This is a genomic window from Microbacterium sp. G2-16M, from assembly GCF_055809115.1.
Map to the genome: position 1 here is coordinate 1758744 of NZ_CM147897.1, position 57671 is coordinate 1816414.

General features: G+C 69.0%; 49 protein-coding genes. 12 read left to right on the forward strand and 37 right to left on the reverse strand.

The annotated features are described in order from the left end of the window. Positions 1-143: 143 nt before the first annotated feature. The 12 genes from AC0L6F_RS08340 to AC0L6F_RS08395 all read right to left on the reverse strand — a co-directional run bounded on the left by AC0L6F_RS08340 (position 144) and on the right by AC0L6F_RS08395 (position 12515). Positions 144-2840 (reverse strand): family 78 glycoside hydrolase catalytic domain, encoded by a 2697-nt coding sequence (locus AC0L6F_RS08340; protein WP_473537477.1) that lies wholly within the window; start codon positions 2838-2840, stop codon positions 144-146. 24 nt (positions 2841-2864) lie between these two features. Beyond that, entirely contained in the window at positions 2865-3698 is an 834-nt protein-coding gene (locus tag AC0L6F_RS08345; protein ID WP_473537479.1) for a fumarylacetoacetate hydrolase family protein, read from the reverse strand. A gap of 4 nt (positions 3699-3702) precedes the next feature. Then, positions 3703-4578 (reverse strand): fumarylacetoacetate hydrolase family protein, encoded by an 876-nt coding sequence (locus AC0L6F_RS08350; protein ID WP_274636114.1) that lies wholly within the window; start codon positions 4576-4578, stop codon positions 3703-3705. 14 nt (positions 4579-4592) lie between these two features. After that, positions 4593-5420 carry an ABC transporter permease gene (locus tag AC0L6F_RS08355; protein WP_473537480.1) on the reverse strand — a complete coding sequence of 276 codons (828 nt, stop codon included), beginning with the start codon at positions 5418-5420 and terminating at the stop codon, positions 4593-4595. Positions 5421-5436: 16 nt separating this feature from the next. Further along, positions 5437-6426, reverse strand: coding sequence for an ABC transporter substrate-binding protein (locus AC0L6F_RS08360; RefSeq protein ID WP_473537481.1), 990 nt, complete (start codon positions 6424-6426; stop codon positions 5437-5439). Then, positions 6423-7181 carry an ABC transporter permease gene (locus AC0L6F_RS08365; protein WP_259612801.1) on the reverse strand — a complete coding sequence of 253 codons (759 nt, stop codon included), beginning with the start codon at positions 7179-7181 and terminating at the stop codon, positions 6423-6425. Before AC0L6F_RS08365 ends, AC0L6F_RS08360 begins: the two co-directional genes overlap by 4 nt. Continuing rightward, on the reverse strand, positions 7178-7978 hold the full coding sequence (locus AC0L6F_RS08370) for an ABC transporter ATP-binding protein (protein ID WP_473537482.1): 801 nt from the start codon (positions 7976-7978) through the stop codon (positions 7178-7180). The genes AC0L6F_RS08365 and AC0L6F_RS08370 overlap by 4 nt, the downstream gene beginning before the upstream one ends. A gap of 8 nt (positions 7979-7986) precedes the next feature. Then, positions 7987-8766 carry an SDR family NAD(P)-dependent oxidoreductase gene (locus AC0L6F_RS08375; protein ID WP_259612803.1) on the reverse strand — a complete coding sequence of 260 codons (780 nt, stop codon included), beginning with the start codon at positions 8764-8766 and terminating at the stop codon, positions 7987-7989. 39 nt (positions 8767-8805) lie between these two features. Next, positions 8806-9609, reverse strand: a complete 804-nt coding sequence (locus tag AC0L6F_RS08380; RefSeq protein ID WP_473537483.1) for an SDR family NAD(P)-dependent oxidoreductase — start codon at positions 9607-9609, stop codon at positions 8806-8808. 61 nt (positions 9610-9670) lie between these two features. Further along, positions 9671-10609: an alpha/beta hydrolase fold domain-containing protein gene (locus AC0L6F_RS08385; RefSeq protein WP_473537484.1), complete on the reverse strand. Its 939-nt coding sequence runs from the start codon at positions 10607-10609 to the stop codon at positions 9671-9673. A gap of 56 nt (positions 10610-10665) precedes the next feature. Continuing rightward, complete coding sequence (locus AC0L6F_RS08390) at positions 10666-11586, reverse strand: nucleoside hydrolase (protein ID WP_473537486.1); 921 nt, start codon at positions 11584-11586, stop codon at positions 10666-10668. Continuing rightward, the gene (locus tag AC0L6F_RS08395) at positions 11583-12515 is read right to left on the reverse strand and encodes an alpha/beta hydrolase fold domain-containing protein (RefSeq protein WP_473537487.1); all 933 of its coding nucleotides are present in this window, start codon (positions 12513-12515) and stop codon (positions 11583-11585) included. The genes AC0L6F_RS08390 and AC0L6F_RS08395 overlap by 4 nt, the downstream gene beginning before the upstream one ends. A gap of 132 nt (positions 12516-12647) precedes the next feature. Here AC0L6F_RS08395 and AC0L6F_RS08400 point away from each other — a divergent pair, with 132 nt between their 5' ends. Beyond that, positions 12648-13205, forward strand: a complete 558-nt coding sequence (locus tag AC0L6F_RS08400; protein WP_473537489.1) for a carboxymuconolactone decarboxylase family protein — start codon at positions 12648-12650, stop codon at positions 13203-13205. Between the two features lie 57 nt (positions 13206-13262). Next, on the forward strand, positions 13263-14045 hold the full coding sequence (locus tag AC0L6F_RS08405) for an IclR family transcriptional regulator (protein WP_259612808.1): 783 nt from the start codon (positions 13263-13265) through the stop codon (positions 14043-14045). Between the two features lie 85 nt (positions 14046-14130). On the opposite strand, the gene AC0L6F_RS08410 is transcribed toward AC0L6F_RS08405, so the two are convergent. Genes AC0L6F_RS08410 through AC0L6F_RS08425 form a run of 4 tightly spaced genes read right to left on the reverse strand, consistent with a single transcriptional unit; the run spans position 14131 to position 18993 of the window. Further along, positions 14131-16374: an alpha-L-rhamnosidase gene (locus AC0L6F_RS08410; protein ID WP_473537490.1), complete on the reverse strand. Its 2244-nt coding sequence runs from the start codon at positions 16372-16374 to the stop codon at positions 14131-14133. A gap of 14 nt (positions 16375-16388) precedes the next feature. Next, positions 16389-17633 (reverse strand): family 1 glycosylhydrolase, encoded by a 1245-nt coding sequence (locus AC0L6F_RS08415; protein WP_259612810.1) that lies wholly within the window; start codon positions 17631-17633, stop codon positions 16389-16391. A 21-nt stretch (positions 17634-17654) separates the two neighbouring features. Next, positions 17655-18455 carry an alpha/beta hydrolase gene (locus AC0L6F_RS08420; protein ID WP_259612811.1) on the reverse strand — a complete coding sequence of 267 codons (801 nt, stop codon included), beginning with the start codon at positions 18453-18455 and terminating at the stop codon, positions 17655-17657. Further along, a complete protein-coding gene (locus AC0L6F_RS08425) occupies positions 18448-18993 on the reverse strand; it encodes a quercetin 2,3-dioxygenase (RefSeq protein WP_259612812.1) in 546 nt (181 codons plus the stop codon). Before AC0L6F_RS08425 ends, AC0L6F_RS08420 begins: the two co-directional genes overlap by 8 nt. 154 nt (positions 18994-19147) lie before the next feature. On the opposite strand from AC0L6F_RS08425, the gene AC0L6F_RS08430 reads away from it, so the two are divergent. Then, entirely contained in the window at positions 19148-20059 is a 912-nt protein-coding gene (locus AC0L6F_RS08430) for a LysR family transcriptional regulator (protein WP_473537492.1), read from the forward strand. A gap of 17 nt (positions 20060-20076) precedes the next feature. Here AC0L6F_RS08430 and AC0L6F_RS08435 read toward each other — a convergent pair whose 3' ends face one another. Genes AC0L6F_RS08435 through AC0L6F_RS08455 form a run of 5 tightly spaced genes read right to left on the reverse strand, consistent with a single transcriptional unit; the run spans position 20077 to position 26978 of the window. After that, positions 20077-21537: a glycoside hydrolase family 43 protein gene (locus AC0L6F_RS08435; RefSeq protein ID WP_473537493.1), complete on the reverse strand. Its 1461-nt coding sequence runs from the start codon at positions 21535-21537 to the stop codon at positions 20077-20079. Positions 21538-21563: 26 nt separating this feature from the next. Next, positions 21564-22439 (reverse strand): ATP-binding cassette domain-containing protein, encoded by an 876-nt coding sequence (locus tag AC0L6F_RS08440; protein WP_473537494.1) that lies wholly within the window; start codon positions 22437-22439, stop codon positions 21564-21566. After that, a complete protein-coding gene (locus tag AC0L6F_RS08445) occupies positions 22436-24415 on the reverse strand; it encodes a dipeptide/oligopeptide/nickel ABC transporter permease/ATP-binding protein (RefSeq protein ID WP_473537495.1) in 1980 nt (659 codons plus the stop codon). The genes AC0L6F_RS08440 and AC0L6F_RS08445 overlap by 4 nt, the downstream gene beginning before the upstream one ends. After that, positions 24412-25353 (reverse strand): ABC transporter permease, encoded by a 942-nt coding sequence (locus AC0L6F_RS08450; protein WP_473537497.1) that lies wholly within the window; start codon positions 25351-25353, stop codon positions 24412-24414. The genes AC0L6F_RS08445 and AC0L6F_RS08450 overlap by 4 nt, the downstream gene beginning before the upstream one ends. Before the next feature lie 50 nt (positions 25354-25403). Beyond that, positions 25404-26978: an ABC transporter substrate-binding protein gene (locus AC0L6F_RS08455; RefSeq protein ID WP_473537498.1), complete on the reverse strand. Its 1575-nt coding sequence runs from the start codon at positions 26976-26978 to the stop codon at positions 25404-25406. 236 nt (positions 26979-27214) lie between these two features. Between AC0L6F_RS08455 and AC0L6F_RS08460 the strand changes: the two genes are divergently transcribed. Next, positions 27215-29593 carry an arylsulfatase gene (locus tag AC0L6F_RS08460; protein ID WP_473537500.1) on the forward strand — a complete coding sequence of 793 codons (2379 nt, stop codon included), beginning with the start codon at positions 27215-27217 and terminating at the stop codon, positions 29591-29593. A 4-nt stretch (positions 29594-29597) separates the two neighbouring features. Next, entirely contained in the window at positions 29598-30425 is an 828-nt protein-coding gene (locus AC0L6F_RS08465) for an MBL fold metallo-hydrolase (RefSeq protein ID WP_259612818.1), read from the forward strand. 99 nt (positions 30426-30524) lie between these two features. Here AC0L6F_RS08465 and AC0L6F_RS08470 read toward each other — a convergent pair whose 3' ends face one another. The 5 genes from AC0L6F_RS08470 to AC0L6F_RS08490 form a co-directional block, all read right to left on the reverse strand. Beyond that, on the reverse strand, positions 30525-31298 hold the full coding sequence (locus tag AC0L6F_RS08470) for an IclR family transcriptional regulator domain-containing protein (RefSeq protein ID WP_473537501.1): 774 nt from the start codon (positions 31296-31298) through the stop codon (positions 30525-30527). Between the two features lie 335 nt (positions 31299-31633). After that, a complete protein-coding gene (locus AC0L6F_RS08475) occupies positions 31634-32809 on the reverse strand; it encodes a thiolase family protein (protein ID WP_473537502.1) in 1176 nt (391 codons plus the stop codon). A gap of 1 nt (position 32810) precedes the next feature. Beyond that, positions 32811-33476: a 3-oxoacid CoA-transferase subunit B gene (locus AC0L6F_RS08480; protein WP_473537503.1), complete on the reverse strand. Its 666-nt coding sequence runs from the start codon at positions 33474-33476 to the stop codon at positions 32811-32813. Continuing rightward, on the reverse strand, positions 33473-34234 hold the full coding sequence (locus AC0L6F_RS08485; protein ID WP_473537504.1) for a 3-oxoacid CoA-transferase subunit A: 762 nt from the start codon (positions 34232-34234) through the stop codon (positions 33473-33475). Before AC0L6F_RS08485 ends, AC0L6F_RS08480 begins: the two co-directional genes overlap by 4 nt. A 112-nt stretch (positions 34235-34346) precedes the next feature. Next, positions 34347-36260, reverse strand: a complete 1914-nt coding sequence (locus AC0L6F_RS08490) for a bifunctional sugar phosphate isomerase/epimerase/4-hydroxyphenylpyruvate dioxygenase family protein (RefSeq protein WP_473537506.1) — start codon at positions 36258-36260, stop codon at positions 34347-34349. A 14-nt stretch (positions 36261-36274) separates the two neighbouring features. Between AC0L6F_RS08490 and AC0L6F_RS08495 the strand changes: the two genes are divergently transcribed. Then, positions 36275-36949 (forward strand): TetR/AcrR family transcriptional regulator, encoded by a 675-nt coding sequence (locus AC0L6F_RS08495; RefSeq protein WP_473537507.1) that lies wholly within the window; start codon positions 36275-36277, stop codon positions 36947-36949. Between the two features lie 63 nt (positions 36950-37012). Here AC0L6F_RS08495 and AC0L6F_RS08500 read toward each other — a convergent pair whose 3' ends face one another. The 8 genes from AC0L6F_RS08500 to AC0L6F_RS08535 form a co-directional block, all read right to left on the reverse strand. Next, positions 37013-39547, reverse strand: coding sequence for an outer membrane protein assembly factor BamB family protein (locus AC0L6F_RS08500; RefSeq protein ID WP_473537508.1), 2535 nt, complete (start codon positions 39545-39547; stop codon positions 37013-37015). Between the two features lie 267 nt (positions 39548-39814). Next, positions 39815-40582: an IclR family transcriptional regulator gene (locus tag AC0L6F_RS08505; protein ID WP_473537509.1), complete on the reverse strand. Its 768-nt coding sequence runs from the start codon at positions 40580-40582 to the stop codon at positions 39815-39817. Continuing rightward, entirely contained in the window at positions 40579-41286 is a 708-nt protein-coding gene (locus AC0L6F_RS08510; protein WP_473537510.1) for an IclR family transcriptional regulator, read from the reverse strand. Before AC0L6F_RS08510 ends, AC0L6F_RS08505 begins: the two co-directional genes overlap by 4 nt. A 173-nt stretch (positions 41287-41459) precedes the next feature. Beyond that, a complete protein-coding gene (locus AC0L6F_RS08515) occupies positions 41460-42467 on the reverse strand; it encodes a ThuA domain-containing protein (protein WP_473537511.1) in 1008 nt (335 codons plus the stop codon). A 164-nt stretch (positions 42468-42631) separates the two neighbouring features. Then, a complete protein-coding gene (locus AC0L6F_RS08520; protein WP_473537512.1) occupies positions 42632-44365 on the reverse strand; it encodes an FAD-dependent oxidoreductase in 1734 nt (577 codons plus the stop codon). Then, on the reverse strand, positions 44362-45195 hold the full coding sequence (locus tag AC0L6F_RS08525) for a sugar phosphate isomerase/epimerase family protein (protein WP_473537513.1): 834 nt from the start codon (positions 45193-45195) through the stop codon (positions 44362-44364). The genes AC0L6F_RS08520 and AC0L6F_RS08525 overlap by 4 nt, the downstream gene beginning before the upstream one ends. Beyond that, on the reverse strand, positions 45192-46952 hold the full coding sequence (locus AC0L6F_RS08530; RefSeq protein ID WP_473537514.1) for an FAD-dependent oxidoreductase: 1761 nt from the start codon (positions 46950-46952) through the stop codon (positions 45192-45194). Before AC0L6F_RS08530 ends, AC0L6F_RS08525 begins: the two co-directional genes overlap by 4 nt. Continuing rightward, positions 46945-47808, reverse strand: a complete 864-nt coding sequence (locus tag AC0L6F_RS08535) for a shikimate dehydrogenase (RefSeq protein WP_473537515.1) — start codon at positions 47806-47808, stop codon at positions 46945-46947. The genes AC0L6F_RS08530 and AC0L6F_RS08535 overlap by 8 nt, the downstream gene beginning before the upstream one ends. A gap of 126 nt (positions 47809-47934) precedes the next feature. Here AC0L6F_RS08535 and AC0L6F_RS08540 point away from each other — a divergent pair, with 126 nt between their 5' ends. From AC0L6F_RS08540 to AC0L6F_RS08565, 6 genes are all read left to right on the forward strand, one after another. Further along, positions 47935-48396 carry a type II 3-dehydroquinate dehydratase gene (locus AC0L6F_RS08540; protein WP_473537516.1) on the forward strand — a complete coding sequence of 154 codons (462 nt, stop codon included), beginning with the start codon at positions 47935-47937 and terminating at the stop codon, positions 48394-48396. Positions 48397-48539: 143 nt separating this feature from the next. Further along, positions 48540-49721 carry an ABC transporter substrate-binding protein gene (locus tag AC0L6F_RS08545; RefSeq protein ID WP_473537517.1) on the forward strand — a complete coding sequence of 394 codons (1182 nt, stop codon included), beginning with the start codon at positions 48540-48542 and terminating at the stop codon, positions 49719-49721. Positions 49722-49795: 74 nt separating this feature from the next. Then, positions 49796-50665: a branched-chain amino acid ABC transporter permease gene (locus AC0L6F_RS08550; RefSeq protein ID WP_473537518.1), complete on the forward strand. Its 870-nt coding sequence runs from the start codon at positions 49796-49798 to the stop codon at positions 50663-50665. Next, entirely contained in the window at positions 50662-52515 is a 1854-nt protein-coding gene (locus AC0L6F_RS08555; protein ID WP_473537520.1) for a branched-chain amino acid ABC transporter ATP-binding protein/permease, read from the forward strand. Before AC0L6F_RS08550 ends, AC0L6F_RS08555 begins: the two co-directional genes overlap by 4 nt. Further along, positions 52512-53267, forward strand: a complete 756-nt coding sequence (locus AC0L6F_RS08560) for an ABC transporter ATP-binding protein (RefSeq protein ID WP_473537521.1) — start codon at positions 52512-52514, stop codon at positions 53265-53267. The genes AC0L6F_RS08555 and AC0L6F_RS08560 overlap by 4 nt, the downstream gene beginning before the upstream one ends. 52 nt (positions 53268-53319) lie before the next feature. Then, a complete protein-coding gene (locus tag AC0L6F_RS08565) occupies positions 53320-54156 on the forward strand; it encodes an IclR family transcriptional regulator domain-containing protein (RefSeq protein WP_473537522.1) in 837 nt (278 codons plus the stop codon). A 3-nt stretch (positions 54157-54159) separates the two neighbouring features. Here the strand turns inward: AC0L6F_RS08565 and AC0L6F_RS08570 are convergent, their stop codons facing one another. From AC0L6F_RS08570 to AC0L6F_RS08580, 3 genes are all read right to left on the reverse strand, one after another. Then, positions 54160-54936, reverse strand: coding sequence for an IclR family transcriptional regulator (locus AC0L6F_RS08570; RefSeq protein WP_473537523.1), 777 nt, complete (start codon positions 54934-54936; stop codon positions 54160-54162). Next, positions 54936-56015, reverse strand: a complete 1080-nt coding sequence (locus AC0L6F_RS08575; protein WP_473537524.1) for a Gfo/Idh/MocA family protein — start codon at positions 56013-56015, stop codon at positions 54936-54938. The genes AC0L6F_RS08570 and AC0L6F_RS08575 overlap by 1 nt, the downstream gene beginning before the upstream one ends. Positions 56016-56094: 79 nt before the next feature. Beyond that, complete coding sequence (locus tag AC0L6F_RS08580) at positions 56095-57669, reverse strand: bifunctional shikimate kinase/3-dehydroquinate synthase (RefSeq protein ID WP_473537526.1); 1575 nt, start codon at positions 57667-57669, stop codon at positions 56095-56097. Positions 57670-57671 lie beyond the last annotated feature (2 nt).

The window sequence follows — 57671 nt, forward strand, 5'->3', positions numbered from 1 at the left end:
TCCATCGAGTCCACGGTGCGGTCGCGCGCGCGACCGCGGCCGCGCATCTGCACGGCTCTTCCCATTGGAGCCGAATCAGTCACATCAGTGAAGACGATGTTGCTTATGCGCCCTATCAGCGTGACGGATGCAGTGCAGGACCGTCACGGATGTGCGACCGTATGCTTCGACCTCCCGGGCGGCAGGGCCCGGCGCCCGGTCGCCAGCACGAGCGCTGCCGTGACGCCCCAAGGCACCTCGACGACGATGGATGCGGCATCCGCCCCACGCTCCCACTCCACTTCGAGCCGACCGTACGGGGTCGCGACCGCCGCGCGCACTTGGGTCGGTCCGGCATCGAGGTCGGGCTCGATCACGGCGGTGCGATAGCCGGGTGCGGTCTCGCGGATTCCGGCGACCCGCCGGTACAGCCAGTCGTCGACGCAGCCGGTCGCGTAGTGGTTGAACGACATCGGGCGGATCTCGCCGTCCGGCGCGATGGCATCCCACGTCTCCCAGAGCGTCGTCGCACCCCGGTCGACCTGGTAGAGCCACGACGGCATCTGCGATTGCCACAGCAGGGTGCGGGCGAGCTCGGGGTATCCGCTGTCCCACAGCACGTCCAGCAGGTGGGGCGTGGACAGGAACCCGGTGTCGAGCCGATCGCCGCGTGCGTGCACGAGCTCGACCAGGCGCGCCGCGGTCCGTCCGCGCAGCCCGACGGGGACCATGTCGAACGCCAGCGCCAGGACGTAGACGCCCTGCAGCCGAACCGGCAGATCCCCCGCGGCATCCACGTACTCGCTCGCGAAGGCGGCACGCACCTCGGCGGCCCGGGCGGCCAGCTGCGCGGCATCCGCCTCGCGCCCCAGCACTGTGGCCATGGATGCGGCGAGGGTCAGCGTACGGGCTTGGAACATCGGCGCGATGTACTCGCCGGTCAGGGCCGGGGCGATGCCGATCGCCTCGTGCGTGGGCCGCCCCTCCATGGTCGACGGGGTGAGCCAGTCGCCGAACTGCTCGCCGGTGTTGTACAGCAGCGACTGATTCCGACGTTGCGCGGCCGTCAGCTCGACGCCGGAGAGCCGTGCCGGCAGTTCGGCCGCCGCGGTCGTGCGCTGGAACTCGATCCATCGCCGCACGGCGCCGAAATTGTCCTCGACGAGGCGTCGGTCGCCCGATCGGCGGTACAGGGTCCAGGGCACGCTCGCTATCGCGTCGCTCCAACCCGCCGCCGCGACGATCGCGCCGACGCCGGTGGCCGCCTGGGCCGCCTCGGCGTCGAACGGCGAGCGCGGCGAGAAGATCGGGACGCGGCCATCCTCCAGCTGATCGGCGCGCAGGTTCTCCAGCCAGCGCGACACGAACGGCACGACCTGCGCGTTGTCGGCGGCGGCGCCGACGAATGCCTGGAGGTCGCCGGTCCAGCCCGCGCGCTCGCGCTGCGGGCAGTCGGTGGGCACGGACAGGAAGTTGGCGCGCTGGCTCCACACGATGTTCTCGTGCAGCCGCTGCAGCCGCGGATCGGATGTCTCGAACCGGCCGGTCTGCGCCAGATCGCTGGCGATCACCACGGCGACGATGTCGGCCGCGTCCAGCCGGTCGATCCCCCGGATGCGGGCGTAGCGGAACCCGTGGTAGGTGAACTCCGGCTCCCAGCGGTCATCGCCTCCGGCCGCCACGAACACGTCGGTCTGGTCTTTGTTGATGCCGACGATGTTGGTGAACCACGTGCCGTCGGCGGCAAGGGTCTCGGTGTGCTCGACCACGACGCGCTGCCCGGCGAGCGTGTCGCGCAGCCGAATCCGCACCCGTCCGGCGATCACCTGGCCGAAGTCGACCACCGCACCGTCGGCCGTCTCGGTGACCGACACCGCCGGCAGCTCGCACACGCGCCGGATCGGCTCGCCGGTGAACGGACGCAGCGCCTCGTGGTCGCGGCCGACCTCTGCCACTGGCATCCACCCCGCGTCGTCGAATCCGGGGCGGTCCCAGCCGACGGGCTCGGCGCGGCGGTCGAAGAGCTCGCCGACGAACAGATCGGCATAGGCCCACGGCCCCGGGGCGCTGCGCGCATCGGCGCCGGATGCCACGATCGAGGTCGTCCCATCGGCGAAGTCCAGGTGCAGCTGCCAGATCGCCGAAGTGCGGGTGCCGAACTGCGCGCTCGACCCGGTCAGGCCCAGCCGGCCCGCCCACCAGCCGTCGGCCAGCGCGACGCCCAGCACGTTCTCGCCGGCCGTCAGCGCGCCGGTCACGTCGTAGCACTGCACCGAGATGCGGTGCCGGTAGGCGTCCGACCCGGGCGCGAGCACCTGATCGTCGGCGCGACGCCCGTTCACGAACGCGGAGTAGACGCCACGCGCGGTCGCGTACAGGCGGGCGCGCACCGGCTCGGCCTCCAGCGTGAACCTCTGCCGCACAAGCTGTGGTGGACGCAGGCGCTGCTCCGGCGGCCCGACCGGCGTGGCGCCGCGGATCCAATCGAGGATGCTCCACCGCTCCACGACGGCATCCTGCTGCGCGGGTTCGACCCATGCCGCCTGCCAGTCCGCGGCATCCAGCAGCGCCGTCTCGAACGACGACGACGCCCAGGCGGTCCACGCGCTGCCCGCTGCGCGGCTGCGCACCCGCCAGGTGTACGTGCTATTCGAGCGCAGCGGCGCGCCGGCGTAGTCGATCAGGGCCGTCTCGGGACTGGCCACGGCGCCGGTGGCCCACACCTGGTCCCCACCCGCCGCCACCTCCAGCTGGTACGCCGCCTGCGCATGGTCGACGAGCCAGGTGAAGCGGGGCACGGTCACGCCGATGCCGATCGGCGCGGTCAGGTACTCCACGCGCAGGTCATGGCAGGCGGCCACGGGCCCTCCTTCGGTGAGGGGCGTTCAGGCGAACCGGGTGGTCAGCGTGCCGAGGCCCTCGATCTCGCTGACGAGCACGTCGTCGGCGCCGATGAACCGCGGCGGGGTGCGACGGTTGCCGATGCCCGACGGGGTGCCCGAGAAGATGATGTCACCCGGCAGCAGGGTGCACACCGCCGAGAGCCGCACGAGCAGCTCGGGCACGTCGTAGAGCATCATCGAGGTGCGCGAGGACTGCATCCGCTCGCCCGACAGGCTGCACCCGATCGCGAGATCGTCGCGGTCGGCGAGCTCGTCGGGCGTGACCAGCCAGGGGCCGGTGGGCCCGAAGCCGGGGAACGACTTGCCCAGGCTGAACTGCGGCGCCGCGCCCTGCAGCTGGGTGATCCGCTCGGAGAGGTCCTGCCCGATCGTGAGCCCGGCCACGTGCTCCCACGCGTTCTCGCGAGTGAGATGGAACCCCTCGCGGCCGATGACGACGACCAGCTCGACCTCCCAGTCCACGTGCCCCTCGGGCAGCGTCACCACGGTGCGCGGCCCGACGATGCAGCTCGGGAACTTCGTGAAGGTGACCGGTGCCGCGTCCGGCGGGTAGCCGGCCTCGGCGGCGTGCTCGGCGTAGTTCAGGCCGATCGCGAACACCTGCCGCGGACGCGGGACCGGGGCATCCAATGCCGACGGGTCGAACGGGGTGGATGCAGCAGTCGGCGCGGTCTGCGCCCACTGCGCGAATGCGGCCCAGTCATCGAACAGCGTCTGCGGGTCGGGACCGAACCGGCCCTGCGAGGCCGCGGCGACGTCGACCGTGCCGTCCTCGGTGACGAGGACGGCACGGCCGGCGAGGTTGGCGAGCTTCACGCGATCACCAGTCCACGCGCTGCGGGGCGGGCTCGCCGTAGCGGTCCTCCCACGAGATGACGCGGTTGCGCAGCACGCCGATGCCCTCGATCTCGGCCTCGACCACGTCGCCGGGCTTGAGGTAGAAATCGAACGGGTTCGGCTGCACCGCGGCCACACCCGAGATGGTGCCGGTGGTGAGCAGGTCGCCCGCGCTGAAGATCTGCGGCGAGTGGTAGGCGACCAGGTGCGGCCATTGGATGCGGGTGCGGTTGGTGTTGCCCTGCTGGCGCACCTCGCCGTTGACCCGCAGCTCCATGGCCATGTTGTGCATGTCGGGCACCTCGTCCTTCGTGACGATCCAGGGCCCGATCGGGCAGAACGTGTCGATGCCCTTGCTGAACGAGAACACGCCCGATTCCATCTCCTTGCGCTGGATGTCGCGCGCGGTGATGTCGTTGAACACGGTGAACCCGGCGATGTAGTCTTCGGCCTCGTCGGCGTCGAAGAACTTTCCGCTCTTGCCGATGACGATCGCCATCTCGAGCTCGTAGTCCAGCTCCTTGGTCAGCCCCTCGGGGTAGACGATGTCGTCGTCGGGTCCGATGATCGCGTCGAGGTTCTGGAAGAACACGATGCCCTTGTGCACGGGGTGCGACCAGTCCACCGCCGTGAGCTCGTTGTGGTGGTCGATGAAGTTGCCCGCGGTGTGGAAGAACTTCTTCGGGCGGATCGGCGCCTCCAGCTTCACATCCGCGTACGCGAGCCGCTCTCCGGTCTCGCGCACGTCGCCGCCGCGCTCGAAATACTCGCGGGTGGAGGGCACGTCGAGTTCGAGCACGACGCCCTCTTCCAGTTCGAGGCGGCCGACCCGGCCGCCGTCGAAGGTGATGAGCTTCATGGGATTGCCTTTCTTTATTGGGACTGGCTGTCCTGTCCATGCGCGAGACGGCGCTCGAGCGCGGACAGCAGAGTGTTGATGACTACCACGCCGATGCACACCACGACGATCATCGCGTCCAGGCGCGCGCCCTGGTGATTCGTGATCTGCTGCGTGATGAAGGAGCCGATGCCGTCCACCGAGATCATCAGCTCGGCCAGCAGCACGCCGAGCATGGTCAGGGAGGCGCCGATCTTCAGTGCGCCGACGACCTCGGGGAGGGTGGCCGGGAGCACGACCCAGAGAAGGCGCTGCCCGGAGCCGGCGCCCATCACCTGCGCCGAGGTGAGCAGGTCGGGTCGCACGACGTTGCTCGCGGTCATCACGATCAGGACCACCGGGACGATGCCGTGGATGACGCCGAACGCGACCTCGGACGGCGCACCGAGCCCGAGCCACAGGACCAGCAGCGGGTAGAACGGGACCATCGGGAGCGCGTAGAGGATGGAGACCACGTCGCGGGACCCCGCAAACGAGCCGCGTGAGAGCCGGCCCAGCAGCAGCCCCAGGGGCACACCGGCCACCACCACGATCAGGAAGGCCTCGAGGAATCGCAGGGTCGTGTTGCCGAGTTGGAACAGGGCGTCCGGCGTGAGGATCCCCTGCAGGCCCTCGGTCGCCACGACCGAGGGCGGCGACAGGTACGGGTTGCCGGCCAGGGGACCGGCGGCGACGACCTCCCACACGATGACGACCGCGACCACCGTGGCCCACCGCAGGATCGCTGCTTTCGCACGCAGCGAGAGGCCGCGGTGCGACACGCGCGCCTGCGCGTTCGCGATCGTCTGGGTGGGGGTCGCCACGGTGGTCCGCCGTCCGCTACTTCTGCAGCGCGTCGCTGTAGTACGCCGACTGCTCGGGCACCGAGTCCGCGATTCCCAGCTCGGGCAGGGCGTCGGCGTAACCGGTCAATCCGGCCATGTTGATCTTGCCGTCCGTGCTGAAGTTCGGGACGAGGGCGTCATAGGTCTTGCCTGCGATGTCCTTCTTCATGCCGAGCTTGTCGACGGCGAGGGCGATGGTGTCGTCCCGGTTGTCCTTCATCCACTGGATCGCGTCGGTGTAGGCGGCGGTGAGGCCGGTCAGGGTCTTCTTGTTCGACGAGATGAAGTCCGAGGACGCCATCAGGATCGCGAACTGGTCGGTGTCGCCGATCGCGTCGTCGGCGGTCTGCGCGATCTTTCCCGTCCCTTCGGCCTCGACGGTCAGACCGAAGTTGACCGGCAGGACGAACGCATCGATATCGCCCTTGGCGAGCCCGGCGATCGTCGAGGCCGGGTCTCCCAGCGGGACCTCGGTCACGCTGTCGAATTCGACGCCGACGGCCTTCAGCGCCGCCCGGACGATGTAGTCCGTCAGCGATCCGACGCGGGAGATGCCGACCTTCTTCCCCTTCAGGTCGGCGAAGCCGGAGATCTTCGAGTCCGGCCCGACGACGAGCACCATCGGGCTGGGTGAGTAGATCCCCCAGAAGGCCTGCAGATCGATGTCGTGCGCGACGGCCGAGACCGGCTCGAGCCCGGTCGCGGCGCCGACGTCGATCGAACCGCCCGCCATCGCCTTGGTGAGATCGGAGCCGGAGGTGAAGTCGACGATCGACGCGTCGATCCCCTCCTTCGTGAAGAACCCCTGCGCCGCGGCGACCCGGGCCGGCATCGCGTGGATGAAGTCCTGCCCCTGGACGAGGCCGATCTTGACGGTTGCGGCATCCCCCGATGCTCCGGGGGCCGCGCCCCCGCTGCATCCTGCGGTGAGGCCGACCAGCGCTGCGGCGAGAACGCCCAGCGCGATACGAGAAGTGATCTTCATCGTTCAATTCCCCTTCTTAGTGCGGTGGTGAGCAGTGCGAACAGAATGTTGACGACGATGGTGAGCACGATGACGATCAGGACCCAGCCGAACAGCGCCGGCGTGTCCAGGCCCTGGCTGGCCGCCGCGAGCTGATAGCCGACCCCGGCGGCACCGGAGATGAATTCGGCGGCGATGATCGTGACCAGCGACAGCGACATGGCCACCCGCATCGCCGCGATCACCGCCGGGCTGACGGCGGGGATCACGACCGACCCCACCAGTCCGAGTCCGCGGCCACCCATCGTCCGGGACGCGGTCATCAGCGTCGGGTCGACCCGCGCGACCGCGCGCATCGTGCTGATCGCGATCGGGAAGAACCCGTACAGTGCACCGATCGCGACTTTCGAGGGCGACCCGACGCCGAGGGTGGCCGCCAGGACCGGATACAGGATGATCAGCGGGAGCGCACTGAGGGTCGTGACCATGGGCTCGTAGGCGGCCACCAGCAGCTTCGACGAGCCGACGACCACACCCAGGACCACGCCCGCGACGGTCGCGATGGCGAACGCGGTCCCGGTCTCGGCGAGCGTGACTCCGATCGGCTGCAGGATCTTTCCCGGGGTCGTCGCCAGCTGGGCGAGACTGTCCAGCACCGCACCGGGAGACGCGAGCAGGAACGGCTTGATCGAGCCGAACGACGTCAGCGCCACCCAGACGAGGAGCACGAAGGCGATGACGCCCACATACGTCGCACCCCGTCGAAGCGTGATCACGCGGCATCCTGCCGATCTGCGTAGAGCAGCGAGCTGAGCCGGTCGGTCAGCTCGTGGAAGACCGGGTCGCGCATGAGCGAGGCGTGCCGCGGGCGCTCCAGCGGGACCTCGATCACGTCGCGGACATCACCGGGCCGCGGACCCATGACCACGATCCGGTCGGAGAGATAGGCCGCCTCGGAGAGACTGTGCGTCACGAAGACGACGGTCTTCTGCTCCTCCTCGAGGATCGTGATCAGCTGCGCCCCGATGCTGAGCCGGCTCTGCTCGTCGAGCGCGGCGAACGGCTCGTCCAGCAGCAGGATCTTCGCATCGGAGACGAGCGCCCGCGCGATCGCGACGCGCTGACGCATGCCCCCGGACAGCTGCTGCGGGTATCGGTCGGCGACGTCGCCGAGCCCGACGCGCACGAGGGCGTCCATCGCGCGGGCCCGACGCTGCCGGCGGGGCACCCCGGCGAACTGCAGCGCGATCTCGATGTTGCGCAGCGCCGAGCGCCACGGATACAGCGCGAGGTCCTGGAAGACGAACGAGATCTCGGCCGGGCGCGGGCGCGTCACCGGACGCTCCGCGACGCTCACCCGGCCCGCCGTCGGCGGCAGCAGGCCGCCGATGGCGCGCAGCACCGAGCTCTTGCCGCATCCGGACGGCCCGATCAGGCTCACGAACTCACCGGGCCGCACGTCGAAGCTGATGTCGTGCGCGGCCACGACGTCGCCGTACATCAGCGTCACGTCCTCGACGCGCACCGCCGGTGCCGCGTCCGGGCCCGCCCGGGAGCCGATTCGCTCCGGCACCGTCATCGCTATGCGCCGACCATCGTGTTGCCGCCGTTGGCGACGATGTAGCCGCCGGTCAGATGCGCGGACTCCTCGGTCGCCAGCCACAGGCAGGTGCCGGCGATCTCTGCGGGGGTGGCGATCACCCCCATCGGCGTCTGCGCGAGCACCTGCTCCCGACGTCCGTCCTTCCAGTCCTGACGACTCTTGAGCCGTTCGGTCTCCATGAATCCCGGGGCGAAGGTGTTCACCCGCACCTCGGGCGCCAGTGCGCGCGCGTACGACTTCGTCACGCCGAGGATGCCGTACTTCGCCGCCGCATACTGCGGCGCCCGCGGCGACCCGTTCACGACGACCGTCGAACCCACGTTCACGATGGCCCCGTGCCCGTCGGCGTGCATCCGCTCGCCGAACTCGTGCGTCATGAGGAGGGTGCCCTTCAGATCGACGTCGATGACATCGTCCAGCGCCTGCTGCGTGAGCTCGCGCCATCCCTGCTGCTCGCTGGACATGTCGCCGACGTTGTTGACGAGCACGTCGAGGCCGCCGAACTGCTTCCAGACCTCGTCGGCCATCGCCTTGATCTGGTCCCACTTCGCGATGTTCGCCTGCACGATGATGCCGTCACTGCCGGCTTCGCGCACCCGCTCGAGCGTGCGCTCGGCGCCGGCCTTCGAGCTGTTGTAGTGGACGGCGACCTTCGCGCCCTCCTTCGCGGCGCGCACCGCGATCTCGGCGCCGAACCCGGTGCCGGCGCCGGTGACCAGCACGGTCTTTCCGGCGAACCGGGGGTAGATCTCGGACATCTTCGACCTTCTCTCTTCTTCGATCCGCTCCTGCGACGGTCAGACCAGCGTGCGTCCGCCGTCGATGTACATGACGTGTCCGGTGATGAACCCCGCGTGCCGGGACGACAGGAAAAGCGCCGGCCCGGTCACCTCGTCGGGGGTGCCCAGCCGCCCCGCCGGCACCATCCCCTCCAGGCTCGCGCGCTTGCCGGGCTTGGCCAGCTCGCCCGCGGTCAGCGGGGTCTCGATGTACCCGGGCGCCAGGGCGTTGACCGTGACGCCGGCCTCGGCCCACTCGCGTGCCATCACGCGCAGCAGCTGGTTGACGCCGCCCTTGGAGGCCGCATAGGGCCCGTGCGAGTGATGCGCCAGCAGCCCCGAGACGCTGGACAGGGCGAGGATGCGCCCGGACCCCTGCGCGACCATGTATCGGCCGGCTGCCTGGGCCACCCCGAAAAGGGTCGAGAGGTTCACCTGCAGGATGTGGTCCCATTCGTCCTCGGTGAAGTCCAGGATGGGCCGGCGGTCGTTGATGCCCACCGCGTGCAGCAGCACGTCCAGGCCCCCGAGCCGGTCGACCGCCTCATCCACCACCCGTGCGCCCGCGCCATGCTCGGTGAGATCAGCCTGGATGGGCAGGTACTCCACACCGGCTGCGGCGGCCGCCGCGCCGAGGGCGTCCAGCACGCTGGAGTCACGGTCGACGACTGCGACGGATGCCCCGGCCGACGCGTAGGCGAGGGCGCAGGCGCCGCCGATCCCGCCGCCGCCGGCCACGAGCACCCGTGACCCGCGCAGGCCGAGCCAGTCGGTGTCGGTCGCGGCGTGCGGCGTGATCTCGGCGGTGGGGGCAGTCGCCATCGGCGTCTCCTCGGTCCATTCAGGCGTTTTATTGACTGAAAGCTTCTTTTGTTAGATGAATCTATCCCAGGGGAAGGCTCTCGTCAAACCCCGTGGGATGCACCGCCGCGGCCAGCAGCGCGAGCGTGCGCTCTGCGGCCGGATCGCCGATCTCGTTCAGGTAGCCGTGCATCGCGCCGCGCTGTCGCTCGATGCGCACGTCCACTCCGGCGCGCGCGAGTTCGGCGGCGAACGCCTCGCCCGAGGGGCGCAGCCGGTCGCGATCGGCGGTCACGATGAGCGTGCGAGGGTACCCGGTCAGGTCATGACCGCCGGGGAACGCGTACCGATCCGACGGCGTGTCGCCGAGGTAGTTGGCATTGATCGCCTGGGTCGCCTCCGGCGGGAAGGTGAGGGCCGCAGGAAGGCCCGTCAGCAGCCCCTCGAGCTCGGCGTCGGCTGGCGGCAGCGGAGCATGCAGGACGGGGTAGACCAGCCCCACCACGCTCGGCACGACGGCGTCGGGGTCGTCGGCGGCGCGATCGCGCAGCCGCATCGCCGCGCCGGCCGCCAGGTTTCCCCCGGCGCTGCCCCCGCCAATCGCCACCCGGTCCGGCGCCGCGCCGAAGCGCTCCGCGTTCTCGACCGCCCAGTCGAACGCCGCGACCGTCTGCAACGAGGCGACGGGATGGCGAGCACGGGGGCCCGCCGCCGCAGCCTCGGCGGCCATCTGCTCGGGCGACGGCATCCCGGCCTCCGGCGGAGCGGGGGGCAGCGAGGCAAGCGCATCCAGCGGCGCCAAGGTGTAGTCGACCGAGACGACGGTGGTCCCGAGCGCACTCAGTCGGCGCCCGACCTGGTCGGCCTCGGGCATCTCGACCGTGCCGAACATGAACCCGCCGCCGTGGAGCCAGACCAGCATGGCGCCGGTGGGCACCTCGGCGGGATACACGCGCACCCGGAAGTCATATCCGCCGCCGTTCAGGGCGATGTCGTGGATCCGCACCGGGGTATGCATCATGGGACTCTCCTTCGAACTCGACGAGCTGTCGTCTGGGTGATTTGTCACAGCCGCCCTCATGTCCCTGCACCCGTCAGTTTCGCTGTCAAGTCGCCGATCATCAATCGCATGTCGATGCCGGTGAACACCCGCACCGGCGGCCTCCCGTCGAGGACATCGCCGTATCGCGCATCCGGGGTGAGGGCGCAACGCGTGCGCCGCTGCGACGGCGAGGACGTCGGCTCGGCACGGAAGGGCCCGCGCAGTGCGGTGAGCACCACCAATGGGCTGTCGCCGAGCACGACCGTCTCGCCCAAGTCGATCCCGAGCATGTCGGAGAACCGATCACCGAACTCCCACAGAGTGTCCACAAGGTGCGCCGCGAGCGGACCCAGCCGTGCCATGTGCTGCAGTTCGGCCCACGAGACCAGGCACTGCTCATACGTGGTTTCGGGAACCTGCCAGATTTCGACCGGCGAGGCGAACACGACTCCGGCGGCGATCGGGTCGATCGTCGTGTTGAACTCCGCCTCCCGCTGGGGGCTGCCCGCGGGTTCATCGTCATATCCGGGGCCGCCGATCCACACCAGTGTGAGGCGATCGGCCACGCGTGGCTCGTGCAGGAGGGCCGTGGCGAGCGCGGTCAGCCCGCCGCCCGCGCAGTAGAAGAGGGGGAGGTCGGTGTCGTCCCGCATCGCCTCAGCGATGACCGCGCGGGCTGGGGCGTCCAACGGCGGAAGCTCGCCTGTGCGCAGGCTCTCTTCGCTGCCGCCGATCGCCCGTTCGGGCCGGCCCAGAAGCTGGAGAATCCGATCCGCCGACGAGACGCCGCGGGCGACGACCCCGGCGTCGAGCTCGGCCAACGCGTCGGGGATCTTCGACGCGATCACCAGTCGCACGTCCGCCGAGTCGCTGAGCAGATGGTGGGCGAGCTGGAACAGCCCGTCCGGATCACCACCGAAGTCGTTGTCGAGGATCACCCGCACGCGAGCGGTCAAATGCCAGCCCCTTCGGCACGTTCGCACAGGTAGCGCGCGATGCGGTCTACCGTGTGCAGCGCAGAGGCGTCGCCGATCATGTTCAAGAACCCGTGCGTTGCCCCCGGCTGGCGGACGTACTCCACGTCGACGCCCGAGCGCGCAAGATCCCCCACATAGGCCTCGGCCGATGGACGGAGGTCATCCCCGTCGGCGGCGACAATGAGTGCCGGGGCGACGCGGCGGAGGTCATGCCCGCCGGGAAATGCGTACATCTCCCCCGGCGACGCGTCGCCGAGGTAGTTCGCGTTGATCGCCTGCGTCTGCTCGGATGAGAATCCGAACGGCAGTTCGGCGAGCATCGCGGCCAGTTCCGCGTCGGGCGCGGGGTGCTCGGCGTGAAGAACGGGGTAGACGAGCACCTGGGCGAGCAGCCGGGCGTCGCCGCTGTCGCGCACGCGCAGCGCGGCCCCGGCGGCGAGGTTCCCCCCGGCGCTGGCTCCGCCGACGGCGACGAGTTCTGGCCGACCGCCGAACTCGGCCGCGTGCTCGCGGGCCCACTCGATCGCCGCTGCCGTCTGCACCGATGCGACGGGATAGGCCGCACGCGGACCGGCGGCTTCCAGCGAAGCGAGGAACTCATCGGGTGACGGCATTCCGTCCATGGGCGGGAGCGGGGGGAACTGCGCGATCACCGCTGTCGGCGCCAACGTGTAGTCGAGCGAGATGACGGTCGTTCCGCGACGGGCGACCTGGCGGGCGGTCTCGTCAGCTTCGGGCATCTGAAGATCGCCGTGGATGAAGGCGCCACCGTGCAGCCAGACCAGCACCGTGCCGTTCGGGTCCGCACCGTGATCGGCTGCCGGATAGACACGCACGCGGAAGTCGTACTCCGCCGCGTTCAACGCCACATCATGCGTGGCGATGGGCGACTCGGTGGTGTCGGCCATGACACCCCTTCCTTGATCGGAGATCGGCATCCAGTTCATTGCATGAAAGCATCTTTCGTCTATCGAATGTATGCTGAATCCGACGATCCGTCAACTGTCGATGGCCGCATCGTCCACGTCGAGAGGATTCCGATGACCGGACGCATTCCGCCCTTCGCTCCCGAGGAACTCCCACCCGCCGCCCGAGGCGTCTACGACGCGATCGCCGGCGGCCGGCGGGCACAGGGGCCGCAGCACTTCGCTCTCACTCGTGCGGACGGAACGCTGCGAGGGCCGTTCAACGCATTCCTCCTCGCCCCGCCGCTGGGCAGCGCGCTGCAGGATGTCGGAGCGGCCATCCGCTATCGGGGCGCGCTCACCGATCGCGCTCGCGAGATCGCCATCCTCATGGTGGCCGCACGCTGGGACAGTGCCTTCGAACGGGAGGCGCACGAGGCGGTCGGCCGGGCCGCGGGTCTGACCGACGACGAGCTCGCATCGCTGCGCACCGGCGCGCCGTCGGGCTTCGCCGGGGACGAGGCAATGGTCGTCGCCGCGACCACCCAGCTTCTGCACGGCGACCTGGACGACACGACATGGGACGATGCATCTCGCGCCCTCGGTGCCGCAGTCGTCTTCGAGCTCACCACCCTCGTCGGCTACTACTCGACCCTTGCGCTGCAACTGCGGGTGTTCCGGGCCGAGCCCTGACTTTGTCCAGACGTTGACAACAAGATACGGTTTCACACGATGAAAGCACCAGACAGCATGACCGCCACTGCGAAGGCCAGTCGCTATCGCATCGAGGCCCTCGCCAAAGGGCTGGACGTGCTGCGGCTGTTCGACGAGACCACCACCGCACTGAAGCTGCGCGAGATCTGCGACCGCACCGGCATCCCGATGCCGACCGCGTTCCGGGTGGTCGCGACGCTCGAAGAGGAGGGCTTCCTGGAGCGCCTGCCGGACGGTGCCATCCGTCCCGGCGTCGCCGTGCTGACCCTCGGGTCGGCGGCGCTGCGCGGCTCGAGCCTGGTACAGCTCAGCGAGCAGCCGCTTCGTCGCCTGGTCGAAGAGACCGGCGAGACCGTCAACCTCGGCGTGCTGCTGGGCGATCAGGTGCTCTACCTCGTGCGACTGCGCAACTCGGACCTGGTGACGGCGAACATCCAGGTGGGGTCGACGCTGCCGGCGGCCTACACGTCGATGGGAAAGCTTCTGCTCGCGTATCTCAGCGATGACGAGCTGAACGCGACACTCGCGACTCATGACTTCGAGCGGGATGCCGGCCCCAATGCCGCGCGATCGCCCGACGAACTGCGCGAGCGGCTCGTGTTGATCCGCGAGCAGGGATACTCACTGCAGGACCAGGAGGTCGCCGCCGGTCTCCGGTCGGTGTCGGTGCCGGTGTTCGGCCGTGGGGCCAAGCCCGCCGCGGCGATCAACATCGCGGTGGCGTCATCCCGGCACGGCCTCGACTCGCTGCGCGGGCCGATGCTTGAGCGTCTCCGCGCCACGGCAGACGACATCTCGCGACGGTTGCGCGCCATCTGAATGAGAGGGTGATCCGGTCTGCTCGCAAGCGCGATGGTGCCCGGCCGCGGCCGTTCGGGTCGGGTGACCGGACCGTCCTGCTCCGTCAACCGACCGCCTGTGCGAACTCGTAGGTGCCGGCCGCGACGCGGCGTTCATCCACACCGGGCATCCGCACCACGGCGGTCGCCCCGTCGGGGACGATGACGACGGCCTGCAGGATCCCGGCGTCGATCTGCCAGGACACGCTGGCACGGCCGTGCGGCGTCTGGAGCGAGGTCTCCGCGGAGGTGATATCGCCGCCGGGCTGGGGCGCTACCAGCATGGTCCGATACCCCGGATCGAGCGGCGACAGCCCCCCGACCGTGCGGTGCAGCCAGTCGGCCACGGCGCCGAAGGCGTAGTGGTTGAAGCTGGTCATCTCACCGGGGTTGATCGTGCCGTCCGGCAGCATCGAGTCCCAACGCTCCCAGATGGTGGTGGCACCCATCGTCACGGGGTACAGCCACGACGGCATGCCGCGCTCCAGCAGCAGCGCATATGCATCACCGAGATGACCCGTCTCGGTCAATGCGTCCAGCACATACGGGGTGCCGGCAAAGCCGGTGCTGACCCGGTAGTCCGCGGCGCGCACCAGCTCGGCTAGCCGATCCCCGGCGGACTCCACATGCTCATCCGGAAGGATGCCGAACGCGATCGCCAGACTGTACACTGTGACGCAGTCGCTGCGGATGCGCCCAGACTCAGCGACATAGTGCTCGATGAAGGCGTCGCGCACCCGATTGCGGAGGGCGTCGAACTCCGCGGCATCCGCGCTCGCTCCGACGATCGATGCCGCTTCGGTGAGAATCGTCGCTGTCCGGAATGCACACGCCGTCGCGACCACGCCCGGATCGGCCTTCGCGGCGCCGGGGTCATCGGGCGGCGCATCCGGATCGAGCCAGTCGCCGAACTGCATCCCGGTGTCCCAAAGGCCGGACGGCGACAGCGCGTCAGCGACGCTGCGCGCGTGCGCAGCCATCAGCGGGTAGGCGGTGCGCAACGTCTGCTCGTTCCCGTACGCGCGCCAGAGCGCCCAGGGCACCCAGGCCGCGGCATCCGCCCAGACCGCCGTCGCACCGGGCGCGGGAAAGCCGGTGTCGAGGTACTTCAGCACATCGGGTACGACGACCGGCACGGTCCGCTGTGTCGATGCGGCGCGCTCGAGTTCGGCGTCGACGAGCCAGTCGGCGAGGAACGCCTCCACGTCGCCAAGATACGTCGCGGTGGGTGCGAAGACGGCGAGGTCGCCCGTCCAGCCGAGCCGCTCGTCGCGCTGCGGGCAGTCGGTCGGCACGCTCAGAAAGTTGCCCCGCATCCCCCACGCCACGTTCTCGTGGAGCCGGGTCACCAGCGGGTCGGAGCAGGAGAAGGTGCCGATGGGACGGATATCGGATGCCACGACCACGGCGGTGACGGCAGCGGGGTCGAGCTCTCCCGGCCACCCGCTGACCTCGATGTAACGGAATCCGTGGAACGTGAACGTGGGCTCGAACACATCGTCGCCGCCGCTCAGGATGAAGCGGTCGGTCGCATCGGCCGCGCGCAGCGGACGGGTGCCGAGCTCGCCGTCCTCGAGAACTTCCGCGTGCCGCAGCACGACCTCGCTGCCTCTGGCACCGCGCACGCGCACCCGCACGAAGCCCACGAGGTTCTGCCCGAAGTCGACGAGCGTCGCACCCGACGGCGATGTCCAGACGTTCTGCACGGAGATTTCGCCGACCCGGCGCACGGGCTCTGACGTCCGCGCCACGAGCAACGAAGTGTCGAACTCCACCTCATGCACGGCACCCCAGGTGCTGTCATCGAAGCCCGGCAGCATCGGCGCCGGATCGCGCAGACGCGCGTCGACTGTCTGCCCCTTGTAGAGGTCGTCCGCGATCACGTCACTCGTGCCGGCGTGCCAAGAGTCATCGGTCACGATGTGCTGCACGTGGCCGTCGTCGAACTCGATCAAAAGATCAGCGAGACCCGCGCGCTCCGAGCCGTAGACCTCGCGGTCGCCGGTGAAGCCGAGATAACCGGAGTACCAGCCGTGGCCGATTGCGAGCACGATCGCGTTCGCCTGGGTGATCAACGCGGTGACATCGTGCTCCACGATCCGGACACGCCACTCGTAGCTCGTCCACCCCGGCGCGAGCAGCTCATCCGACGTCGCCGCGCCGTTGATCCACGCTTCGATGACCCCGAGCGCACTCAGTGCCAGCGTGGCGCGTGAGATGCTTCCGTGGCCCTCGTCCAGCTCGAACTCGCGACGCAGCAGCGGAGCGGCATCGGCGACTTCCACCGGCGCGATCATGCGGGCGGTCATGCCTCGGGCACCCGTCACGCCCGTCCTGCCGGCGCGCGGTGCTCCCGCACGATCTCGGCGTACCGCGCGGCGCTCGGCTTGGCGGTGCGCTCGAACGTCTCGGTGTCGAAGGAGTGCAGGCCGAACCGCGGACCGTAGCCGAAGATCCACTCGAAGTTGTCGATCAGCGACCAGTGCAGGTAGCCGAGTACCGGAGTGCCTTCGGCAATGGAGTCCAGCATCGCGTCGATCGATGCCGCGGTGAACTCCTCGCGCACCGAGTCGTCGGTCGTGCTCATGCCGTGCTCGGTGACGAACACCGGCTTGCCGCTGCGCGCGTGCGCGTACTCGATCGCGCCCCGCAGCGAGCCCGGGTCGACGAACTGGCCCATCTGGTTGCGCAGGCCGCCCTCGGGCGCGGGCACCTCGCCGCCCGGACCGTATGTGAGTCGCTCGTAGTTCTGCACGCCGATGAAGTCGTCGTCCCGGGCGAGGTCGAGCCAGTGGTCGTAGAGTGCCGCGCGCTTGCGGTCGCGGATCGCCTCGCCGCCAGGCAGCGCCACGTCATCCACCATGGCGATCGACAGCCCTACCGGAAGATCGGCGTGCTCGGCGCGGATCGCATTGCGGGCGAGGAGGTGACCGCGTGTCATGCCCTCCTGCATCCCGTCGTAGTCCTCGGGGACCATCACGTTGCCGGTGCGGTAGCGCTCCACTCCCGCGGCGCGGCTCGCGGCGTCGAGCGTCGCGCGACTCTGCTCGTGCACGAACTCGGGCAGGATCCAGCTCAGCAGACGCGGCAGGTTCGGCTCGTTCAGCGTGACGCCTGCAGCGAGGCGATCGCCCAGCTTCGCGGTGACCGTGCCGCAGAACTGCGCGAACAGATCGGGCACATCGGCATCCAGCCATGCGCCCTTCTTCGCCACCCAGTGGGGCAGCGTGAAGTGGTTGAACGTGACCACCGGCGCGATACCGCGGGCGAGGCATCCGTCGACCATCCGGTCGTAGTGGTCGAGGGATGCCGCGTCGATGACGCCCTGCTCGGGTTCGATGCGCGCCCACTCGGTCGAGAAGCGGAACGCGTTCAGGCCGAGCGCGGCGAGGAGGTCGAGGTCGGTCTCCCACAGCTGATAGCTGTTGCAGGCCTTGCCCGAGCGCTCCGCGAAGACCGTCGGCTCGACGTTCTCAAGGAACCAGGTGTCGCTGTTCGTGTTGTCGCCCTCGACCTGATGGCCGGCGACAGAGGCGCCCCAGAGGAACGCGGCGGGAAGAGTGGACATGTGATGCTTCCTATCGTCGAGTCAATCGGTGCAGCGGCGGGCGAAGGCGATGGCGCGCTCGAGCAGACCTCGGCGATCGACGTCGTCCCCCTGCCACATGTGGCCGGCTCCGGCAACGAGCTCGAGGTCGGCGGATGCCCCTGCTTGGGTGAGCGCGGCTGCGAACAGCCTGCTCTGGCTGAGGGGAACCGCCTGGTCATCCTGACCGTGCGCGATCAGGAACGGCGGCGCGTCCGCGTGCACGTGGGTGACCGGGCTGGCCTGGGCGGCGACGGCGAGATCGGAATCGACGGTCCCACCGAGCCAGCCCGCTTCGCGGGTCTCGGGATCGCTCAGCTGACCCAGCTCCGTCGCCATCGCCACGATGTCGGCGGGACCGTACCAATCGACCACGCCCCGAACGCCCGCATCGGGGCGCAGACCCACGAGGGCGGCGAGGGTCGCCCCTGCCGACTCGCCCCACAGGACGACGCGCGAGGCATCGAACCCGAACTCATCGGCGTGTGCGCACAGCCACTGAACGGCGTCGAAGACGTCATCGAGCTGCGCGGGGAAGGTGGCCTCGGCGCTGAGCCGGTAGTCCACGGATGCCACGGCGAAGCCGGCGTCCACGATGCGGGCGAACGGGTCGTCCGCCGTCATCGTCGGGCAGAACATCCGGCGACTGCCCAGGCGGAAGCCGCCGCCGTGCACGAAGACGATCAGTGGCGCCCGGTCCGCACCGAGGTGCAGATCGAGGCTGAGCGGACGGTAGCCGACCGGCTCCGCGAACACGAGATCGCGGAGCACCCGCTGTGCCTCGGCATGCGCTGTGTCAGTCACGGAACTCGAACTCGGGCAGGAAGACGGTGGCGTACTTCTCGCCAGCGGCGCGCATCACCTCGAACGGCGGCACGTAGATCCCCTCAGGCTCGGTGGCATCCGTCTTCTGCCCCATGGCGTGGAAGAACCGCTCGAAGCCCGCCGTGCCGGCGCCGAACACCTTGGTGGTCGCCTCGGTGCGGAACGCGTGCACCGTGCCGGCCGGCACGTAGCCGAAGTCGCCGGTCGTGAGGGTGGTCATCGAGTGATAGTCGGCCTCGTCATCCATCCACACCGACAGCTCACCGTCGACGACGTAGAAGAACTCGTGCGTGCGGAGGTGCTTGTGCGCAGGGATCCGGTCGCCCTTGGGAGCCTTCATCGTCCATGCGCCGTACTGGTCTTCGGTTTCGTCCGCCGACAGGATGATCTCGAAGAGCTGGTCGAACACCAACGACTTCTCGCCCTCCCCGTCCCGCAGGATGAACGGCTTCGGCGAGGCCGGGAGGATGCCGGCGAAGGCGACCTTCTCGGGGTCGTCAGTCGTGAAAATGGTCATGCTTACCTCCGTGTAAACAGTGCGCGCCCTGAGGCGTCGAGCTGCCGGCTCATTCCCGCGGCTCTTTCCGATTGTTCAATTCTGTGCGTCTGTCACGCCCGGAAGCCAGTTCGAGATCCCTACACGACGTTAGCCACAGGCTAAGGTGAACGACATGGATGTCCCTATCCACGTGATCCGGTATTTCTGCGTCCTCGCCGAAGAGCTGCACTTCGGCCGCGCCGCCGAGCGGCTGAGCATCACCCCGCCGTCGCTGAGCCAGCAGATCAGCCGGCTGGAGCAGCAGATAGGCGTCAAGCTCTTCGATCGCAGCCCGCGCAAGGTGGAGCTGACCGCGTACGGTCGAGACCTGTTGCCGCTGGCGCGGCGGGTACAGGACGACCACGATCAGGTCATCGACTGGGCGCGGTCCGTGCGCCGCGACCGGGACGCGCCCGTGCTGCGGGTCGGGGTCGTGGCCGCCGGCGCGGGTTCGCTGACCACCGCCGCGATCTCGGCCACCATGACGGCGATGCCGAACGCGAGGATCGAGATGCGCCGACTCGGCTTCTTCGACGTCGCCGACGACCTGGAGTCCGAGAGGGTGGACGTCGTGTTCGCCCCGTGGCCCATGCGATTGCCGCCGAGAATCAGGGTCGAGCCGCTCTGGCGGGAGGCCCGGGTTCTGGTGGTCCCCGTCGAGCATCCGCTCGCCCGCCGCGAATCGATCTCTATCCTCGACGCCAACGACGAGACCTTCGTCGCCGTCTCGGGCGGGGTCCCAGAGGTGGTCGACTGGTGGATCGTGGACCCCCGCCCCGACGGCTCTCGGGCGAAGCGGGGGCCGACCGCCGACAGCGTCGAGGGACTGCTCGAACTCGTCGCCGCCGGCGCCGGGGTGAACATCGCCGGCGAATCGGCCGGACGACACTACCGTCGAGATGAACTGGCCTTCGTGCCCGTCCACGACATCGAGCCGGCGACGATCGTGCTGTGCAGCCTGAACGACACCCGCAATCCGATGGTGCGCGCCTTCCGCGAGACTGCAAAGGATCTCTCGCCCCTCGTGGACGCCACGTTCCACTGAGAGCCTGCTGCGGCCGGCTAGTCCCGCCCGAAATAGTCGAGTGTCCGCAACACGATTCGTCCGCTGGCAGCGAAGATGCCGAAGACCCGTCCGGTGAACGCCTTCGCCGTCTCGAACGACCAATGCCGCCCGTCCAGCTCGGCGAGCAGTATGGGTTCCCCATGCGAACAAGCGAAGAGCCGGATGATGTCACCGCCAACGGCTCCCACGCTGAAGTCGCCTGGCGGCGGGGTCATCGATATCCGCAGCTGGACATCACCGGCCGGCAGCATGGCCTCCCAGTTGTGGTCGAGGCCCGCGATGACGGCGCGGCCCGTGACCACCACATGGTTGTCGACCCCGCGGGCTTCGATGCCGAACCAGTTATCCTCCGCATTGCGAACGGCGAGCCCGCCGGTTCCGGCGCGGACGTCCAGCACCGCGCGGATGTCGACCTCGAGGTGGCGCTGCCGCTGCCCGACGAAGCACGGATCGGGCGCATTCATCGTGCGGTCGTCGCCCTCAAACACCAGCCCCTGCATCGATGCAGTGACCAGTTGCGACGGAGCGCGGCGCACAGCGACCCATTCCGGGTCGGCCACCCCGAGACCGGTGGTGAAGTCGTAGCGCGCGTCTTCGGTTCGTGAAGCGGCGAGCTGCGGCATCCGCACGCACGGCCACTCGTCGATCCAGTCGACCGTCGTGATGAACGTCTCGCGCCCGAGCGGCGAGAATGACTGCGCGAGCCCGACTGGCCGCACGCCGAGCAGCACCATCCGAGTCGCACCGTCGGGATCATCAAAGAGGTCGGCGTGACCCGTGTTCTGGATCGGCGCACCGGTGCCGGCGGCAGTGAGGATCGGGTTCTGCGGCGCCGACTCGAACGGTCCGTCCGGTCGACGGCTTCGGGCGACGGTGACAGCGTGTCCGCGGTCGGTGCCACCCTCCGCCGCAAGCAGATACCACCAGTCGCCACGCCGATACAGGTGTGGCCCTTCCGGCGAATAGAGCCCGCTGCCCGCCCACAGCGGGCGCACCCGTTCGAGCGCCCGGCCGGTGCTGAGATCGACGCGCACCTGCCGGATCGCATCAGGATGACGCGCGAACGTCACATAGGCGGTGCCGTCATCGTCCCAGGCGAGGTCCGGGTCGATGCCGTCGACCGCGTCGATCACGACGCCGTCATCCCAGGGGCCGGCTGGATCGGTCGCGGTGAACACGACGCAGCCGCGCCCGCCCAGGAAGACCGACACGATCAGGTGAAACCGGCCGTCATGGAAGCGCAGCGTGGGCGCCCAGACGCCACCCGGTGTGGGCACCCGTGCCAGAGCCACCTGCTCGTCGCGCGTGGCGACGTGCCCGATGAGCTCCCACTCGCGCAGGTCCGTGCTGCGGTGCACTGGCAGCGCCGGCAGGTACTCGAACGACGAGGTCACCAGGTAGTACGCCCCGTCGGTCCCACGGGCGATCGTCGGGTCGGGGTGGAACCCGCCCAGCATGGGATTCGTGGCGATGGGCACGGGCGTCACCGCGCGGCCTCCTGCAACTTCGCCTCCGCCCGCAGCACCTTCCATTCCTCCCGTCGACGAGCCTGCTCGTCGGGATCGGGAACGGGCGACGCGGCCACGAGAACCCGGGTGTAGAGCTGCTGCGGGTTGCGCATCACATCGGCGGTCACTCCCTGCTCGACGATGCGACCGCGATTGAGCACGACGACCCGCTGCGCGAGGAACTCGACGACCGCCATGTCGTGGGCGATGAAGAGGTAGCCGAGATCGGTACCGACTCGCAGCTCGGCGAGGAGGTTGAGCACCTGCGCCTGGGTCGACAAGTCGAGCGCGCTGACGGCTTCGTCGCACACGACAAGGCGCGGATCGGTCACCAGCGCACGGGCGATGGCGATGCGCTGGCGCTGGCCTCCCGAGAACTGACGCGGGAGGCGCTGCTCGGACCCGGACGCCAGCCCGACGGCGGCCAGCACGTCCGCCACCCGTCGGTCGCGTTCGGCCCGCGGCACTCCCGCGACGCGGAGCGGTTCGGCGATCGCGTCGCCGATCGGCCGCCGTGGGTTCAACGATGAGAACGGATCCTGGAAGACCGCGCGCAGATCGCCCTGGAGCGACCGACGATCCTTGGCACTGGCATGGGTGATGTCGCGCCCCTCGAAGAGGATCTGCCCCTCGGTCACGGGCTGCAGCCCGAGGATGGCGCGGCCGATCGTGGTCTTGCCTGAACCCGACTCGCCGACCAGGCCGACGGTCTCGCCTCGCGCGATGGTGAACGACACATCGCTCACGGCGGCCGGACCCTTGGCGCCATAGCGGACGGTGAGGTTGCGGACCTCGAGGAGCGGGGTCGGTGCGACCCGCGCCGTCGCTGCGTCGGTGACCACAGTGCTCATCGTTCTCCTCCGGCGCCGACCGGCTGACGCCACTCCTGTTCACGGCCGCGCACCGCGTCGTGTCGAACGCATCGGACCTCGCCGACACCCTCGGCACGCGATTCGAGCGCGATGGGAGCGAGGCATTCCTCTCGGGCGAAGCGGCAGCGTTGGGCGAACCGGCATCCTTCCCCCCACGAGCCCGGCAGCGGCACCTGTCCGGGGATGGACGCGAGCGTGGTCGTGCCCTCGAAGTCCACAATCGCGTGCGGGTCGGCAGCGAGAAGGGCCATCGTATAGGGATGCTCCGGACGCACGAGCACGTCGCGGACACTGCCCGTCTCGACGATCTGCCCGGCGTACATCACCGACACGTCGTCGCAGATGTCGGCGACGACGCCGAGATCGTGCGTGACGAGGATGACCGACATCCCTCGCTCGGCGATCAGGCCGCGCAGCAGTCCGAGGATCTCGGCTTGAACCGTGACGTCGAGGGCGGTGGTCGGCTCGTCGGCGATGAGCAGGCGGGGCTCCCCCGCGAGTGCCAGCGCGATGGCCACACGCTGGGCCATTCCGCCCGAGATCTGGTGCGGATAGCTCTTGAGCACGCGCGGCGGATCCACGATGCCGACGTCGACGAGCAGTTGCTGTGAGATGCGCTTGGCCTCGGCCGAATCCACTCTGCGCAGCCGCTTCACAGCGACGCTGAGCTGCGACTGCACGGTGAACATCGGATCGAGGGCTCGCGTCGGCTCCTGTGAGATGAATGCGATCTCGTGACCGCGCACCCTCGAGAGCGCCTGTTCATCGGCGCGCGCCAGGTCGATGTCGCCCCATTGGATGCGTCCCGACCGCACGGACAGCCCCGGCGAGAGCAGGCCCAGCATCGCGTACGAGGTCACGCTCTTGCCACATCCGGATTCGCCCACGAGTCCGGTCACCCGGCCCGGCTCCACCCGGAGGGACACGCCCGTGACCAGGGCGGGGCCGTCGTCGACGCCGATCACGAGGTCGTCGACGACGAGTTCGTTCGCACGGGCGGCGACCGGGGCGGCCGTGACGACCCCGCCGCGCGTCGCATCATCGGCGATGATGGCGAGGTTCTTGCGCTTGCGCCGCCGGATCGCGACCAGCGGCGGCGGCGCGGTCGCACCGCCGCCCAGGACATCGCCGAGCGCATTGGCCGCGATGAGCGTCAGCGCAAGGACGACTCCGGTGGGCACCATCATCCACGGCTGCTGGAAGATGAAGCCCGCGGCACTCTGGATCATGCCGCCCCAGGTCGGCGCGGGCGGCTGCGGTCCCAGGCCGATGAAGGCCAGCCCGGCCTGGATCATGATGCCGACGCCGAAGAAGATGACGAACTGGACCACGACGGTGGTCAGCATGTTCGGCAGGACGTGACGGAAGCTGGCCACGATCGGACGCACTCCGTCGACGGTCGCCGCCTCGACATAGAGCTGCTTCTGCAGCGATGCCGCCTGCCCGGCGAAGATCCGGTAGAGGGCGCCGAAGAACAGGATGCCGAGCACGGCCATCACGACCGGCATGTTGGTTCCCACCGCCGCGATGACCGCCAGGATGATGACCATTCCGGGCAGCGAGAGCACGATCTCGGCAATGCTGTTGGTGACGGATGCGCCGCGCCGGCTGCGCACCGCCCACAGTGTCAACGGCAGGGTGACTGCCACCCCCACGATCGGTGCGATCAGAGCAATCCCGATGGTCGGGGCGGCCGCGGTGACGATGCGCGAGAGCAGGTCGCGTCCGAGTTCGTCGGTGCCCAGGAGATGCGCCGCAGAGGGGCCCTGCAGCACGGCGGAGAGGTCCTGATGGAGCGGCCCGTATCTCAGCCAGAGCGGACCGGTCAGGGACGCCACGAGCAGGCCGACGAGCCAGATCAGCGAGATCACGACCGTCGGCGAACGCAGCAGCGTGACGAATCCGCTTCGGCTCTGCCGACGCGTGGTCAGGATGGAGGTGGTGGAGACCGTCATGAGGCACGCAGTTTCGGGTCGAGAGCGCGGTTGAGGAGTTCGAGCGCCAGGTTGACCACGACGACGACGAACGTGGCCACCAGCACGAGCGCCTGCACCGACGGCAGATCTGCGCTTCCCACCGCCGCCTGCATGGCCTGGCCGATGCCCGGCAGCGCGAACAGCAGCTCGATGACGACCGACCCGCCGAACAGAACGATGAACTGCACCGCGATGCTGGCGACGATCGGCAGGCTCGCTCCGCGAAGCGCGTGCACGTAGATGATGCGCCAAGTGGGTGTGCCCACCGCTCGCAGCGTGCGGATGTGCTCCTGGGCGAGGGATTCGGCCATCGACGCTCGGGCCTGACGGGCGATCACGCCCGCCGAGGTGAGGGCGATGGTCAGGACCGGAAGCACGAGCGAGCGCGCCCAGCCTTCCGGACTGGTTTCGAAGGGGACGAAGCCGGTCGCGGGCAGCAGCCGCAGCTGAACGGCGAAGACATACACGAGCAGCACCCCGACCCAGAAGGCGGGAAGTGAGAGCAGGATGCCGGTGATCACGGTGATCACGCGATCCGTCGCCCGACCGCGCACCGTGGCGGTCACGCCCAGGATGATTCCGATGATCGCGCTGAGCAGCGTGCCACCCACCGCGAGTGCGGCCGTGACGGGCAGCCGCTTCGCCAGGGCCTGGTTGATCGGCTGCCCATCCACGAGTGAGACGCCGAAGTCGCCATGGAGCACTCCGTCGATCCAGCGCACGTACTGCTGGATCCAGGGGTCGGACCAGCCGATCTTCTCGTTGTAGGCCTGGATCTGCGCGGGCGTCGCGGACTGCCCGAGGGCGACCCCGCCCGGGCTGGACCCCGACAGGTGCACGAGCATGAACGCGACGGCCGACGCGACGAGCAGCGTCACGATGGCGAGGCCGACTCGCTTGCCGATATAGAGGAACATCATCACTCCCCGTGGTTCCGGTGCCGCCTCACGACGACACCGGAACGCGATCAGGATGCCGGCTGGATGGATGCCAGGAGCGGGTAGGGCTCGGCGCCCGGGAAGGTGAGCTTGGCCACCTTGGACGTGTCGTACGCCCACGGCGACAGCTGCTCGAACAGCGGGATCAGCCAGCCGGAGTCGACGATCGATCGGTTGAGATCCTTCAGTGCGGCGGTCTGCGCATCGGCGTCGCCGGCGCCCTGCGCGGCACCGAGAGCCCCCGCAGCCTTCTGGATGTCGGGGTTCTCGGCCTTGTGGTAGTTCGCGAAGCCGAAGAGCACCCCGAACACGTTGCTCAGCGGGTTGGTCCAGGGCAACGGGAGCGGTCCGCCCAACGGAGTCGTCTGCACCGCCTTGAACTGCTCTTCGGTCGACGACGAGTTCTTCAGCTTCACCTTCACGCCGATGGCCGCCCAGTAGGGCTGGAGCGCCTCGATGTCACGCTGGTTCCCTGGCGTGATATTGAATGTGAAGCTGAATCCGTTCGGGTAGCCCGCTTCGGCCAGCAGCGCCTTGGCAGCGGTCGGGTCGTAGGCGTACTGCGTCTCGAGTTCGGGCAGGTATCCAGGGTTGTCCGCAGGCAACGCGTTGGCCGTGGGGACCTCTCCCTTGTGCACGGCGTTGACGTAGGCCTTGCGGTCGATGGCCATCGACAGCGCCTGGTAGACCTTCGGGTCGCTCCACTCGGGCCCGGTGGCGCCCACCTTGTCGAACGCGATGATGTTCTGGACGGTGCCGCCGTTGGCGACCAGGCCGACGCCGGCCGAGGTGACCTGCGCCTGGGTGTCGGAGGTGATCTCGGCGACGTCCACCTGGCCGGAGATGGCGGAGTTCACGCGCGCCTGGGGATCCAGGATCGGGCGGAAGTCGTACGAGTCGAAGGGATAGGGGTCCTTGCCGGCGTAGTCGGCCTTCTTCACCTGGAGGTAGGTGTTGCCCTTCGTCGTCTTCGACGCGTCGATCGTCAGCGGTCCCGAGCCGTCTGGTGCCGCCGCGAGTGTGGTGCGGTCGGCGGCGGCCTTGGCGCCCACAATCGCGCCGGCCGGCATGGTGAGGTTCGCCTCGAATCCGGGGCGCGGGGCGGTGAAGCTGAGCGTGACCGTGTCGTCGTCGACGACCGTGACCTTGGAGATCTCGTTGTCCTGGCCCTTGCCGAACTGGTTGTAGGAGTTCAGTTCGGGATTTCCGATGCCGGCCAGGTTCGCCTTGACCAGTTCGGCATTGAGGGTGGATCCATCGGTGAAGGTCGCGCTCGTGTCCAGATCGAGCGTGAGCTGGGTCTTGTCGGCGTTGTAGCTGAACTTCGTCACCAGGTCGGGGACGACCTTGCCGTCCTGGTCGAGGGTGAACAGCGAGTCGTACATGCCCTCGTAAAAGATCCGCTGGCCGGTGCCATAACGCACCGGGTCGTAGCCGGACGGGGCCATATCGGCCTGGATGCCGATGGTCAGCTTGGAGGTGTCGACGGGACCGTCGGTGCCACCGCCGCCGCCACCGCCGGAGCAGGCACTGAGTGCGAGAGCCGAGACGGCGACCGCTGCGAGGACGGCGGCGCCCCGTGCGGCGTAGTTCTTTCGAGACATCCTGATCTCCTGTGATCGGTGCAGACTTCGACGTCGTATGTCGTAAGCGGCGTGCGGGTCACGCGAGCTTGTGGTCAAGCATGGACACTGTCCAGCCGTTTGGCCATTCGGATTCGCACGACGCGCATTAGGGTGCGCCTAACGGTCCCTCACTCGCCATGAGAACGATGAAACGTACTTTCATCCAATGAATCAGCAGATACACTTGTGAACCGGTGAGATCGAGGAGGATCACGGTGACGGAATCACCCCACAGCCGACTGCGCGGTGCTGCCGGCGCGAAGCCCCGCGGCTACGAGGGCTTCGGAGGCCTGGTCGCCCCGAACTCGTCCGCCTCGACGCCGTGGTGGCCGGTCCCGACATCCGCCGCTCCTGGCGCCCCGAACGTCGTCGTCATCCTCGTGGACGACATGGGCTTCAGCGACGTGCAGCCGTTCGGCAGCGAGATCACCACCCCGGCGATCCAGCAGCTCGCCGACGACGGCTACCGGATGTCCAACTTCCGGGTCACGCCGCTGTGCGCCCCCTCGCGCGCGGCGCTGCTGACCGGGGTGAACCCGCACCGGGCCGGATTCGGGATGGTGCCGCACGTCGACCCCGGGTACCCCGGGATGAGCATGCGGCTGCCGTCGGACATGCCGACGATGGCCGAGTCGTTCCGCGCGAACGGGTACGCGACGCTCATGGTCGGCAAGTGGCATCTCACCCGCGAGGCGGACATGCACGACGGCGCCGACAAGAGCACGTGGCCCATCCAGCGCGGATTCGACCGGTACTTCGGGTCGATGGACGGCTTCACCACGCTGTACCACCCGCATCGGATCGTGCGTGACAACTCGCCTGTCACCGAGCAGTTCGGCGACGACGACTACCTCACCGACCGGCTCACCGACGAGGCCCTCGGCATGATCGACGCGCATCGCTCGGGCGGGGCGACGCGGCCGTTCTTCCTCTACTTCGCCCACCACGCCGTGCACGGGCCGGTGCAGGCCAAGCCCGAGAAGATCGCCGCGCATCGCGCGGCGTACGACGCGGGGTGGGATGTCGTCCGGGCGCAGCGGTTCGCCCGCCAGCAGGCCGGCGGACTGCTGCCCGCGGACGCGGTGCTCTCGCCGTCGGACGCCGAGCAGACCGACGGCGTGCCCGCCTGGGACGATCTCGACGACCGGGAGCGGGAGCTGTACGCCCGGCACATGGAGGTGTATGCGGCCGCCGTCTCGTCGATCGACGAGAGCGTCGCGCGCATCGTCGCGCACCTGAAGGCGCTCGGCGAGTACGAGAACACGATCATCGTGTTCACCAGCGACAACGGCGGCAGCGGGGAAGGCGGGGTGGAGGGGACGCGCAGCTACTTCAGCCGCTTCACGACGATGCCGCTCCTGCCCGAGGACTGGGTCGCCGACGTCGAGCGCCCGCTCGATGAGATCGGCGGACCGCGCGTGCACGGCCACTACCCGCGCGGGTGGGCGCACGCGTCGAACACGCCGTTCCGCCTGTACAAGGGCTCGGTGCTCGAGGGCGGCGTGCACAGTCCGCTCATCGTGTCCTGGCCGCGAGGGCTGCCCCGCGCCGACGCCGACGCCGGGGTGCGGGATCGGTTCGCCTTCGTCACCGACCTCGCCCCGACGCTGTTCGAGCTGGCCGGGATCACGCGCCCCGCTGCGCTGCACGGCCGGCCGACGGCATCCATCGACGGCTCGAGCTTCGCCGCGGCGCTGCGGGACCCGCGGATGGATGACGCGGGCATGGGCGACGCGGATGCGGCGGCAGCCGCGACGGAGCCGGCGGGGCAGTACGTCGCACTCCTCGGCCAGCGCGCGTTCTACCGCGGCCGCCACAAGGCCGTCGCCACCGGGCGTGGCCGCCCCGACGACCTGAGCCTCTGGTCGCTGTACGACATCGTGTCGGATCCGGCCGAGACCGAGGACCTCGCCACCGAGCACCCGGCGCTCGTGGCCGAGCTCGCCGAGGCGTGGCGGCAGGCGGCGTGGCACAACACCGTGTTCCCCGAACCGGACGAGCCGACCCTCCTGGCCACCCGCCCGTCGACCGACCTGGCGCTGGCGCAGCCGGTGACCCTGCGCCCCGGGATGCCGACGCTGGAGCGGTTCCGCTCGTCGCGGCTGATCGGCCTGCGCTCGTTCGCCATCGAGATCGAGGTCGGCGGTGCGCTCGGCGACGGCGTGCTGGTCGCGCACGGCGACCAGGGCGGCGGATATCTGCTCTGGGCCGAGGCGGGAGTGCTCCATCTCGGCTACAACGCCTACGGCGACCTGCGGCGCACCCAGACCGCCGTCCCCGCGTCGGTGGGCCGCATCATCGCGCGGTTCGAGGCCCTGCGCGAGCTCGCGTGGCGGGTGGAGATCGAGGTCGACGGCGCCCCGGCGATGGTGCTGGATCGGGTGGCCATGCTGGTCGGCATGGCGCCGTTCACCGGAATCAGCGTGGGGCGGGATGCCGGGGGGCCGGTCGACTGGGAGCTGCACGAGCGGCACGGCGCCTTCGAGTATCGCGGCGCACTGCAGCACGTGCGGTACGTCCCCGGCCCGAAGGCCGCCTACAACCGCGAGATCATCGTCGCGATCGACGAGCTCAGCGCGCAGCTGATGGACTGACCCCATGACGACGACGATCGAGCTGACGCTGCTGGGGACGGCCGGAGGACCCGGCGGTCATCTGCATCGAGCGGGGATCGCGAGCCTCGTGACGGTGGGCGGCCGCCGCATCCTGGTGGATGCCGGTGTGGCCGTCGTGCAGCAGCTGGCCCACGCCGGCTGCGCGGTCGGCGATGTCGACACCGTCCTGCTGACCCACCTCCACGACGACCACACCGCCGGGCTGCCGGCGCTGATGACGTTCCGGCACACCATGCGCGGCCGGCCTCTGACCGTGATCGGTCCGCCTGGCACTGCGGCCCTGCGCGACGGCATCCTCGCGTACCTGCGCACCAACACCGCGATCCGCGGCCGGGAGGGCAGCCTTCCCGACCCGGCGACGCTGCTCGCCGCCCGCGAGGTCGAACCGGGAGTCGTGATGGCGGATGCCGCGGTCACCGTGACCGCGGTGGAGAACACGCACTACGCCCTCACGTCGTTCGACGGCGCGCACCGCTCGTACGCGCTGCGCTTCGATTCCGGCGGGCGGTCGATCGTGTTCACCGGAGACACCGGCGAGAGCCCGGCCGTCACCCGGCTGGCGGCCGGGGCCGACATCCTGGTCTCCGAGATGGTGACGGAGGCGGATGCCGCCGCCGTCCCGGCGCCGGTGCGGGCGCACATGCGGGCCGAGCATCTGTCGCCGACCCAGGTCGGGCGGATGGCGGCTGCGGCGCGGGTGCGGACGGTCGTGCTCTCGCACTACACCGACGCCGGACCGGACGACCTCGCCGCGATCGCCCGGGAGTTCTCCGGCGAGATCATCGCAGGCGAGGACCTGATGCGTCTGTGAGCCGGCCGGTCGGTGCGGGTCAGAGCCGGTCGGAGCGGACCGGTGCCGGTCGGAGCGGGTCAGAGCCGGTCGGAGCGGGCCGGTGCCGGTCGGAGCGGGTCAGAGCAGCGCGAGGTCGGCGTCGATCGCGGCGGCGGTCTCCTGCAGCTGCGGCAGGTAGTCGTGGGTCACGACATCCGCCTCGACCCGGTGCGTGCTGGTCGAGACGTTGACGGCGGCAACGACCGATCCGTCGCGGGCGTGCAGGGGCACGGCGATCGAGCGCAGGCCCGGCTCGAGCTCGCCGTCGACGAGGGCCCACGCCTGGGCGCGCACCCGGGCGAGCTCCGCGGCCAGGTCGGCCGCATCGGTCACGGTCCGAGCGGTGAACGACTCGTGCGCGGATGCCGCGAGCGCGGCATCCCTCGCCTCCGGCGGCAGCGCGGCCAGCAGCACCCGACCCATGCTCGTGGCGTAGGCGGGGAAGCGCGTGCCGATCGTGATCCGCACGCTCATGATGCGGCGGGTGGGGACGCGGGCGATGTAGACGATGTCGCCGCCGTCGAGCACGGCCGCCGACACGCTCTCGTCCACGGTGCGGGAGAGCCGCTCGAGGTGCGGCTGTACCGTCTCGGGCAGCGACAGCGCCGAGAGGTAGCTGAAGCCGAGCTCGAGCACCCGCGGGGTGAGGGCGAAGGCGCGCCCGTCGCTGCGCACGTAGCCGAGGGTCTCGAGCGTTCGCAGGAACCGGCCGGCCGCCGCGCGGGGGATGTCGGCGCGCTTCGCGACCTCGCTCGGGTTGAGCCGGGCGTGGTCGCCGTCGAACGCGCGGATCACGGCCAGTCCGCGCGCGAGCGACTGCACGAAGTCGCCCGATCCGGTCGCCTCACTCACGCGCACCCTCCCCCGTCATCCGCCCGCTCTTCCGAGATTGTTCCCCGTCCCGCGAGGTTGTCCTCCGTTCGTCGAGATTGTCCCCGGTTCGTCGAGATTGTCCTCGGTTCGTCGAGGTTGTCCCCGGTCCCGCGAGATTGTCCCCGGTTCGTCGAGGTTGTCCCCGGTTCGTCGAGGTTGTCCCCGGCGTGGGGCACAATCTCGGCGAACGAACGACAATCTCGGCGAACGAACGACAACCTCGGCGAACGAACGACAATCTCGACGAACGAACGACAACCTCGGCAAACATATGACAACCTCGGCGGGAGGGCGCGGGGCGGGAGGGGGCGGGGTCAGCGCTCGAGGACGACGGCCAGGCCCTGGCCGACGCCGATGCAGATCGCCGCGACCGCCACGCCCGAGCCCCGTCGGCGCAGCTCGTGCGCGGCGTGGCCGATGATCCGGCCGCCCGACGCACCCAGCGGGTGGCCGATCGCAAGCGCGCCGCCGTGGATGTTCACCTTGTCCGGGTCCAGTTCGGGCCAGCCCTGGATGTCGGCGAGCGACTGTGACGCGAACGCCTCGTTCAGCTCGACGAAGTCCACGTCGGCCCAGGTGCGGCCCGCGCGGGCGAGCGCCTTGTTGGCCGCCTCGATCGGTGCGAGCGGGAACACATCCGGGTCGACCCCGTGCGCCCCGCGGCCGGCGATCCGCGCCAGGGGCTCGGCATCCACCGCCCCTTCCCGTCCGAGCAGCACGGCCGACGCGCCGTCGTTGATCGACGAGGAGTTGCCCGCGGTCACCGATCCCTTGCCGTCCGTCGCGAACAGGGCGCGCAGTCCCGCGAGCTTCTCCATCGACGTGTCCGGGCGGATGCCCTCGTCGCGGTCGAGCTCGGCGCCGGGCACCTGCACGATCTCGCCGGCGTAGACGCCCTGAGCCCAGGCCTCCGCCGCGAGCCGGTGCGAGCGCAGCGCGAACGCGTCCTGCTCCTCGCGCGAGATCCCGGCCGCCCGGGCGACCTTCTCGGCGGACTGACCGTTCGAGATCGTCCAGTCGGCGGGCAGCTTCGGGTTGGTCATGCGCCACCCGATCGACGTGTTCCACATCGTCTGGTTGCCGGTGGCCGGCCACGGCTTGGCCGACTTCTCGACGATGAACGGCGCCCGGCTCATCGACTCGACACCGCCGGCGAGGATGATGTCGGCATCTCCCGACTCGATCGCCCGCGAGCCCTGCACGACCGCCTCGACCGAGGAGGCGCACAGCCGGTTCACGGTCACGCCGGTGACGGATGTCGGGAACCCGGCCAGCAGCGCCGCCATGCGCGCGACGTTGCGGTTGTCCTCGCCGGCCTGGTTCGCGTCGCCGAAGATCACGTCGTCGATGCGCGCCGGGTCCAGCCCGGTCCGCTCGATCGTCGCCTTCATCACGAGGGCGGCCAGGTCGTCGGGGCGCACGCCGGCCAGGGCTCCGCCGGCGCGGCCGAACGGGGTGCGGACGGCGTCGTACACATAGGTGGCGGTCATGTCAGTCTTCCTTCCGGGATGCCGCGGCTGCGGCATCCGTCAGTTCCAGTCCGGTCAGCTCGGCCAGCGACGCGATCGTGTTGTCGCCGAAGACCTCGCGCACGGCGAAGCCGTCCGGGGTCACGTCGAACACGGCGTGATCGGTGTAGACGCGAGTGACGCACCCGACGCCGGTGAGCGGGTATGTGCAGGCCGCGACCAGCTTGGACTCGCCCTTCTTGGTGAGCAGATCGGTCATCACGAACACCTGCTTGGCGCCGATGGCCAGGTCCATCGCGCCGCCGACGGCCGGGATCGCTCCGGGCGCCCCGGTCGACCAGTTCGCCAGGTCGCCGGTCTGCGACACCTGGAACGCCCCGAGCACGCACACGTCCAGGTGGCCGCCCCGCATCATCCCGAACGAGTCGGCGTGGTGGAAGTACGCCGCGCCGGGCAGTGCGGTGACCGCCTGCTTGCCCGCGTTGATGAGATCCGGGTCGACCCGGCCGGCCTCGGGCGCCGGGCCCATGCCGAGCAGGCCGTTCTCGGTGTGCAGGATGATCTCCTGGTCGTCGGGCAGATAGTTGGCCACCAGCGTCGGCGCGCCGATGCCGAGGTTCACGTACGAGCCCTCGGCGATGTCGGCGGCGATCCGCGCCGCCAGGTCCTGTCGGCTGATCGTGGTCATCGGTGGGCCTCCTGCCCGGTCGCGGCATCCGATTCCAGCGGAGCACCCTCGAGGTCGACGCCGCCGATGAACGCGCCCTCGCGCAGCCATGGACGCGCGCCGAGGGCCACGACCCGGTCGACGAAGATGCCGGGCGTCACCACCGTCTCGGGGTCGATCGCCCCCAGCGGGACGACCTCGTCCACCTGCACGATGGTCGTGGTCGCCGCCGAGGCCATGATCGGCCCGAAGTTGCGGGCCGTCTCGCGATAGACGATGTTGCCCCAGCGGTCCGCCCGCAGCGCGCTCACCAGGGCGACGTCGGCCTTGATCGGATACTCGAGGGCGTACTCGCGGCCGTCGATCACCCGGTGCTCCTTGCCCTCGGCCAGCTGGGTGCCCACGCCGGTCGGCGTGAAGAACCCGCCGATCCCGGCGCCGGCGGCGCGGATCCGCTCGGCGAGGTTGCCCTGCGGGACCAGCTCGAGCTCGATCTGGCCCGCGCGGTACAGCCCGTCGAACACCCACGAGTCGTGCTGGCGGGGGAACGAGCAGATGATCCGACGCACCCGCTTCTCGGCCAGCAGGGCGGCCAGGCCCACATCGCCGTTGCCGGCGTTGTTGCTCACGATCGTGAGGTCGCCGGCGCCCTGGGCGATCAGGGCGTCGATCAGCTCGACCGGCTGGCCGGCCCGGCCGAATCCGCCGATCATGATGGTCGCGCCATCGGGGATGCCGGCCACGGCGGCCGCGACATCCGGCACGGTCTTGTCGATCACGAGCCCTCCTCGGTAGGAATGTTCGCTGTGCGAACCTGTGTCCGTCAGACGTACAGCCCAGCCTACTCCACCTGTGGCGGACGACGCGAGGCGTGAGCCGGTCGTCGGGGCGTCACGCCCGGCGCGGCGCGCTCTGCGCGCTGAGTCGTACCGGTGCATTCGCCGCGCCATAGCCGTCGTACCCCGCCCGACGCTCGACGAACTCCCAGAAGATCTGGCCGACGGTCCGCGTGTAGAACTGCAGGTACTCCGCGTCGCCGTCGCGGTCGTAGAGCAGTCCGAGTCCACGCAGCTCGTCGATGAATTCCGGTTCGAGGTCGAAGCGTGCAATGAGGTCGTCGTAGTAGTTCACGGGAATGCGCAGCACCTCGAGTCCGCGGTCGCGCACGGCGCGGGCGAGCGCGCGCGCGTCGGTGCACCGGAATGCGATGTGCTGTGCCAGGCCTCCCCCGGATCGCCGGTCGGCGAGCCCGGTCGGCGCGACGTTCAGGGGCAGCCGCACGCCGTCCGCGCGCAGCACGCGGCTCTGCATGAGGCCCTGCGGGCCGGCGACGTGGGTCGCACTCCCCGGATCCAGAGAGAACACCGACGTGTAGAACAGCACGGATTCGTCGATCACCTGCCACGGCTGCATGAGGCTCACGTGATCGATCGCGAAGACTCCCGCCGGGTCGGATGCCGCGGCCACGCCGTGCTCGAACTCCGCCGTCCACGCGGGCTCGGCACCGCCTACGGCATCCACCCAGTACAGCTCGGTGCCCTCGGGGGCCACCACCGCATCGAGTGCCTGTTCGGTGGCATAGGTGCGCCGGTAGGCGAACGCCGTGCCGAGCTCGCGGGCCCGCTGCGCCTGCAGCCCGGCGTCCGCGACTTCGAAACCCACTGCTGACAGGTGCGGGTCCTCCCCGTGCGCATGCTGCTCATTGAGCACGACGCGCGCCTGTCCGCTGCTCCACAGCGTCACGGGCTTGGACCGGTGACGCCCGCGCGAAGAGAAGCCGAGCTGGGCGAGCATCACCTCCAGCTGCGAGGTGTCCTCCGCCTTGATCTCGACGAAGTCGAAGCCGACCGGCGGCGCGGTCGCCGTCAGCGGCTGCAGCGGCGAGGCGACTGCCGCCCCGAGGTGCCGCGCTGCCGCATCCTCGAGCCACCGCAGCGACCGGCGCGCATGCACCGCCGTTTCGAACGGGTCCGTCTGCCGGAAGGTGTCGTTGAACACCTCGAGCGACAGCGGGCCCGTGTACCCGGCGCGTACGACATGCGTGAGGAATCCCTCGAGGTCGAAGTCGCCCTCCCCGGGGAACAGCCGGTGATGGCGGCTCCACGAAAGCACGTCCATGGACATCGCGGGCGCATCGGCCAGTTGCACGAAGAAGATCTTCTCGCCGGAGATCCGCTCGATGTCGTTCGGATCATGCCCGCGCGAAAGGATGTGGAACGAGTCGAGGCAGACACCCACCCGGGGATGATCGGCGAGCTCGACGATGCGCCAGGCCCGCCGGTAGTCGTCGATGTACCGCCCCCAGGCCAGTGCCTCATACGCGATCCGGACGTCGTACTCGTCGGCGAGGTCGCCGAGCTCGCGCAACTGCGCGGCGCTGACCTCGTCGTCGTCGATCGTGGCCGTGCCGACGTTGCTGCAGCACAGCACGAGGTCGATGCCCAAGCGCTGCATGAGCGTGAACTTCGCCCGCGCCCGATGACGCACATCAGCGAACGCCGCGGCATCCACCCCCTCGACGTCGCGCATCGGCTGATAGAGGTCGAGCGACAGACCGAGTCGGTCGGCGAGCGCTCGGATCTCCTCCGGACTCTCGGGCGCGGCGATCAGGTCGGGCTCGAATATCTCGACCCCGTCGAAGCCGGCATCGGCGCAGGCGCGCAGCTTCTCACCGAGCGTCCCGCTGATGCACACCGTGGCGATCGACGTCTTCATGAGCGCTAACGTACCATCCAGTACATAGACTGAGGATGCTGCGCCCGCCGGGCGCCCGCGCCCCTGAGATACTACGGTGAGTAGTGCCACCCAGAGGACTCGAGATGACGACCACGACCACCCACACCGCACCGGAGCGGCGCAGGGATCCGGAGCGCACCCGTCGGGACATCCTGCAGGTCGCCACGAGCGAGTTCGCGGCCCAGGGCTTGGCCGGAGGTCGGGTCGACGAGATCGCGCGCCGCACCCGCACGACCAAGCGGATGATCTACTACTACTTCGGCTCCAAGGAAGGTCTGTACCTGCGCGTCCTCGAGACCGCTTACGAGGTCATCCGCTCCCTCGAGCAGCACCTCGACGTCGACGACATCGATCCGGTAGCGGCATTGCGCACTCTCGCCGAGGCGACGTACGAGCACCATACGACCCATCGTGACTTCATCCGGCTGGTGGCGATCGAGAACATCCACCGCGGCGAGTTCATCGGCGAATCCGAGGTGATCCACGACCTCAACTCCACCGCCATCGACATGCTCACCCGCGTGCTCGAACGCGGCGTCTCCGCCGGCGTCATGCGCGACGACATCGATGCCCTCGACGTGCATATGATGATCAGCTCGTACGCGGTGTTCCACGTCGCGAACCAGTACACGTTCCGATCGCTGTTCGACCGCGACCTTCTCGACGACAAGCGGCATGACTACTACCGGCGCCTCGCCGGCGAGATGGTGGTGTCGACGATGACGTCGATGCCCGCCAGCCTCGAGCCGCCGCGCTGAGGCCTGCCGCAACCCGGCGCCGCGCCCCCGTGGAGACGCGACGCCGGGTGCGGCGCGGAGTGACTACTTCGAGACCCGCACCTGCACATCGGAGGCGATGTGGTGCAGCGTGCCGTGAACCTTCACATTCGCCTCCACCGTCAACGTGGTCGCGCCTTCCGGCACGTTGTTGTCGACGTCGGCCTTGTCGAAGGTGAGGATGATCCGGTTCTTGTTCGCGACGACCTTGGTCGGCTCGATCGGCTGCTGTCCGAGCGGTGTGACCAACTCGGCGCCACTGTCGTACCGGTATCCCTTCGGCAGCTCGAAGTGCGCCGTGATCTTGCCGTGGACGTCGTTGAACGTCCGGGCGTCGAACCTGAGCGTGCCGGGAGTGAACCGCAGCGCTCCGGCGATCTGCTCCGTCTCGTCGAACACGACCTCGATCTTGCCGGTCGGTCGCGGATCGGTGCAGTCGTTGAAGTAGTACTCCCCCGGCTGTGTGAAGGTGTGCGTGTAGCTCTCACCGGGTGCGAGCTTCGCGTTGAACTCCCCTTCGAAGAACTGCGTGGCGCAATGCTCCTTCAGGTTCGGGTGGTTCGGGAAGGTCTCGGCCCCCGGGTTGAGGAACGTCACGGTGTCGCCCACGTGCACGCGCAGGTCAGTGGGCTGCATGGCCGACTGACTCACGCTGTCCGCAGCGGCCGCAGTGTCTGCCGTACGCGAGGAGCGCGCCAGCAGAACGGTGTTGTCGACGGTGTCGCCGTCGACCGGACCGCCGCCCTGCACGGGCCGCCGCATCTGCAGCGGCTTCGTGAGCGGCCCCTCCTGGCTGCCCGACTCGGTGGTGTATCGGCCGTCGAGCTTGAAAGCCCACATCGAATCGCCCGCGGTGATCGATCCGCCGTACGGGTTCGTCGTTCCTGCGGCGAACACCGCGACGTACTGCTGGCCGTGCACGGTGTAGGTCACCGGCGGAGAGCCGATCGACGTTCCCGTCTGGAACTGCCACCTGACCTTGCCGGTGCTGTCATCGAGCGCCAGCAGGCGTCCGTCCGCTTGGCCCACGAAGACCAGGCCGCCGGCGGTCGTGAGCGGACCCTGGCCGTGCGACATGTCGGTGCCCAGGTGGTTGCGCCACTTCAGCTTGCCGGTCGTCGGGTCATAGGCCAGGATTCCCCCGGTCTGGTATTGGCCGATCGCGCGCTGGCCGTTCGAGGACGCGCCGAGCCAGTGCGCCACCGGGTTGGTGCCGTACGGCATATACACCAGGCCCGTCTTGTGGCTGAATGACTGCGCTGACCAGTCGGCGCCGCCGTTCGGGCTCGAGGTCGACAGGATCGGCAGCTCCCAGTGCGGGTCGTACAGGCAGCCCTCGCGGTGGTCGGCGCCCTCCGGGTACGTCAGGTGCGACTCGTCGGCGGCGACGTAGCTGTCGGGGTTGAACACGAGGTTGCCGTGCTCATCCGGCTGGTAGCCGTCGTAGTTCGGCACGCCACGGTAGGGGTCGCCGGGGATGTTCTTCGGATCGAGCTTCTGCCACACGATGCACTCGGGCAGCGGGTCCGCCTCCGGGAACGGCTCCGTGGCCGCATTCTGTTGACGGTCGTCGATGATCATCGGCTTCTCTACGACGGGGCGAACCGGCTTGCCGGTCGCGCGGTCGAGCACGAACTGGTGACCCGACTTCGTTCCGTAGAAGAGCACCTGGCGCTTCTTGCCATCGATCTTCAGATCGGCCAGAACCGGCGATTCCACGTTGTCCAGGTCCCAGATGCCGTGGCGGATCGACTGATAGTGCCAGCGGTGCTCGCCGGTCTTCGCGTCGATCGCGACGATGGTCGAGGCGAACACGTCGTCGCCGGGGCGACCCGAGCCGTCCTGCGACGAATTGCAGCTGCGAGGGTTGCCGAACGTGGCGTAGTACAGGCCGAGTTCGGGGTCGACCGAGCCGCTGATCCAGCTCGTGGCACCACCCGTCTCGGCGCAGTCTTCCCCACCGTCGGTGGGAGCCGGGCCCCACGTGGCCGAGGCGTCGAACGTCGTTCCGTCGGGATTCGTGAAGATCTCGCCGCGGGTGGGACTGCCGAAGAAGTGCCACAGATAGTGGCCATCGCTCGCGTCGAGGGCGACCACGGCGCCCCGGTCGCCGTCGGCCGCGTGCACGTAGACGACCCCGTCCGAGTACACGGTGGCGGCCTTTCCGACCCGGCCGATGTTCTCACCGTTCGGGCCTGTGGGCTGCACCGCCCACACCTGCTTTCCGGTCTTCTGGTCGAGCGCGACGACGTAGTTGTCACCGGCGAGAGTGTAGATGCGCCCCTCGCCTGCGGAGTCGCCACGGCGGGTCTTCGACATGCCGTGCTCGGTGTCTTCCCACTTCCACTTCGCCTGGCCGGTCGCGCCATCCAGAGCGATCACACCGCCTGACGGTGTGTCGAGATAGATCACACCGTCGATGACGATCGGCGCCGTCTGCTGACCTGTGGCGTCCGATGCCGGAGCGACCGCCGACACGTGCGTGCGCCACGTGGGTGCAAGCCGGTCAAGGGTGCGCTTGTTGACGTCGTCCAGCGATGAGTAGCGCTGACTGCCGAGGTTGCCGCCGATCGTCGGCATGTCGGCGCCGGTTGCTTCGACGGCGCTGTGCCCTGGATCGTCCTCATGGCCAGGCCCATGGCCATGGCTGCTGTCCGCATAGGACGGCGCGACCACCGCCGCCGAGAGCATGAGCGCCGCGCCGATCGCAATTGCGCAGCTACGAACCGGTAGACGTCTTGTCATCATTCAACTCCTTGATCGTCTTCGACCGACTACTGACGATTCGGAAGTTACGGCGTGATCAGGAGGCGGACAACACGCGGCCCAGCGAGTGAGACGGGACGGTCAGCTCGTCGCAGAGGATCGGGCGAGACTCGCCGAGAGCTCCTCGGCACCCGCGCGAAGCAGAGGCAGGTGACGCGCAGGGTCGAATGTTGCAGGATGCCCCGATACCGAGATCGCGGCAGCCATGCCGCCGCCGGACATGACGGCGAGTGCAAGACTCGCGTGGTCGGAAGCGAACTCGCCCGCCTCATATGCCGGTGCCCCGCGGCGGATCTCCTCCAGGCGAGAGCGCAGAACGACGGCATCCGTCACCGTCTGCGGCGTGAACGCGACGAGCGACTTCTCCAGCACGGCATCGACGACGGCACCCGAGGCGTGCGCGAGCGTTGCCAGCCCCAGGGCGGTAGCGTGCACCGGCAGGCGCATGCCGGTCCGGATCCGCACGGGGTCGGATGCCTGCCCTCGGACCGCGGCGACGCAGACCACCTCCTCACCGTCTCTGAACGCCACCTGTACAGCGTGGGCGGTCCCCTCGCGCAGCGCCATCATGACCGGCATCGCAATGCCGCGCAGGGCACTCGGCTGTCCGGCGAGCCAGCCGAGCTCGAAAAGCCGCACGCCCAGGTGGACCATGCGCCCGTCACGCTCGAGGTATCCCTGACCCACGAGCGCTGCGACCAGGCGCGAGACCGTCGACTTCGGCAGGGCCGACCGCGTCGCCAGCTGCGAGATCGTCGCCCCGCGGTCGTCCTGATCGAACGACTCGAGGATCAACGTCATGCGGTCGAGCACGCCGACCGCATCGTCGACCGAGCCTTCGGCGCTCATGCCACGCTCGCCGCCAGCCGCCGGGTGAGGACGTGGGCGGCGTGATGCACGAGGGGCGCCACGCGCTCCGGATCCATGTCAGCCGCGGGACCGGCCGCCGAGATCGCGGCGACGGGAAGCCGCTCGGGCGAGAGCACGGGACTGGCCACCGCGACCACTCCTGGGAACGTTTCGCAGACGTCGACGGCGAACTCATGCGTGCGTACGGCGTCCAGCTCCTTCTCGATGCGATGTCGCAGCCGCACATCGAGACCGATGAACACGCGCGTCAGCGCGACGTCGTCCTCGGCGAAGGCGAGCACCGCCTTGCCCAGCGCGGTCGTGACGACGGGCACGCGCACGCCCGCGTGCGAGGGCGCCGGGCGCAGCCGCCCGCGCACCGATACGACCGTGAGCATGTCGTCGCCCTCCTGCACGGCGACGTTGAGATGCTCCCCCGTCGCCTGGAACAGCTCTGCGAGCACCGGCAGCGCAGCCGCGCCCAGTCGTCGCGGTGTTCTGGCGCGTGCGCCGAGTTCGAACAGGCGCAGCCCGATCATGATGCCCCGGTCGGTACGCGCGAGATAACGCTGCCGCACGAGTTCGACGACAAGTCGCGCCACCGTCGACTTGGGGATGCCGGTCGCCGAGGCGAGCTGCGCGACCGTCGCCGCCTCCTCGGCCTCACGCACCGCATCAAGGATGGCGAAGATGCGGTCAAGCACCGAGACAGGACTGCCATGCTGGGCCGAGCGCATATGGGCAGTCTCTACCCGCCCAGACACATAGGCAAGTGAAAGCGTTCTCATTGAACAATGACAACTCACTGGATGGAACGCAAAGGGGTCCGGATCGGCGGGACAGCCGATCCGGACCCCTTCAGATCATCGATCAGAGGTCACGACTTGCAGAAGGGCTCGACGCCCATCACGCTCTCGATTCCCTCCATGACATGGTTCTCGAAGAAGCTGTCGGCGCCGGAGATCGTCTGGCCCGCGTCGTTGGTCATCGGCTCGTCGGTCCAGTCGGCGACGTCGTGGCCCAGGGTCGTCAGCCATGCGCGACCGCCGTCGTAGTACTGGCACCAGCTCACGGGGTGATGCTCGCCATGGCCCTGCACGGTCTGCTCGCTCGTGGCCTTGTCGACCTCGAGCAGCACGTTGACGAAGCTCGGGAACGGATCCAGGTTGTACCACTCGTCGTGGAAGGACTGCGTCGAGTGACGCAGGAACTTCGTCGAGACATCCTTCTTGTTCATGACCTCGAGCGTGCCGTCGCGGTCGCGTCCGTGGTTGTAGTAGTTCGCACCACCCAGCAGGCCCTCGTAGTACGGCCAGTCGTACTCGGTGCCGAACGCGTTGTGGATGCCGACGAAGCCGCCACCTCCGCGGATGTACTGCATCAGGGCGGTCTCGCCCGCGAGATCGAGCGTGTCGCGGTTCGAGCTGAGGAAGACCACCGCCTGATAGTTGCTCAGGTGAGTGAAGGCCTTGAGGTCCTCGGTGTAATCCACCGCGATGCCGCGCTCTTCGGCCCACTTCTTGAGGTTGGCCTGCGCGACGTTGTCGTCGTTCAGCGGCGGGTTCAGACCGGGGCCGAGCGGGCTGCCCAGGTGGGCGTGACGCGGCCCGGCCGTGCGGCTCCAGATGAGGATGCGCTTCTGTTCGCCCTGCTCCCACCCGTTGCCCCAGTCGTTGTAGCACGACTGGTCGACGCCGCGGCACACGCCGTAGTCGGCGATCTTGTCGGTGTAGATCGACTGGGCCGTGGTGGGTTGTCCGCCCACGCCGTTTCCGTGGCCGTTGCCGTGCCCGTTGCCCGTCACCGCCACTCCACCGAGCGCCATCCCGGCGCCCAGGGCTGCCGCCGCGACGAGAACGCCCGCGGATCTTATGAGGGATTTCATGAGATCTCCTTTGATCGATCGTCAGAATCCCGGACCTGCGCGCGCCGCGCTCCGGCGCACCGGGAGCCTGGGATGCGGCTGAATCTACTGAGCGGCATCGACGCCTCTCAACGTCTGTTCCACCCAGTAAGCCGACGCCTGCCGAGTACGCGCGGCCGCGCGACTCAGACCGACGCGGGGGCGGATGCCGCAGCATGACGTGCGGCGGCGTAGCCGAACGTCAGCGCGGCACCGACCTGGCACCCGGCGCCGGGGTACTCGGCCGCCATGACCGAGTCGGCGTCGTTGCCGCACGCATAGAGCCCGTCGATCGCCACACCGCGGTCGTCGAGCACTCGGGCCTCGGCATCGGTGCGCAGCCCACGGGCGGTGCCCAGCGGTGTCGGCACCACGGGCAGTGCGTAGAACGGCGCCGTCGCGATCGGGCCGAGATTCACATTCGGAGTGTGACGCGGGTCGCCGTACTGGTGCCCGAACGTGCTCGCTCCCTTGCCGAACTCCTCGTCGACGCCGACCCGCGCGCTCCGGTTGGCGTCACGCACGGTCTGCTCCAGACGGTCCGCATCGACGCCGATGCTGACGGCGAGGTCGCGCACGGATGGGGCAGAGCGCAGGTATCCCGTACGCACGTAGCGGCGCACGACCCGCCGCGGGGTGTGCGGACGGATCATTCCGAGGCCGTAGGCGCGCAGGGCCACGGCATCGATGATGAGCCACGCCGGGATGGCGCTGTTATCCGATGCCGGAGCGTCAGGGCCGGCATCCGCTGTCGCGTACATCGCCCGCACGAATCGGTGATACGACACCGACTCGTCGACGAAGCGGCGCCCTCCGGCACCCACAGCCACGATGCCCGGCTTGGCGCGGTCCCAGATGTGCGGGACCACCACGAGCGAGCCGTCGCGGCGGTGACCGATCGAGCTCGGGAACCAGAACGCATTGTCGCCGTGGTCCGGGCCGAGCGCGGCTCCCACCTCGAGCGCGAGCTCGAGCGTGTCGGCGGATGCTCCCTCGGAGGCGCGGGTGAACTGAGGCGTCGGCTCCGGCAGGTGCTGCTCGCGCCACGGCCTGCTCGCGGCGAATCCGCCGCCGGCCAGCACGACGCCGTGGCGCGCACGCACGCGCAGCTCGCGACCCCCGCGCTGCAGGATGGCACCGACGACCACGTCGCCCTCGCGCAGCAGGCTCTTCGGAGTGGAGTCGAACCACACCCCTCCGCCGTGGGCGCCGAGCGTGTGGAAGAGCGTCGCGACCAGCGCGTTGCCCATCGCGAGCCGGGTGCCGCGGGGAAAGCGGAGCAGGTCGAACGCCCACCGCACGCCGAGGCGCAACGCGAGCACGGCGGCGGCCGGCGAGAGGCGGAACAGCCCGAGCAGCTGGTCCACCTCGGCGCGGCGCAGCATCATCGTGCCGCCGAACAGCGCGAACTCGGGGACGGGCCAGCGCACCCGGCGGAAGCGCTTCGGGCCGAGGCGACGCCCGTCGAACGGCTCGGGCTCGAGGGCGCGGCCGACGCCGGCGCCCTCGATCTCGGGGTGATAGTCGACGACCGTGCTCGAGTGACGGAAGCGCACGCCCATCCGCTCGAAGTGGTCGAGCATCTCCAGACCGCGCACCAGATACGCCTCGCGCAGATCCCGCGGCGCCCGGTCGCCGACGAGCGCATCGAGATACCGGCGCGCGGCCTCGCCGTCGCCGGCGACGCCCGCTGCCCGCAGGAACGGGTTGTCGGGCATCCAGCACGTGCCCGCCGAATACGCCGTGGTGCCGCCCAGGTATGCGGTCTTCTCGACCACCAGCGTGCGCAGTCCGGCCTCGGCCGCGGTGACCGCGGCGGCCAGTCCCCCGGCACCGCTGCCGATCACCAGGAGGTCGACGGTCTCGTCCCACTCCGTCATCGGTGCGCCTCCTGCGCGTCGAGCCACGCGCGCGTCGCAGCGAGCAGCTCCGCAAGATAGGCCGCGGGAGTCGTTCGGGCGAGCGCCTCGGTGTCCGGCACCTCGACGCTGAGCGGCAGGTCGCCGGCGAACGCGTCGACGAAGTCGACCAACGGCAGACCCCCCACCCCGGGAGCGAGGCGATGGCCGCGGGCCTCGGCCTGCAGCCCGAGGCGCCGGGCTGCGGCATCCACACCCGCCGGCGCCTCCAGCGGGGCGTCGCACAGCTGCAGACACGGCACGAGTTCGGGCGCCACGGCACGCAGGTCGGCCGCCGTGTTGCCACCGCGTGCCCAGTGCAGCGGGTCGAGCATGAGGGCCGCACCCGCGGCGCCGGCGATCTGGGCCGCCTCCACCACGCGAGAGATCGCCTGGTAGCTGATCGGCTCGAGTGCCGGGCGGATGCCGAAGGCCTCGGCATCCTCGCTGAGAGCCGCGAGATGATCCACAAGACGTGCGCGGTCGTCGTCGGCTGCCGTCACAGTGAAAAGAGATGCTCCGAGTGCCGCGCCCGATTCGAGCGCAGGCAGCCAGTCCTCCCGGCCGACATCGGGTGTGAGCGCGAGGAACTCGATGTCCTCGACCGTCATCCCGCCGTCGTGCACGCGCCGGGTCACCTCATCGAGCATCGGCGAGCCGGCGCGCAGGTCGAAGTGCGGCTCGGCCTCCGTCACGGCGTGGACGCGCAGCCCGACGAAGTCGAACCCCGCCGAGGCCGCGGCGGCCACGAGAGTGAGCGGGTCGTGCGGCATGAGTGTGAGGTGCGCGACCCCGATGCGTCGGTCGGTCATCGGCTGCTCTCCTTCTGTGCTGCGGGGGCGGATGCCTCGGCCAGATCATTGCCGGCGATGAAGCCGAAGGTGAGCGCGGGACCGATGTTCACGCCGCCGGCCGGGTAATGCCCGCCCATGACGTTGGCCTGATCGGCGCCGACCGCGTACAGGCCGGGGATCGGCTCGTCGTGCTCGTCCAGGACGCGGGCGCGAGTATCGGCCGCGAGACCGGCGAACGTGCCGAACGAGCCCGGCACGATGCGCACGGCGTAGAACGGCCCCTTCTCGATCGGGGCGAGCGAGGGGTTCGGTTCGACGAGCGCATCGCCGCCGTACCGATTGAACGGCGTACTGCCGCGGCCGAACTCGCTGTCGAGACCACGACGCGCGTCGACGTTGAAGCGCTCGACGCTCGCCACGAGGCCGTCGGGGTCGACGCCGCATTTCCGGGCGAGCGTGGCCAGCGAATGCGCCTTGACGAGGTAGCCGCTGCGCACGTACGGGAACAGCGGCACCGGCCGCGGCTTGGCCATGCCGAGCGGGTAGCGGCGCACGAACCGCGTGTCGCCGATCTGCCACGCCTGCACCGGTTCGCCCTCTGGTGCCGCCGCGAACATCGCCGTCACATAGTCGTAGTACCCGTTCGCCTCGTTGACGAACCGGCGCCCCGTCGAGACCACGCCCATCGATCCGGGCTTGGCGCGATCCATGATGTGCGGGAACGTGCCGACCCGACCCGATCGGTACGGCACGAGCGACACCGGGCACCACGCGCCCGCCGACGCCCCATCGGTGCGCAGCCTCCCGCCGACGCTCTCGCCGAGTGTGATGCCGGCGCCGTCCGCAGTCGCCGGGGCCAGTGGCCAGTGCTCCTGGCCGGTCGGCGTGCGGGGGAAGGTCTCGCGACGCCGCTTCACATCATGCGGGTAGCCGCCGGCGGCGAGCACCACGCCGCGCCGGGCGGCGAAGGTCTGGACGCCGTGCGGCGTCTTGGCCGTGACCTCGTTCACGCGCCCCGCCTCATCGCGGCCCAGCGCGATCGCCGGTGAGGACACACGGATCTCCACCCCCGCATCTTCGGCCGACTGCAGCAGGCGCCCGACCAGTGCGGTGCCGTTGACCAGAGCCATGCCGCGCCGGTGCAGCACGAGGTCGAGCAGATGGAACCCGACGCGCCACGTCGCGTGCCACAGCCCTGCGATGCTGCCACGGGCGGCAGCGAGGAAACCCCCCAGATCGGTGCCGGCCATGATGCCCATGCCGAGGAAGGAGGTCTCGTAGAGCTGCCCCCGCAGCTGCCGGCGCACCCGGCGGCTCAGCCGGCGGGCATTGATGGGTTTGGCACCCGCAGAACGATTGCCGGTGCCGGCGTGGGGCAGGTCACCATAGACGTCGTTGATCTTCGAGCCGGGCACGAATCGGGTCGCAGTCTTGGTGTGGAAGAACTCGATCATGGCGGGGGCCGCCTCGAGGAACGCCGTGACCCGTGCGTCGTCGTAGTCGTCTCCGAGAGCAGCGTGGAGGTATCCCTTCACATCGTCGATCGACTCGTCGACCCCCTCCGCGTGCGCGAGCATCGAGCGGGGCGCCCACAGCCAACCGCCCGACCACGCCGTCGCACCGCCGCACACCTCGGCGGCCTCGAGCACGAGCACCGTCAGCCCGTGGTGCGCCGCGGTCACCGCGGCCGAGAGCCCGCCGGCTCCCGCACCGACCACGATCACGTCATACCGACGCGAGAGAGCGCTCGCTGCAGCATCCTTCCGCTCAGGCACCCTGGGCCACCAGATCGAGGAAGTGCCCGCGCATCCGCGAACGATCAGGGTGCAGACCGGTGATCAGCCGCAGACTCGCCGCCGCCTGACCGACCGCCATGCGCCCGCCGTCGAGCGTGGGCAGGCCGCGCTCGCGCGCGGCGATGATCAGCTCGGTCTCGACGGGACGGTAGATGACGTCGGCGACCCATGCATCGGGGGCCACGACGGTGGCATCCAGCGGCGCACCCGGGATCATGTGCATGCCCACCGGTGTCGCATTCACGACGCCCGTCGCCGTGCGCAGCGGGCTGTCGTCCACCGGGTCGAAGATACTGATCTCGCTGGCCGGGAAGACCGGGCGGTAGTGCTCAGCGAGCCGTTCGGCGCGTTCAATGAGCTGATCGGTCAACGCAAGGTGCGCGGCTCCTGCCGAAAGCAGGGCGTACGCGGTCGCCGACCCCGCGCCGCCCGTGCCCATCTGCACGACACGGTCGAGGGATGCCGCGGGCAGGCCGTCCGCGAGAGCCTCGCCGAAACCCACCGCGTCGGTGTTGTGCCCGTGGCGGCGTCCGTCACGGAAGATCACGAGGTTCACCGCCCCGATGAGTTCCGCCTCCTCACTCAGGTCGTCGATGAATGGCAGCGAAACCTGCTTGAGCGGATGCGTGATGTTGATGGCGTCATAGCCGGAACTCTCGGCCTGTGCGATGAGCGCTCCGATGTCGGTGGCCGTGCGGTCCATCTCCGACAGGTCCCATACGTCATAGTCGTAATCGATGCCGAGGTGCTGCGCCTCCGTCATGTGCATCGACGGCGTCAACGACGGGCGGACTCCTTCGCCCAAGAGCGCGACTCGAAAGCGATCGACGGGCATGCGCCACCTCCATGTGAACTAACCAGTACAAACAACGATAATAGACATGTACGGTCGATTTGGATCGCAAAGCGGCGTCTCGTTCGCTGAGCGTACATACCAGCCCTCGATGGAGATGGAGCAACAATGGAGTCACAGCCGGCCCGTCCACGGATCCTCGTGCTGAGCGGCCCGAACCTCAACTACCTGGGTCGTCGGGAGTCGATCTACGGCACCACGACCCTGCCGGAGGTCGAGGAGCAGATGCACGAACTCGCCGCCGAGCTGGGTGTCGTGGTGGACTTCCGCCAGTCCAACCATGAGGGCGTCCTCATCGACTGGGCACAGGAGGCGATGGACGGCTTCGACGCGGTCATCCTCAATCCTGCCGGGCTCACTTCGACCTCCATCGCGCTGCGTGATGCGATGTCGATGCTCCCGGTCCCGGTCATCGAATGCCATCTGACCAACATCCACGCGCGCGAGCAGTGGCGGCACTACTCGTACTTCTCGACCATGGCGCGCACGATCATCATGGGCGCCGGCGTCAACTCGTATCTGCTCTCATTGCGGCAGGCCGCCGCGCTCGCGGTCGTGACAGGATCGTGACCTTCTCGCGGCGGCAATGCGTTGACGGCGCGGTTTGTACTACCTAGTTTGTTATCGGACGTTGTTCGCCTTGCGCTCGCGGAGTTCGCTCAGCGTCCACACCCGAAATATCCTTCCATCGGATACAACACAGTGAGGTGAATATGTCCCACCGGAACATGGGCCGTCTTGCGACGGTCGCCGCCGTCGTCACAGCCGCGGGTCTTGCACTCGTCGGCTGCGCCGCCCCCGGCAGCAGCAGCAGCAACAACAACAACAACGGCGACACGTCGGGCAACGACACGTCGCCGATCAAGATGGCCGTCGTCGACGCCCAGAGCGGGCAATCGAGTTCGCTCGGCGCCTGGGAATACAAGGGCGTCAAACTCGCGATCGACGAGGCCAACGCCGCAGGTGGCATCGACGGCCGCAAGATCGACCTGAAGGTCTATGACGACCAGGGCGACCCGACCACGGGCACCAACCTCGCCCGCAAGATCAGCTCCGACGGCAACATCTTCATGTTCGGCACCGCCGAGAGCGCCGTGACCCTCGCGATGTCTCCGATCCTCTCCTCCGAGGGAATCCCGAACATCACCTCGGGGACTTCGCCCGCCCTCCCCAAGCTGCACTCGACCATGCTGTTCCTGAACAGCCCGTCCAGCGCGGTGTTCGACAAGACGCTGGCCGACTACCTCAAGGGCGACAAGGGCTACACGAAGTTCGCGCTCATCTCGAACAACGGCGCATACGGTGCCGGCGAGCACGACGCGTTCCTCGAGGCGCTGGGCGACGTCAAGCCGGTCGCCGACCAGGTGGTCACCCCGACGCAGACCGACTTCAGCTCCGCGCTGACGAAGATCCGCGGCGCCAAGCCCGAGGTTCTGTTCATCGGCGCCGAAGAGGTCGAATCGGGCCTCATCGCGAAGCAGGCTCGTCAGCTCGGCATCGACGCGGTGTTCGCCGGCAGCTCCCCGATGAGCACGCCGCTGTACGTCGAGACGGCCGGCAAGGCCGCCGCGAAGGACTCGGTCGTGGCGACGCCCTACTTCGGCAATGACTACAACGACCAGACGAAGGCGTTCGCCGCGGCGTACAAGAAGGCCTACGGCGAGGATGCTGAACTGCACGGCGCCAAGGCCTACGACGGCGCCAACATCGTCATCCAGGCGCTGAAGGACTCCAAGGTCGCCACCGGCCAGAAGCTCGCCGACGCGATCCGCGCCGTCAAGTACACCGGCCTCGTGGGCGACTTCGAGTTCGACGCCGACGGCCTCGGTGTGCACGTGACCCACATCGGCCTCGTCGACGCCGATGGCAACCTCGTGCCCCAAGAAGGCAAGTGATCCGCATTCCGTGACGCGGTGCCGGCCCGGGCAGCCCCGGGCCGGCACCGCACACCCCCGAAAGGGCTTCCTCCATGCAAATCGTCGTGCAGACGCTCGTCGGCGGGCTCGGGATCGGTGCGATCTACGTGCTCGTCGCCCTGGGCTTCTCCCTCGTCTACCGCACCATGGGCCTGGTCAACTTCGCCCACGGTGACATCCTCATGATCGGCGCCTACATCTGCGCCACCCTGTTCATCTACTCGCACATGCCGTTCTGGCTCGCGATGATCACGGCGATCATCATCAACGCCGCGATGGGCATCGTGATCGAGCGCATCCTCCGACCGCTCGAGAACAAGGACTTCGACCTCATGCTGATCGGCACCATCGGCTTCGGCACGATGCTGCAGGCGGTCGCCATGATCATCTGGGGCACCGCCGGTCAGGCCGTGCCCAGCCCCGTCGGGGACGCACCGCTGAACTTCGGCGGCATCCTCGTCGACAAGTGGCGCGCCATCATCATCATCGTGGCCGGTATCGCAGCAGTGCTGCTGTGGCTGTTCCTCGAGAAGACGAAGACCGGCTCGGCCATGCAGGCCTCCGCGATGAACCACGAAGAGGCCACGGCCCTCGGCGTGAACGTCGGCCGCAGCAACGCGTTCGCGTTCGCGATCGGCTCGGCCCTGGCCGCCCTCGCCGGCGGACTCGCGGGTCCCGTGCTCTACATCGCGCCGACCTTCGGCTCGCAGCTGGGCATCATGGGCTTCGCCGGCGCCGTGCTCGGCGGCCTCGGCAGCATCAAGGGCGCCATCGTCGGCGGCCTGGCATTCGGCGTCATCTACTCGATCGCCAGCGGGCTGTTCCAGGGCTACGCCGACGTGGCTGCGTTCGTGGTCTTCACGATCATCGTCACGGTGCGGCCGACCGGTATCTTCGGAGAGAGGACGGTGAACCGCGCATGAACCGCTCCAGCGTCATCCGCTTCATCGGCGTCCCCGTCGCCGCCATCGTCGTCGCGATCATCCTGCCGTACCTGCTCACCAGCTACACGGTCCACGTCGCGAATGTGGCGATGATCTTCTGCCTGCTCGCGATCGGGCTGTTCCTCAGCATGGGCATCTCGGGACAGTTCGACCTGGCGCAGATCGCGTTCTTCGGCATGGGCGCCTATACCTCGGCGATCTGCACGACCCATTTCGGCTTCAACTTCTGGACCGGGGGCCTCGCGGGCATCATCGTATCGATCATCATGTCGCTGATCTTCGGCATCCCGGCGCTGCGCGTGCAATCGCACTATCTGGCGCTCGTGATGCTGGGACTGGCGATCGCCTTCACCTCGGCGATCATGAACTGGCCGCTCGCCGGATCGGCCTCGGGCCTCGGCGGGCTGCCGGCGGCATCATTCTTCGGCATCGACCTGAGCAGCGACTTCCTGTACTTCTACCTCGAAGCCGCGGTGCTGATCATCGCCACCGCCACCGGCGCATTCATCGTGCGCACCCAGCTCGGCCGCCGCCTGCGCGCCATGCGCGATGACCCCCTCGCGGCCGCGGCGATGGGCGTGAACGTGCCGGTTCTGCGCTTGGTCGCCTTCTCGTTCGGTGGCATCTTCGGAGGCGTCGCCGGCGCTCTGTACGCGGGGCTCATCCGATTCGTCTCCCCCGAGTCCTTCTCGCTGAGCCAGATGTTCCTCCTGCTCGCCATGGTGATCATCGGCGGTCGTTACTCGATCGGCGGCGTGATCGTGGGTGCGGTGGTCCTCGAAGTCGCCCGGGAGGCGTTCGCGAACTTCGCCACCTTCGCACAGCTGGGCTACGGCGCGCTGGTCGTGCTGGTCGTCGTGTTCGCCCCGACGGGTCTGGCCGGCCTGCCCAAGCGCATCTGGTCGCTGTTCCGCAAGAAGGGCGCTGGCGTCGCGTCGATCGGGGTCGGGGCCTACGTCGCCCGACACGATCAAGGCGCCGTACCCGACTTCGAGAAGGCTCCCGTCATGCTTCAGGCCCACGGGATCGTGAAGGATTTCAAGGGTCTGCGCGCACTCAACGGGGTCGACCTCACGGTGCACGAGGGCGAGATCCGCGGCATCGTCGGGCCGAACGGCTCGGGCAAGACGACGTTCTTCAACGTTCTCAGCGGCATCAATCAGCCGACTTCGGGCGCCATCACCCTGTTCGGCAAGCCGACCAAGGGACGCGGGGCATACGCGCTGTCCATGTCGGGACTCGCCCGCACGTTCCAGAACCTGCGACTGTTCAAGCTGCAGACCGTGCGCGAGAACGTGCTCGTGGGCCTTGACCGCACGAGAGTCGGCTGGAACTGGAATTACCTGCTCGGCCCGTTCCGCGTGTCGGGAGTGAACAGGCAGATGGTCCGTCAGGCCGATGAGATCCTCGAGCGGTACGGCCTGACCCCGTTCGCCGACGCACTGCCGGCCGAGCTCTCGTACGGCGCCCAGCGCCGCGTCGAGATCGCCCGGGCCATGGCCAGCAAGCCGAAGATGCTGCTGCTGGACGAGCCCGCCGCCGGCCTGAACGGCGATGAGACGAATCAGCTCAGCGCGATCGTGCGCGACGTGCGCGCCGACGGCGTGACGGTGCTCATCATCGAGCACAACATGGGTCTGATGATGTCGCTGTGCGACCGGGTCACGGTGCTCGCCTCGGGTGCGGTGATCGCCGACGGTCTGCCGGCCGATGTCGTGAAGGTGCCCGCCGTCATCGAGGCCTACCTCGGTGACGACGCGACGATAGACGAAGAGCTCGAAGAGGCGATCGAGGAAGCCGCCGCCGAGACCGAGGAGACGCGCCCATGACCACGCCCGATACCGAGCGCGAGACGTCGAAGCCCGTCACCGGCGCGACGCTCGACGTGCAAGACCTCTCCGTGCACTATGGCGGCGTCACGGCCGTGCGCGGCATCAGCTTCAGCGTGAAGCCGGGCCAGTCCGTCGGGATCATCGGCGCCAACGGCGCCGGCAAGACCTCGACGCTGAAGGCGGTGCTGGGCCTGGTCAAGCGCCGGGCGACGAGCCTCACCTTCGGTGACGTCGACCTCATGTCGGTGCCGGCACGCACCGTGATCCGCCACGGCATCGGGTACGTGCCCGAGGGGCGCCAGGTGTTCCCGGGGCTCACAGTCGAGAAGAACCTCATGATGGGCGGCTACATCCGGCGGTGGAATGCGTCGCTGAAGCCGCGCCTCGCCGAGGTCTACGAGATCTTCCCGGTGCTCGGTGAGATGAAGGGGCGCTTGGCGGGCGCTCTCTCGGGCGGCCAGCAGCAGATGCTCGCGATCGGGCGCGCCCTGATCCTGCAACCGCAGCTGCTCGTGCTCGACGAGCCATCGATGGGGCTTTCGCCGAGGCTTGTCGACGATGTCCTCAGCGTCGTGCGCCGACTCAACGACCAGGGCCTGGGCATTCTGCTCGTCGAGCAGAATGCGAAGCTCACGTTCGAGGCGACCCGGCACTGCTTCGTGATGGAGAACGGCGAGATCGTGATGGAGGGCGACTCCGACGATCTGCGCGACGATCCCCAGGTCCGCCGCATCTATCTGGGGATCTGATGGCGAGGATGCCACGGACGGGCCGAGGACCGCTCGAGCGAGGAGTGCGCACGTGACCACGATCGCTCATCCGTCGCCGGGGATGGCAGACGAGCGCGCGACCACGGTGCAGTCCTTCGTGCGGGGGTTGAGCGTGATCACGGCGTTCGATGCGATGCATTCCACGATGAGCATCGGCGAGATCGCCCGCCGCACGGGGCTCAACCGTGCGGCGACGGCAAGGTTCGTGCGCACGCTCGAGAGCCTCGGCTACGTGCGAGTGCGCGGACGCACGTATGAACTCACCGCGAAGGTGCTCGAACTCGGGTTCAGCTATCTGTCGGCGCTCTCCCTGCCCGAGATCGCCCAGCCGCACCTGGAAGCGCTCGGACGGGCCGTCAACGAATCCACATCGGCATCGGTCCTGGACGGCGCCGACGTCGTCTATGTCGCGCGCGTGCCCACCCAGCGGATCATGTCGCTGCACATCAGCATCGGCACGCGCTTCCCCGCGGCCATCACCGCGATGGGGCGCGTGCTGCTGGCGGCCCTGCCCGACGACGACGTCGACCTGATCATCGGCGACGGGCAACCCGCACCCCGCACGCCGTTCACGCTCGTCGGAGGCGCCCGCATCCGGGACGAGCTCGCGCTCGTGCGACGACAGGGTTACGCTCTCGCCGACCAGGAGCTCGAGCCCGGGCTCCGATCGGTGGCAGTGCCCATCACGCAGGGTGCCGAGGGGCCGACGGTGGCCGCGGTGAACGTGTCGACGACGAATTCGCGCCACTCCGTGGCATCCATCGTCTCAGAGCTGCTGCCGCCGCTGCGCGATACCGCCGCATCGATCAGCGCAGATCTGGGGGCCATGCGGCCGTTCGCGGCTCCTTCGCGGAACGCCGCACCCTGAGGGTCAGGCCCAGAAGGGCGCTCGATCGGCGAACCCTGTGCGAGCGATCGAGGCGATCATCCGCGCGTGCTCGGTGAGCAGGGGGACGATCGACGTGGCTCTGTCGAAGGTCCACCGCACGGCTGGTCCGGCGACGCTGAGCACTCCGATCGCCTCGGCTCCGGCCGTCGTGATGGGCACGGCGATGCCCGCGAGTCCGATCTCGAAGGTGCTGTCGGCCCACGCGTAGCCCGTCTCACGCACCCTGCGCAGTTCGGCACGCACACTCGCCTTCTCGGGGTGGACGAGGCCGAGGCGATCGCACTGCGCATCGATCTTCACCAGCGCAGCGTCGTCGTCGAGCGTCGAGAGCCAGGCCATCCCGCTCGCTGTGGTGGCCAGCACCGCCTCGCGCCCGGAGTCCGGGTCGTAGCGCAACCCGGCCTGCGCACCCTGGCGCTTGGCCACCCACACCAGCGTGTCGTCTTCGATGATGCTCAGGCGGGCCAGTTCGCTCGATTCTTCGGCGAGTCGTTGCAGCGTCGGGACGGCGAGTTCGACGAGCGGGATGTCGCGGAGATGCTGCAGGCCCATCGACACCATCTTCAGCGTCAGGGCATACGGATCGCCCGAATGCCGCTGGCTCACCCATCCGGCCTCACACAGATCCGTCAGCAGTCGATGCGCAGCACTCTTGGGCAGATCCAACCGGGCGGCGACCTCGCCGAGGCTCAAGCCGTCGGACCGGCCGACGAGCTCCTCGAGGATCGCAAGACCGCGGGAGAGATTCGCCGTGGCCATCAGGCCAGCTCGGCGAAGCTGGCGGCGCGGAACTTCGCGAGGTCGACGGCTTCACCGCTGTCGGCGGCGAAGCGCGCAGCCTCTACGACGGCAAGACTGAGCGATGCGTCCTCCGCCGTCACCAGAGGCACAGCGTCCCCCCGCACGACGTCGACGAAGTGCGCAAGCTGGTTCGTGTACGAGTCAGGCCCGGATGCCGGCAGGTACTGGCGGCTCATCGGCCGGTGCCAATCCGGTTCCGTCTCGGACGGGCTGTCGAACAGCGCGAGGTTCGGAAGCGAGAGCGCCCCGCGCTCACCCATGAGCTGAAAGGCAACGCCATCGGGATAGAACGGGAACTCGTCGGAGTCGCGCGTCGACTGATCCCAGCCCCACGGCGACGGTGCGGCGTCGGAGGCGAGGAAGCTGCCCACGGCACCGCTGGCGAACTCGATGTTGACGGCCACGGTGTCTTCGACGGCGAGACCCCGCGCGTGATTGCTCACGATGGCCTGGATCGCGCGCACCTCGCCGCACAGATGGCGCAGCAGGTCGAGATCGTGCACGAGGTTGATGAGCATCACCCCGGCGCCCTCCTCGCGGTGCCAGGGGTCGTCGAAGTATCCGTTGTGCTTGCGCGCCGCCCAGATGCCGTTCGCCGCCACGATGCGCCCGACCCGGCCCGCCTCGATGGCGGTTTTGGCCGCCACGACCGAGGGATGGTGCCGGCGATGGTGGCCGATCAGCAGTCGCGGATTGCTGCGGTTCGCCGCCACGAGGCGGATGGATTCGAGGTAGTCCACGGCGATCGGCTTCTCCAGCAGCACCGCGAGTCCGCGTTGCAGACAGTCCAGCGCCGTCTCTACATGCATCCGGTTGGGATTCGCGATGATCACCGCGTCCATCTCGGTGGCTGCCAGAAGTTCGTCGTGCGTGCGATACCAGGGCACGGCGTGCTCGGCGGCGACCACTCCCGAGTCCGGGTCGGCCACAGCGACCAGTTCGGTTGCGCGGTTCGCTGAGAGCAGCGCGGCATGACGCCGGCCCATCGTCCCGGCGCCGATCAGTCCGACTCGGATCCTCGCTGCGTCATCGTTCACATCCGTCTCCTTCGACAAGAAGACAGGCTATCCCAATTTGGAATGTTGTTCCAATAATTCTGCAGGGGCGGATCGGGACTCAATCACCGGCCAGCGCCTGCAGGGCCCGCGTCAGCTCTTCTTGCGTCGCGGTGCGCCCGCGTGTCGGTCGGCCGATGCCGTCCAGGAGGATCAGCCGCACGCCGTGGTCGTACTTCTTGTCGCGCTTCCACGCCTCCTGCAGCCGGTCGGCATCGATGTCGGCCACGGTCGGCAGTCCCAGGGCGTTCAGCAGTGCGCGGTGGGTCTCGACATCCGCCGCCGTCAGTCGGCCCTGCACGTGCGAGAGATGCGCAGCGGCCATCATGCCGATCGCGACGGGGGTGCCGTCGTCGCTGGCGTCCAGTTCCATCAGCCATTCGACCGCATGCGCGAACGTGTGCCCGTAGTTCAGGAACGCCCGCTCACCGGACTCCCGCTCGTCCCGGCAGACGATCGCCGCCTTGAACTCCTGGCTGTCGCACACCGCCTGGTACACGGCGAGCGGGTCGCGGGCGCGCAGCCGGGGTGCCAGCGACAGCAGCCGCTCCACGGCGGCGGCCGAGTCCAGGAGGGCGTGCTTGGCGATCTCGGCCAGGCCCGCGGCGTAGCCGCGCTGGTCCGCGCCCGCGGCGACGTTCGTGTCGGCCACGACGGCGATCGGCTGGTGGATGGTGCCGATGAGGTTGCGCCCCTGCGGCAGGCTGATCGCGTTCTTGCCGCCGATGGCCGAGTCGGCCTGGGCCACCAGCGTGGTGGGGATCAGCGCGAGCGGCATGCCCCGGTTGAAGAGGGAGGCCACCAGTCCGGCGACGTCGCACACGACCTCGCCGCCGATGCCGACGACGATGTCGTGGCGGTGGATGGCGTGGTCGGCCATCTGCTCGGCGATCCGCGAGATCGTCTCGAACGTCTTGCTCGCCTCGCGATCGTCGACGCGGACCGGGATCACGGTCCTGCCGGCGAACTGCCCGGCGATCGCCTCGGCGATCGGCGCGTCGCGCTCGGCGGTGATGAGCACGATGTTCTCGGCGGCGTCGGCTGCCGGGATGAGCTCCTGCGCGCGTTCGAGAAGGCCGCCGCCGGCGTGGGCGAAGTACGTACCACCGATCGTGGCGACGAGCCGACTCGAGGCATCCGCCAGGACCGGGGGCGGCACCATGAACCGGAGGATCTCGACGGCGACATCGTCGGCCCGCTTGCCCATCGTGTCGACGCGGACCGTCGCCAGCTCTTCGTACACCGGAAGCCGGCGGTCATAGATCTCGCGCACGCCGGCGGTCTGCAGCAGCGGGCGGAAGCTGTCGCCGTTGATGCGCTGCATCGCCTGTTCGTACGGCACATCGAGGTAGACGACGGTGTGGGATGCCAGCATCCGGCGGACCTCGGGGTCCAGGGCCGCCCCACCGCCCAGCGCGAGGACGGAGGTGGCGTCCTCGAGCAGTTCGGCCACGACCGCTCGCTCGATCTGACGGAAATACCGCTCCCCGTGCAGGTCGAACATCTCGCGGATCGACCGGCCCTCCCGGCGTTCGATCAGCACATCGCTGTCGACGAACGAGACGCCGAGCATGTCGGCCACGATGCGCCCGACCGTCGATTTGCCGGCACCCATGAACCCGATCAGGACAACCATAG

What these genes read in the sequence shown, in the direction of transcription:
- AC0L6F_RS08350 (WP_274636114.1), bottom strand. Translation starts at nt 4,578, where the DNA reads ATGAAGCTCATCACCTTCGACGGCGGCCGGGTCGGCCGCCTCGAACTG.
- AC0L6F_RS08360 (WP_473537481.1), bottom strand. Translation starts at nt 6,426, where the DNA reads ATGAAGATCACTTCTCGTATCGCGCTGGGCGTTCTCGCCGCAGCGCTG.
- AC0L6F_RS08375 (WP_259612803.1), bottom strand. Translation starts at nt 8,766, where the DNA reads ATGTCCGAGATCTACCCCCGGTTCGCCGGAAAGACCGTGCTGGTCACC.
- AC0L6F_RS08380 (WP_473537483.1), bottom strand. Translation starts at nt 9,609, where the DNA reads ATGGCGACTGCCCCCACCGCCGAGATCACGCCGCACGCCGCGACCGAC.
- AC0L6F_RS08385 (WP_473537484.1), bottom strand. Translation starts at nt 10,609, where the DNA reads ATGATGCATACCCCGGTGCGGATCCACGACATCGCCCTGAACGGCGGC.
- AC0L6F_RS08395 (WP_473537487.1), bottom strand. Translation starts at nt 12,515, where the DNA reads ATGGCCGACACCACCGAGTCGCCCATCGCCACGCATGATGTGGCGTTG.
- AC0L6F_RS08400 (WP_473537489.1), top strand. Translation starts at nt 12,648, where the DNA reads ATGACCGGACGCATTCCGCCCTTCGCTCCCGAGGAACTCCCACCCGCC.
- AC0L6F_RS08405 (WP_259612808.1), top strand. Translation starts at nt 13,263, where the DNA reads ATGACCGCCACTGCGAAGGCCAGTCGCTATCGCATCGAGGCCCTCGCC.
- AC0L6F_RS08410 (WP_473537490.1), bottom strand. Translation starts at nt 16,374, where the DNA reads ATGACCGCCCGCATGATCGCGCCGGTGGAAGTCGCCGATGCCGCTCCG.
- AC0L6F_RS08415 (WP_259612810.1), bottom strand. Translation starts at nt 17,633, where the DNA reads ATGTCCACTCTTCCCGCCGCGTTCCTCTGGGGCGCCTCTGTCGCCGGC.
- AC0L6F_RS08425 (WP_259612812.1), bottom strand. Translation starts at nt 18,993, where the DNA reads ATGACCATTTTCACGACTGACGACCCCGAGAAGGTCGCCTTCGCCGGC.
- AC0L6F_RS08430 (WP_473537492.1), top strand. Translation starts at nt 19,148, where the DNA reads ATGGATGTCCCTATCCACGTGATCCGGTATTTCTGCGTCCTCGCCGAA.
- AC0L6F_RS08435 (WP_473537493.1), bottom strand. Translation starts at nt 21,537, where the DNA reads ATGCTGGGCGGGTTCCACCCCGACCCGACGATCGCCCGTGGGACCGAC.
- AC0L6F_RS08440 (WP_473537494.1), bottom strand. Translation starts at nt 22,439, where the DNA reads ATGAGCACTGTGGTCACCGACGCAGCGACGGCGCGGGTCGCACCGACC.
- AC0L6F_RS08445 (WP_473537495.1), bottom strand. Translation starts at nt 24,415, where the DNA reads ATGACGGTCTCCACCACCTCCATCCTGACCACGCGTCGGCAGAGCCGA.
- AC0L6F_RS08450 (WP_473537497.1), bottom strand. Translation starts at nt 25,353, where the DNA reads ATGTTCCTCTATATCGGCAAGCGAGTCGGCCTCGCCATCGTGACGCTG.
- AC0L6F_RS08455 (WP_473537498.1), bottom strand. Translation starts at nt 26,978, where the DNA reads ATGTCTCGAAAGAACTACGCCGCACGGGGCGCCGCCGTCCTCGCAGCG.
- AC0L6F_RS08465 (WP_259612818.1), top strand. Translation starts at nt 29,598, where the DNA reads ATGACGACGACGATCGAGCTGACGCTGCTGGGGACGGCCGGAGGACCC.
- AC0L6F_RS08475 (WP_473537502.1), bottom strand. Translation starts at nt 32,809, where the DNA reads ATGACCGCCACCTATGTGTACGACGCCGTCCGCACCCCGTTCGGCCGC.
- AC0L6F_RS08480 (WP_473537503.1), bottom strand. Translation starts at nt 33,476, where the DNA reads ATGACCACGATCAGCCGACAGGACCTGGCGGCGCGGATCGCCGCCGAC.
- AC0L6F_RS08495 (WP_473537507.1), top strand. Translation starts at nt 36,275, where the DNA reads ATGACGACCACGACCACCCACACCGCACCGGAGCGGCGCAGGGATCCG.
- AC0L6F_RS08500 (WP_473537508.1), bottom strand. Translation starts at nt 39,547, where the DNA reads ATGCCGACGATCGGCGGCAACCTCGGCAGTCAGCGCTACTCATCGCTG.
- AC0L6F_RS08505 (WP_473537509.1), bottom strand. Translation starts at nt 40,582, where the DNA reads ATGAGCGCCGAAGGCTCGGTCGACGATGCGGTCGGCGTGCTCGACCGC.
- AC0L6F_RS08515 (WP_473537511.1), bottom strand. Translation starts at nt 42,467, where the DNA reads ATGAAATCCCTCATAAGATCCGCGGGCGTTCTCGTCGCGGCGGCAGCC.
- AC0L6F_RS08520 (WP_473537512.1), bottom strand. Translation starts at nt 44,365, where the DNA reads ATGACGGAGTGGGACGAGACCGTCGACCTCCTGGTGATCGGCAGCGGT.
- AC0L6F_RS08525 (WP_473537513.1), bottom strand. Translation starts at nt 45,195, where the DNA reads ATGACCGACCGACGCATCGGGGTCGCGCACCTCACACTCATGCCGCAC.
- AC0L6F_RS08535 (WP_473537515.1), bottom strand. Translation starts at nt 47,808, where the DNA reads ATGCCCGTCGATCGCTTTCGAGTCGCGCTCTTGGGCGAAGGAGTCCGC.
- AC0L6F_RS08540 (WP_473537516.1), top strand. Translation starts at nt 47,935, where the DNA reads ATGGAGTCACAGCCGGCCCGTCCACGGATCCTCGTGCTGAGCGGCCCG.
- AC0L6F_RS08545 (WP_473537517.1), top strand. Translation starts at nt 48,540, where the DNA reads ATGTCCCACCGGAACATGGGCCGTCTTGCGACGGTCGCCGCCGTCGTC.
- AC0L6F_RS08550 (WP_473537518.1), top strand. Translation starts at nt 49,796, where the DNA reads ATGCAAATCGTCGTGCAGACGCTCGTCGGCGGGCTCGGGATCGGTGCG.
- AC0L6F_RS08555 (WP_473537520.1), top strand. Translation starts at nt 50,662, where the DNA reads ATGAACCGCTCCAGCGTCATCCGCTTCATCGGCGTCCCCGTCGCCGCC.
- AC0L6F_RS08560 (WP_473537521.1), top strand. Translation starts at nt 52,512, where the DNA reads ATGACCACGCCCGATACCGAGCGCGAGACGTCGAAGCCCGTCACCGGC.
- AC0L6F_RS08570 (WP_473537523.1), bottom strand. Translation starts at nt 54,936, where the DNA reads ATGGCCACGGCGAATCTCTCCCGCGGTCTTGCGATCCTCGAGGAGCTC.
- AC0L6F_RS08580 (WP_473537526.1), bottom strand. Translation starts at nt 57,669, where the DNA reads ATGGTTGTCCTGATCGGGTTCATGGGTGCCGGCAAATCGACGGTCGGG.